55 protein-coding genes, 1 pseudogene and 1 riboswitch (1 of these 57 only partly in view) are annotated in these 55908 nt (G+C 73.6%); of the genes and pseudogenes, 11 read left to right on the forward strand and 45 right to left on the reverse strand.

Annotated features, from left to right (window positions below; all coding sequences use genetic code 11):
• Window positions 1-561: 561 nt before the first annotated feature.
• Window positions 562-1848 carry a tyrosine--tRNA ligase gene (tyrS, locus tag ACTMSW_RS26610; protein WP_441183432.1) on the reverse strand — a complete coding sequence of 429 codons (1287 nt, stop codon included), beginning with the start codon at window positions 1846-1848 and terminating at the stop codon, window positions 562-564.
• A 106-nt stretch (window positions 1849-1954) separates the two neighbouring features.
• Between tyrS and ACTMSW_RS26615 the strand changes: the two genes are divergently transcribed.
• On the forward strand, window positions 1955-2338 hold the full coding sequence (locus ACTMSW_RS26615) for a PaaI family thioesterase (protein ID WP_441183581.1): 384 nt from the start codon (window positions 1955-1957) through the stop codon (window positions 2336-2338).
• Window positions 2339-2429: 91 nt separating this feature from the next.
• Here the strand turns inward: ACTMSW_RS26615 and ACTMSW_RS26620 are convergent, their stop codons facing one another.
• The 3 genes from ACTMSW_RS26620 to ACTMSW_RS26630 all read right to left on the reverse strand — a co-directional run bounded on the left by ACTMSW_RS26620 (window position 2430) and on the right by ACTMSW_RS26630 (window position 5071).
• Window positions 2430-3755 (reverse strand): hemolysin family protein, encoded by a 1326-nt coding sequence (locus tag ACTMSW_RS26620; protein WP_441183433.1) that lies wholly within the window; start codon window positions 3753-3755, stop codon window positions 2430-2432.
• Between the two features lie 133 nt (window positions 3756-3888).
• The gene (locus ACTMSW_RS26625; protein ID WP_441183434.1) at window positions 3889-4512 is read right to left on the reverse strand and encodes a hypothetical protein; all 624 of its coding nucleotides are present in this window, start codon (window positions 4510-4512) and stop codon (window positions 3889-3891) included.
• A 79-nt stretch (window positions 4513-4591) separates the two neighbouring features.
• Window positions 4592-5071 (reverse strand): GNAT family N-acetyltransferase, encoded by a 480-nt coding sequence (locus ACTMSW_RS26630; RefSeq protein WP_441183435.1) that lies wholly within the window; start codon window positions 5069-5071, stop codon window positions 4592-4594.
• Window positions 5072-5191: 120 nt separating this feature from the next.
• Between ACTMSW_RS26630 and ACTMSW_RS26635 the strand changes: the two are divergent.
• Window positions 5192-6089 (forward strand): annotated as a pseudogene (locus tag ACTMSW_RS26635) (universal stress protein).
• A 143-nt stretch (window positions 6090-6232) separates the two neighbouring features.
• The gene (locus tag ACTMSW_RS26640; RefSeq protein ID WP_441183436.1) at window positions 6233-7111 is read left to right on the forward strand and encodes a universal stress protein; all 879 of its coding nucleotides are present in this window, start codon (window positions 6233-6235) and stop codon (window positions 7109-7111) included.
• Window positions 7112-7236: 125 nt separating this feature from the next.
• Here the strand turns inward: ACTMSW_RS26640 and ACTMSW_RS26645 are convergent, their stop codons facing one another.
• From ACTMSW_RS26645 to ACTMSW_RS26670, 6 genes are all read right to left on the reverse strand, one after another.
• Window positions 7237-7857, reverse strand: a complete 621-nt coding sequence (locus tag ACTMSW_RS26645; protein WP_441183437.1) for an FMN reductase — start codon at window positions 7855-7857, stop codon at window positions 7237-7239.
• A complete protein-coding gene (locus tag ACTMSW_RS26650; protein ID WP_441183438.1) occupies window positions 7854-9008 on the reverse strand; it encodes an LLM class flavin-dependent oxidoreductase in 1155 nt (384 codons plus the stop codon). The genes ACTMSW_RS26645 and ACTMSW_RS26650 overlap by 4 nt, the downstream gene beginning before the upstream one ends.
• Before the next feature lie 120 nt (window positions 9009-9128).
• Window positions 9129-10232, reverse strand: coding sequence for a hypothetical protein (locus ACTMSW_RS26655; RefSeq protein WP_441183439.1), 1104 nt, complete (start codon window positions 10230-10232; stop codon window positions 9129-9131).
• A gap of 183 nt (window positions 10233-10415) precedes the next feature.
• Window positions 10416-10691, reverse strand: a complete 276-nt coding sequence (locus ACTMSW_RS26660; protein ID WP_357038838.1) for a MoaD/ThiS family protein — start codon at window positions 10689-10691, stop codon at window positions 10416-10418.
• A 1-nt stretch (window position 10692) separates the two neighbouring features.
• On the reverse strand, window positions 10693-11778 hold the full coding sequence (locus ACTMSW_RS26665) for a WD40/YVTN/BNR-like repeat-containing protein (protein ID WP_441183440.1): 1086 nt from the start codon (window positions 11776-11778) through the stop codon (window positions 10693-10695).
• 87 nt (window positions 11779-11865) lie between these two features.
• Entirely contained in the window at window positions 11866-12474 is a 609-nt protein-coding gene (locus ACTMSW_RS26670; RefSeq protein WP_441183441.1) for a DNA-3-methyladenine glycosylase, read from the reverse strand.
• Window positions 12475-12578: 104 nt separating this feature from the next.
• Between ACTMSW_RS26670 and ACTMSW_RS26675 the strand changes: the two genes are divergently transcribed.
• The 6 genes from ACTMSW_RS26675 (at window position 12579) to ACTMSW_RS26700 (ending at window position 18234) form a co-directional block, all read left to right on the forward strand.
• Window positions 12579-12929 (forward strand): hypothetical protein, encoded by a 351-nt coding sequence (locus tag ACTMSW_RS26675; protein WP_441183442.1) that lies wholly within the window; start codon window positions 12579-12581, stop codon window positions 12927-12929.
• Window positions 12930-13010: 81 nt separating this feature from the next.
• Entirely contained in the window at window positions 13011-15542 is a 2532-nt protein-coding gene (locus ACTMSW_RS26680) for an AMP-binding protein (RefSeq protein WP_441183443.1), read from the forward strand.
• Window positions 15543-15559: 17 nt separating this feature from the next.
• Window positions 15560-15973: a DNA-binding protein gene (locus ACTMSW_RS26685; RefSeq protein ID WP_441183444.1), complete on the forward strand. Its 414-nt coding sequence runs from the start codon at window positions 15560-15562 to the stop codon at window positions 15971-15973.
• Window positions 15974-16101: 128 nt separating this feature from the next.
• On the forward strand, window positions 16102-16488 hold the full coding sequence (locus ACTMSW_RS26690) for a hypothetical protein (protein ID WP_441183445.1): 387 nt from the start codon (window positions 16102-16104) through the stop codon (window positions 16486-16488).
• Entirely contained in the window at window positions 16485-17864 is a 1380-nt protein-coding gene (gene tnpB / locus ACTMSW_RS26695) for an IS607 family element RNA-guided endonuclease TnpB (RefSeq protein WP_441183446.1), read from the forward strand. The genes ACTMSW_RS26690 and tnpB overlap by 4 nt, the downstream gene beginning before the upstream one ends.
• 16 nt (window positions 17865-17880) lie before the next feature.
• Entirely contained in the window at window positions 17881-18234 is a 354-nt protein-coding gene (locus tag ACTMSW_RS26700) for an MmcQ/YjbR family DNA-binding protein (protein ID WP_441183582.1), read from the forward strand.
• Window positions 18235-18272: 38 nt separating this feature from the next.
• Here the strand turns inward: ACTMSW_RS26700 and argH are convergent, their stop codons facing one another.
• From argH to rpe, 25 genes are all read right to left on the reverse strand, one after another.
• Complete coding sequence (gene argH, locus ACTMSW_RS26705; RefSeq protein WP_441183583.1) at window positions 18273-19736, reverse strand: argininosuccinate lyase; 1464 nt, start codon at window positions 19734-19736, stop codon at window positions 18273-18275.
• Between the two features lie 14 nt (window positions 19737-19750).
• Entirely contained in the window at window positions 19751-20956 is a 1206-nt protein-coding gene (locus ACTMSW_RS26710) for an argininosuccinate synthase (protein WP_441183447.1), read from the reverse strand.
• Window positions 20953-21468 (reverse strand): arginine repressor, encoded by a 516-nt coding sequence (locus ACTMSW_RS26715; RefSeq protein WP_441183448.1) that lies wholly within the window; start codon window positions 21466-21468, stop codon window positions 20953-20955. The genes ACTMSW_RS26710 and ACTMSW_RS26715 overlap by 4 nt, the downstream gene beginning before the upstream one ends.
• On the reverse strand, window positions 21465-22391 hold the full coding sequence (gene argF, locus ACTMSW_RS26720) for an ornithine carbamoyltransferase (protein ID WP_441183449.1): 927 nt from the start codon (window positions 22389-22391) through the stop codon (window positions 21465-21467). The genes ACTMSW_RS26715 and argF overlap by 4 nt, the downstream gene beginning before the upstream one ends.
• Window positions 22388-23623, reverse strand: coding sequence for an acetylornithine transaminase (locus tag ACTMSW_RS26725; RefSeq protein WP_441183450.1), 1236 nt, complete (start codon window positions 23621-23623; stop codon window positions 22388-22390). The genes argF and ACTMSW_RS26725 overlap by 4 nt, the downstream gene beginning before the upstream one ends.
• On the reverse strand, window positions 23620-24507 hold the full coding sequence (gene argB / locus ACTMSW_RS26730) for an acetylglutamate kinase (RefSeq protein ID WP_441183451.1): 888 nt from the start codon (window positions 24505-24507) through the stop codon (window positions 23620-23622). The genes ACTMSW_RS26725 and argB overlap by 4 nt, the downstream gene beginning before the upstream one ends.
• Window positions 24504-25676: a bifunctional glutamate N-acetyltransferase/amino-acid acetyltransferase ArgJ gene (gene argJ / locus ACTMSW_RS26735; RefSeq protein WP_441183452.1), complete on the reverse strand. Its 1173-nt coding sequence runs from the start codon at window positions 25674-25676 to the stop codon at window positions 24504-24506. The genes argB and argJ overlap by 4 nt, the downstream gene beginning before the upstream one ends.
• A gap of 55 nt (window positions 25677-25731) precedes the next feature.
• Window positions 25732-26733: an N-acetyl-gamma-glutamyl-phosphate reductase gene (gene argC / locus ACTMSW_RS26740; protein WP_441183453.1), complete on the reverse strand. Its 1002-nt coding sequence runs from the start codon at window positions 26731-26733 to the stop codon at window positions 25732-25734.
• Between the two features lie 166 nt (window positions 26734-26899).
• Window positions 26900-29446: a phenylalanine--tRNA ligase subunit beta gene (gene pheT, locus ACTMSW_RS26745; RefSeq protein ID WP_441183454.1), complete on the reverse strand. Its 2547-nt coding sequence runs from the start codon at window positions 29444-29446 to the stop codon at window positions 26900-26902.
• 59 nt (window positions 29447-29505) lie between these two features.
• Window positions 29506-30573, reverse strand: a complete 1068-nt coding sequence (gene pheS / locus ACTMSW_RS26750; protein ID WP_441183455.1) for a phenylalanine--tRNA ligase subunit alpha — start codon at window positions 30571-30573, stop codon at window positions 29506-29508.
• Between the two features lie 166 nt (window positions 30574-30739).
• Window positions 30740-31588, reverse strand: coding sequence for a TrmH family RNA methyltransferase (locus ACTMSW_RS26755; protein ID WP_441183456.1), 849 nt, complete (start codon window positions 31586-31588; stop codon window positions 30740-30742).
• 72 nt (window positions 31589-31660) lie between these two features.
• A complete protein-coding gene (gene rplT / locus ACTMSW_RS26760) occupies window positions 31661-32053 on the reverse strand; it encodes a 50S ribosomal protein L20 (RefSeq protein ID WP_441183457.1) in 393 nt (130 codons plus the stop codon).
• Between the two features lie 32 nt (window positions 32054-32085).
• Window positions 32086-32280 carry a 50S ribosomal protein L35 gene (rpmI, locus tag ACTMSW_RS26765; protein WP_441183458.1) on the reverse strand — a complete coding sequence of 65 codons (195 nt, stop codon included), beginning with the start codon at window positions 32278-32280 and terminating at the stop codon, window positions 32086-32088.
• A gap of 19 nt (window positions 32281-32299) precedes the next feature.
• A complete protein-coding gene (gene infC / locus ACTMSW_RS26770; protein WP_441183459.1) occupies window positions 32300-32950 on the reverse strand; it encodes a translation initiation factor IF-3 in 651 nt (216 codons plus the stop codon).
• 361 nt (window positions 32951-33311) lie between these two features.
• Window positions 33312-33785: a PH domain-containing protein gene (locus tag ACTMSW_RS26775; protein ID WP_441183460.1), complete on the reverse strand. Its 474-nt coding sequence runs from the start codon at window positions 33783-33785 to the stop codon at window positions 33312-33314.
• Window positions 33782-34906 (reverse strand): DMT family transporter, encoded by a 1125-nt coding sequence (locus ACTMSW_RS26780; RefSeq protein WP_441183461.1) that lies wholly within the window; start codon window positions 34904-34906, stop codon window positions 33782-33784. The genes ACTMSW_RS26775 and ACTMSW_RS26780 overlap by 4 nt, the downstream gene beginning before the upstream one ends.
• Window positions 34903-35748: an ATP phosphoribosyltransferase gene (hisG, locus tag ACTMSW_RS26785; RefSeq protein WP_441183462.1), complete on the reverse strand. Its 846-nt coding sequence runs from the start codon at window positions 35746-35748 to the stop codon at window positions 34903-34905. The genes ACTMSW_RS26780 and hisG overlap by 4 nt, the downstream gene beginning before the upstream one ends.
• A 50-nt stretch (window positions 35749-35798) precedes the next feature.
• Window positions 35799-36062 carry a phosphoribosyl-ATP diphosphatase gene (locus ACTMSW_RS26790; protein ID WP_088947482.1) on the reverse strand — a complete coding sequence of 88 codons (264 nt, stop codon included), beginning with the start codon at window positions 36060-36062 and terminating at the stop codon, window positions 35799-35801.
• A gap of 453 nt (window positions 36063-36515) precedes the next feature.
• On the reverse strand, window positions 36516-37013 hold the full coding sequence (ribH, locus tag ACTMSW_RS26795; RefSeq protein WP_441183463.1) for a 6,7-dimethyl-8-ribityllumazine synthase: 498 nt from the start codon (window positions 37011-37013) through the stop codon (window positions 36516-36518).
• Window positions 37014-37015: 2 nt separating this feature from the next.
• On the reverse strand, window positions 37016-38281 hold the full coding sequence (locus tag ACTMSW_RS26800) for a bifunctional 3,4-dihydroxy-2-butanone-4-phosphate synthase/GTP cyclohydrolase II (protein WP_441183464.1): 1266 nt from the start codon (window positions 38279-38281) through the stop codon (window positions 37016-37018).
• Window positions 38278-38976 (reverse strand): nicotinamide riboside transporter PnuC, encoded by a 699-nt coding sequence (gene pnuC / locus ACTMSW_RS26805; protein ID WP_441183465.1) that lies wholly within the window; start codon window positions 38974-38976, stop codon window positions 38278-38280. The genes ACTMSW_RS26800 and pnuC overlap by 4 nt, the downstream gene beginning before the upstream one ends.
• Entirely contained in the window at window positions 38976-39596 is a 621-nt protein-coding gene (locus ACTMSW_RS26810) for a riboflavin synthase (RefSeq protein WP_441183466.1), read from the reverse strand. The genes pnuC and ACTMSW_RS26810 overlap by 1 nt, the downstream gene beginning before the upstream one ends.
• Before the next feature lies 1 nt (window position 39597).
• Window positions 39598-40659, reverse strand: coding sequence for a bifunctional diaminohydroxyphosphoribosylaminopyrimidine deaminase/5-amino-6-(5-phosphoribosylamino)uracil reductase RibD (ribD, locus tag ACTMSW_RS26815; RefSeq protein ID WP_441183467.1), 1062 nt, complete (start codon window positions 40657-40659; stop codon window positions 39598-39600).
• A 159-nt stretch (window positions 40660-40818) separates the two neighbouring features.
• A riboswitch (FMN riboswitch) is annotated at window positions 40819-40992 on the reverse strand.
• Between the two features lie 56 nt (window positions 40993-41048).
• Entirely contained in the window at window positions 41049-42029 is a 981-nt protein-coding gene (locus ACTMSW_RS26820; RefSeq protein ID WP_441183468.1) for a GGDEF domain-containing response regulator, read from the reverse strand.
• 1 nt (window position 42030) lies between these two features.
• The gene (gene rpe / locus ACTMSW_RS26825; RefSeq protein ID WP_441183469.1) at window positions 42031-42711 is read right to left on the reverse strand and encodes a ribulose-phosphate 3-epimerase; all 681 of its coding nucleotides are present in this window, start codon (window positions 42709-42711) and stop codon (window positions 42031-42033) included.
• A gap of 260 nt (window positions 42712-42971) precedes the next feature.
• Between rpe and ACTMSW_RS26830 the strand changes: the two genes are divergently transcribed.
• Complete coding sequence (locus ACTMSW_RS26830) at window positions 42972-43883, forward strand: septum formation family protein (RefSeq protein ID WP_441183584.1); 912 nt, start codon at window positions 42972-42974, stop codon at window positions 43881-43883.
• A gap of 85 nt (window positions 43884-43968) precedes the next feature.
• Window positions 43969-44859 carry a septum formation family protein gene (locus ACTMSW_RS26835; RefSeq protein WP_441183470.1) on the forward strand — a complete coding sequence of 297 codons (891 nt, stop codon included), beginning with the start codon at window positions 43969-43971 and terminating at the stop codon, window positions 44857-44859.
• Window positions 44860-45017: 158 nt separating this feature from the next.
• On the opposite strand, the gene ACTMSW_RS26840 is transcribed toward ACTMSW_RS26835, so the two are convergent.
• From ACTMSW_RS26840 to ACTMSW_RS26885, 10 genes are all read right to left on the reverse strand, one after another.
• Window positions 45018-46541 carry an RsmB/NOP family class I SAM-dependent RNA methyltransferase gene (locus ACTMSW_RS26840; protein WP_441183471.1) on the reverse strand — a complete coding sequence of 508 codons (1524 nt, stop codon included), beginning with the start codon at window positions 46539-46541 and terminating at the stop codon, window positions 45018-45020.
• Entirely contained in the window at window positions 46538-47464 is a 927-nt protein-coding gene (fmt, locus tag ACTMSW_RS26845; protein WP_441183472.1) for a methionyl-tRNA formyltransferase, read from the reverse strand. Before fmt ends, ACTMSW_RS26840 begins: the two co-directional genes overlap by 4 nt.
• Before the next feature lie 4 nt (window positions 47465-47468).
• On the reverse strand, window positions 47469-48029 hold the full coding sequence (gene def, locus ACTMSW_RS26850) for a peptide deformylase (RefSeq protein ID WP_441183473.1): 561 nt from the start codon (window positions 48027-48029) through the stop codon (window positions 47469-47471).
• A gap of 45 nt (window positions 48030-48074) precedes the next feature.
• Complete coding sequence (locus ACTMSW_RS26855; protein WP_441183474.1) at window positions 48075-49346, reverse strand: cytochrome P450; 1272 nt, start codon at window positions 49344-49346, stop codon at window positions 48075-48077.
• Between the two features lie 118 nt (window positions 49347-49464).
• Window positions 49465-50451, reverse strand: coding sequence for an AAA family ATPase (locus ACTMSW_RS26860; RefSeq protein ID WP_441183475.1), 987 nt, complete (start codon window positions 50449-50451; stop codon window positions 49465-49467).
• A gap of 291 nt (window positions 50452-50742) precedes the next feature.
• A complete protein-coding gene (locus tag ACTMSW_RS26865; RefSeq protein WP_441183476.1) occupies window positions 50743-52668 on the reverse strand; it encodes a primosomal protein N' in 1926 nt (641 codons plus the stop codon).
• Window positions 52669-52733: 65 nt separating this feature from the next.
• Window positions 52734-53924 carry a methionine adenosyltransferase gene (gene metK, locus ACTMSW_RS26870; protein WP_441183477.1) on the reverse strand — a complete coding sequence of 397 codons (1191 nt, stop codon included), beginning with the start codon at window positions 53922-53924 and terminating at the stop codon, window positions 52734-52736.
• 98 nt (window positions 53925-54022) lie between these two features.
• Window positions 54023-55231, reverse strand: a complete 1209-nt coding sequence (coaBC, locus tag ACTMSW_RS26875; protein WP_441183478.1) for a bifunctional phosphopantothenoylcysteine decarboxylase/phosphopantothenate--cysteine ligase CoaBC — start codon at window positions 55229-55231, stop codon at window positions 54023-54025.
• Between the two features lie 14 nt (window positions 55232-55245).
• Window positions 55246-55509, reverse strand: a complete 264-nt coding sequence (gene rpoZ, locus ACTMSW_RS26880; RefSeq protein WP_030335666.1) for a DNA-directed RNA polymerase subunit omega — start codon at window positions 55507-55509, stop codon at window positions 55246-55248.
• Window positions 55510-55552: 43 nt separating this feature from the next.
• Window positions 55553-55908: the 3' portion of a guanylate kinase gene (locus ACTMSW_RS26885; RefSeq protein ID WP_441183479.1), read on the reverse strand. 178 nt of this gene lie beyond the right edge of the window; only the last 356 of its 534 coding nucleotides appear in the window; its start codon lies off the right edge, out of view; it ends in the stop codon at window positions 55553-55555.

Consider the following 55908-nt stretch of genomic DNA (forward strand, 5'->3'; position numbering starts at 1 on the left):
CGGAGTTATAAACAATTGGCACTGGCTTATCAAGCACCCTGTTGAGTTCTCAAAGAACAACCACACACCATCCGGAACCCCGCATCAGCAGGACCCCGTCCGGGGCAATTCAGTTCCTACCACACCCGCCGCTCCCGCGCCGGGCACTTTTACTACGTTACCCGGTGGTTTTCGCTGTGTCAAACCGATGTTTCGCGGTTTGTCATGCTTACAACCCTTTTCCGGGCACCACGAAGACAGTGGCTTGCGCCGCTTCCCTCGTGGGTTCCGGCAGGCCGGCCGCTCGCGGTCTCCCGCTCGCTCGCCCGGTTCCCTACCGGTCGACAACCTTACCCGGTCGGTCTCGCCCCACCAAATCCGCCTCGCGGCGAGTCCGGGGCACCGCCCGTACCGGCTCTGACAGGTGACAACCCATCCGACCCGGAGGTCATTCCCGCGCTCCGGCCTCCAGGTCTTTCGCCTGTTTCGTCCGTTCCGCGCTGACAGAGAGAAAGTTACGCGCCCGGCGGAGTCATCGTCAAATCCGCCGGGCGCGTCCCGCGTCACACTGTCGTCGTACGGCTATCTCTGCAGCTCAACACCCGCGAACGAGCGCTTGCCGCGGCGCAGGACCAGGTACCGACCGTGCAGCAGGTCCTCCGGCGTCAGCTGCGCGTCGACCTCGGACACCCGCGTGTTGTTGACGTAGGCGCCGCCCTCCGCGATGACCCGCCGGGCCTCCTTGAGGCTGGGCACCAGACCGGACTCGCGCAGCAACCCCGCCACGTCGGGCAGCTCGGTGAGGTGGACGAGGCCGGCCTCGGTCAGCGCGGCCCGCAGGGTGGCCGGTGCCAGTTCCTCCAGGGAGCCGCGCCCGAAGAGCGCCTGGCTCGCCGCGACGACCTGGGCCATCTCCCGCTCGCCGTGCACCAGGGTGGTCAGTTCCTCGGCGAGCGCGCGCTGGGCCGCCCGCGCGGCCGGACGCTCGGCCGTCTCCTTCTCCAGTTCCTCCAGCTCCTCCCGGGACCGGAAGCTGAAGTACCGCAGGTAGCGCCCGACGTCGCGGTCGTCGACGTTGACCCAGAACTGGTAGAAGGCGTACGGGCTGGTCATCTCGGGGTCGAGCCAGACGGCGCCGCCCTCGGTCTTGCCGAACTTCGTCCCGTCGGACTTCGTCACCAGGGGGGTGACGAACGCCTGGACCGGACCGGCCCCGCGCCGGCGTACGTAGTCGACGCCGGCGGTGATGTTGCCCCACTGGTCGGAGCCACCGAACTGGAGCTGGCAGCCGTGCCGGCGGTGCAGCTCGAAGAAGTCGTTCGCCTGGAGCAACTGGTAGCTGAACTCGGTGAAGCTGATGCCGCTCTCCAGCCGGGCCTTCACCACCTCGCGGGCCAGCATCTTGTTGACCGGGAAGTGCTTGCCGACGTCACGGAGGAACTCGACGACGGACATCTCGCCGGTCCAATCGAGGTTGTTGACCAGCTGCGCGGCGTTGGCCCCCTCGTACGAGACGAAGGGGGAGAGCTGGTCACGGATCCGGGCGACCCACCTCTGGACCACCTCCGGCGGGTTCAGGGTCCGCTCGGCGCTCTCCTTCGGATCACCGATCTGGCCGGTCGCGCCACCGACGAGCAGCAACGGCCGGTGACCGGCGAGCTGGAGGCGGCGGGCCGTGGTGACCTGCATGAGGTGGCCGACGTGCAGGCTGGGCGCAGTCGGGTCGAAACCCACATAGAAGGCCGCCGCCCCACCGTCGAGCAGCTCGCTCAGCTCGTCGAGGCCGGTGGAGTCCTGGATCAGGCCTCGCCACCGCAGGTCATCGGTCAGGGAGTCCCGCCGGGGCGGCGGGAGGCTGCTGTCGGTCACGGTCACCCATTCTTCCCCATGACCGACGACCGACCGTACCGGGTTTGCCGCTCCGCTCCCCCGCTACGCTGGCGGCCCTGTGACGGAGGAGGGGTCGACCGTGGAGATGCCGGACGTGACGGGTGGGTTCGTGGCCCTGCTCGGCCTGGAGTTCGACGAGGTGAGCGGCGACCGCGTCGTCATCCGCTGGCGGGTCCGCCCGGATCTGCACCAGCCCTTCGGCATCCAGCACGGCGGCGTGTACTGCTCCGTGGTGGAGACGGCCGCCAGCGTCGGAGGGTCGCTCTGGCTGGGCGACCGTGGCCAGGTGGTCGGCGTGTCCAACCAGACCGACTTCCTGCGCGCGGTCCGCGAGGGCGAACTGACCGCCGTGGGTACGCCGGTGCACCGGGGCCGCAGCCAGCAACTGTGGCAGGTCGAGATCACCGACGACACCGACCGACTGGTGGCGCGCGGGCAGGTCCGGCTCCAGAACCTCTCCCCCTCCTGACGTCACCGACGTCCGGCCATCTCGGCGGACGGGTCGCGGCGGCGAACGGCCGGACGGCCGTTCCACCAGGCGCGGCGGGGCCGGAGGAGCGTCAGCTCCGGGCTTCGTCCAGCACCGGCGGGGCGTCCGACTCCTCGTCCTCGGCGCTGGGCTCGCGGTGCAGCCGGACCTCGGTGATCGCGTGGTGGTCGATGCGGGACACCGCCAGCGTCCACCGGTCGACGGTGATGCTCTCCCCCGCCGCCGTGGGGATGTGGCCGAGGCAGGCGAGGAGCAGACCGGCGATGGTGGTGTAGTCACCGCTGGGGCGACCGGGCAGCTCCACCCCGACGTCGACCAGGTCGTGCACCGGGAAGGTGCCGGGCAGCACCATCGTGCCGTCCGGCTCGTGCCGCACCGAGTGCACGTCCCGGTCGGTCTCGTCGTAGATCTCCCCGACGATCTCCTCCAGGATGTCCTCCAGCGTGACGATGCCGTCGACCGCGCCGCGCTCGTCGACCACAAGGGCGATGTGCTGCCGCTCGGCCTTGAACTGGCGCAGCGCCTCCACGACCGGCAGCGAGTCGGGCAGCAGCATCGGCGGGCGGGCGCATTCGTCGACCGGCCGGTCGTCCGGCACGCCGACGAGGTCGCGGAGGTGGATCACGCCGATCGCCTCGTCCAGGCCGCCGTGGCGGACCACCGGTGCCCGGGAGTGTCCGGTGGCCGCGAGGACGAGCCGGGCTGCCTCGGCGGTGGTGCCGCTGTCCAGCGTGAAGACCTGGAGGCGGGGCACGAGGACGGCCTTGAGCTGCCGGTCGGCGATCTCCACCGCGCCGGCGATGATCGTCCGTTGCTCCTTGGTGAAGCCGTGGTTGCCGGCGACGATGTCGCGCAGCTCGTCCGGGCCGATCTCGTCGGGCTCGTGCTTCGGGTTCAGGCCGACGAGGCGGACGACCAGGTCGCTGGTGGCGCCGAGGGCCCAGACGGCCGGTCGGGTCAGGCTGGCCAGCACGTCCAGCGGCCGGGCCACGAGCAGGGCCCAGCGCTCGGCGGACTGCATGGCGATCCGCTTGGGGGCCAGCTCGCCGAAGACCAGGGTGACGAAGGTCAACACCAGGGTGACCAGCACGATGGCGACCGTCTCGGCCGCGCCCCCGAACACGTCCAGCAGCGGCACCAGCGGCCGGGCCAGCGACACCGCGGCGGCGGCCGAGGCGAGGAACCCCGCCAGGGTGATGCCGATCTGGATCGTGGCGAGGAACCGGTTCGGGTCCTTCGCGAGCCGGGCCAGCACCCCGCCGGCGCGGCTGGTGCGTTCCAGCCGTTGGATCTGGCTGTCCCGCAGCGACACCAGGGCCATCTCGCTGCCCGCGAAGACCGCGTTGAGGATGACCAGGACTCCGACCAGGGCCAGTTGGCTCCAGTAGCTCTGCAACCCGGTTCTCCTCACACCGACCGCGCGGCCGGGCGCTCCGGCGACGCCGCCGGACGGCGAACCGCCGGCGTACGCGCAATTGTGCCCACCGGTCGCGGTGCCGAACCCTCCCGGTCGGGTGACGCCGGACAGGTCAGGCGGCGGCCGGCAGGTCCAGCACGTACGCGTCGCCCTCGGGGCGGAACCCGAGCCGGTGGTAGTACGGGGCGACCATGCCGGGCGGGCTGACCACTCGCCGGAAACCCCGGTCGGTGAACAGCCGGCTGCTCCGGTAGACGAACTCGCCGGGGGTGAAGTCCCGGAACCGCCGGGTCACGTAGTCCAGGTCGACCTGGGCCACCCCGCCCGGTTCGGCGTGCGACAGCACCACCCCGACCACCTCGTCGGCCTTCATGACGACGAACGCCGAGCGGTCCCCCTCCGGCTCCCAGGTGAAGCCGGGGTTGAACCGCGCGATGTCGGCGGCGTGCACCCGCAGCGTGTGGGCCAGGAACTGGTCGTCGACGCCGACCTCCACCACCTGGTACGTCGCCTCGTCGTGGCGGGTGGCGAGCATCTTCCGCAGGTACCAGACGTTGATCACGGCGAGCACGACGTTCAGCCCGACCATCGGCCAGACCTCCACGGCGGCGTTGTAGCCGATGAGGATGAGACAGCCGAGCAGGTTGAGGGCACGCAGTCGGAGGATGCGCGTCTGCAGCAGCGACCAGACCAGCAGCGCGGAGCCGGCCCAGCCGGTCAGTTCCAGCCAGTTCACCGGAGCGACAGTAGCGCTTGCCCAGCTCAGGCGGCTCGGCGGGAGGCCGGCCGGGGATGGGACGGACCCCGCGTCGGCGTCAGGCGGCCAGCTCGAGGACCCATTCCTCGACGTCGTGCCCCCGCCCGGGTGCGAAGCCGTGGTCCTCGCCGCGCACCACGAAACCGCACTTGCGCAGGACCGCCAGGGAGCCGTGATTGTCCTTGACCGCGCGGGCGTGCAGCGGGCGCTGCGGCAGCTCCCGGAGCAGTGCGCGCAGCGCCCTGGTGGCGTACCCCCGACCCCAGTGCGCCCGGTCGATCCAGTAGCTGACCTCGGTGCCCTCCCCCACCGGGAAGGCGAGCACGTATCCCACCACCGCGTCGTCGACGGTGACGGTGCGAGACACGTTCGCCGGGCCGGTGCGCACCCGGTGCCAGTGCGCGGCGAACTCGTCCGCGTCGTCCGGGTCGTCGGCGGTGAACGCCGCCATCCGTACGGCTTCCGGGTCCCGCTGGCAGCGGTAGAACGCCGGCAGGTCCTCGTCGCGCACCTCACGTAGGCGCAGGTCTCCGATCATGGCACCGACGATAGGTCGTCCCTGTGACAGCCGGGACCTCCGGCCCGGCGACCGGGTCGGCCGGCCCTGACCGGCGGGGACGGAACCGCGCAGGCTGGGGGGCGGACGAAGGAGGACGTCATGACGATCGACGCCGGTGCCCCCGTCGTGGTGGGCGTGGACGGTTCCGCCATCGCCCTGGACGCGGTCCGGGGTGGCGGCCCGGGAGGCGGCGTACCGGCAGCGTCCGCTGCGGGTGGTGCACGCCTTCATCTGGCCGTTGACCGGCGCGCCGCTGACCCCGGTGCCCGGTGCGCCGGCCGACGCCGGCCTGCGCAACCAGGCCGAGCGGTACGTGGCCGAGGCGATCGCCGAGGCGACGAAGGTCTCCCCCGAGGTGGCGGTAACCGGCGCGGTCGTCGACGGCGCCGCGGGCCCGGTGCTGCTGGCGGAGTCGCGGCAGGCCACGCTGGTGGTGCTGGGCCACCGTGGTCTGGGCGGCCTCGCCGGGCTGCTGATCGGCTCGGTCACCCTCCGGGTCTCCACCGGCGCGGCGTGCCCGGTGCTGGTGGTACGCCGCGAGGCGCGTGCCGACGGGCCGGTGGTCGTCGGCGTCGACGGCTCCGAGCTGTCCACCGGGGCCGTGGCGTTCGCCTTCGAGGAGGCGGCCCAGCGGGGCGCGCCGCTGGTCGCGGTGCACGCCTGGCTCTACCCGACGCCGGTGGACCCGGGCGACATCCTGCCCCTGGTCTACGACCTGGACGAGTTCGGCGCCCAGGAGGAGCGGGCGCTGGCCGAGTCGGTTGCCGGCTTCGCCGAGCGCTACCCGGAGGTGCCCGTGCAGCACCGGCTGGTGCGCGGCACCCCCGCCCGGGTGCTGGTCGAGGAGTCGGAGAAGGCTCAGCTGGTCGTCGTCGGCGCGTCCGGTGCGGGCGCGCTGGGTGGGCTGCTGCTCGGCTCGGTCAGCCACGCGGTGCTGCACCACGCGCACTGCCCGCTGGCCGTCGTGCGCCATCACCGGCCGACCGACCGGTCCTGAAGCGGACACCCATCGTCGCGCCGGCCACTCCGCCGGCCGGCGCGACGGCATCTCCGTCCGGTGTTCGGGACGGTGGTGTGTCGGGGTAAATGCCGAGGGGTCGGCGGGACCACGCCGACAATGGCCTGATCGACCCGTAGGGAGTGCTGATGAACCGACCCGTCGTGGTGGGATTGGACGGATCACCGTCGAGCCTGGTGGCGGCCGGGTACGCCGCGCGGACCGCCGTGCAGCGGTCGGCGCCCCTGCACCTGGTGCACGGCTACCTGCACCCGCTCGGCCACGGCGTACCCCTCAACCCGTACGACGTGGGTATTCCGGAACCCTCGGAATCGGCACAGACGATGCTGACCCGGACCGCGACGGAGCTGGTCGGGCGCTGGCCCGGCCTGGACGTCGAGGTGCGGCAGGTGGCCGGCGGGCCGGGCGCGACGCTCGTGGAGGAGTCGCGCCGGGCGGACCTGGTCGTGGTCGGCAGCCGGGGCCTGGGCGGGTTCGCGGGCCTGCTGCTCGGCTCGGTCGGTACGCAGGTCACCGCGCACGCGCACTGCCCGGTGCTGGTGGTGCGCCCCGCGGAGGAGCCGATCCCGGTCGACGGTCCGGTGCTGGTCGGGGTGGACGGCTCGGAGTCCGCGGACCTCGCCGTGGCGTACGCCGCCGACGAGGCCGCCCGACGTGACACCACCCTGGTGCTGGCGCACGTCCGGGACCCGGACAGCGACGGGAGCGCGCCGGACGACGACGGGCCGGGGGCGCGGGTGGACGGGGACGCCCTCTTGGACGCCGCCGCCGCGGCGGTGCGGGCCAGCCACCCGGACCTGGTCGTGGAGGAACGGGTGCTGCGTTCGGCCAGCCCGGACCAGGCGCTGGTCGAGGCCAGCGGGAACGTCGCTCTGGTCGTGGTGGGCTCGCGGGGTCGCGGCGGGTTCACGGGGCTGCTGATGGGCTCGGTCAGCCAGACCCTCGTCCAGCACGCCCACTGCCCGGTGCTGGTCGCCCGCCCGCACGGCCACGAAGCCTGACGCCGCGGCGATACGCGCCGCGGCGATACGCGCCGCGATGCCGCTCGAACACGGATGAGTAGCCTCCCGGGACGGGGAGGCCACTCATTCCGTGAAACAGGGCGATGGTGGGGGCGGGCCTGCGGTCAGCGGTCGTGGTTGAGGAGATCGGCGAAGTCGGCGGTGAGGGCGAACGGGTCGGCCGGGCCGGTCGACGGCGGTCGCCGGTCCACCTGGTCGGCCAGCTCCGTGCCGGCCCGCAGGATGCGCCGGCGCAGCGCGTCGTCGGCCGTCCCCGCGGACCAGTCCTCCGGCGCGGCGAAGACCGCGGTCGGTACGACCACCGCCCGCAGGTACGCGAACAGCGGCCGGACCGCGTGCTCCAGGGCCAGCGAGTGCCGGGCGGTGCCACCGGTGGCACCGATCAGGACCGGGCGGTCGACCAGCGCCTGGGCGTCCACCACGTCGAAGAAGGACTTGAAGAGCCCGTTGTACGAGGCGGTGAAGATCGGCGTGACGGCGATGAGTCCGTCCGCTCCGGTCACCGCGTCGAGGGCGTCCCGCAGCGCGGGCGACGGGAAGCCGGTGAGCATGTTGTTGACGATGTCGTGGGCGTGTTCCCGCAGGTCGACCGGCCGGACCTCGACGGTGGCGCCCCGCCGGGCCAGCTCGTCGCGGGCGGCCGTGGCGAGCTGGTCGGCGAGCAGGCGCGTGGAGGACGGCTGGGACAGCCCGGCCGAGACCACGGCAAGGGTACGGCGGCTCATCGCCCCGCCTCGCTCCCCGCGCCGGCGAGGCCACCGGTGACGGCGTCCGCCCCCTCGGCGGCGTCGTCGGACCGGGCGGCGGCCGCGGCGGCGACCAGTGAGGCGTGGGTCGGTGCGGCCGGAACGTGGGCCGGACGCAGCGACTCGAACTCCTTGCGCAGCACCGGGACGACCTCCTCACCCAGGATGTCGAGCTGCTCCAGCACCGTCTTCAACGGCAGGCCGGCGTGGTCGACGAGGAACAGTTGACGCTGGTAGTCGCCGACGTAGTCGCGGAAGCCCAGGGTGCGGTCGATGACCTGCTGCGGGCTGCCCACGGTCAGCGGGGTCTGGGAGGTGAACTCCTCCAGCGACGGCCCGTGCCCGTAAACGGGGGCGTTGTCGAAGTACGGGCGGAACTCCCGCACCGCGTCCTGCGAGTTGCGCCGCATGAACACCTGCCCGCCGAGACCGACGATGGCCTGGTCGGGGCTGCCGTGGCCGTAGTGGGCGAAGCGCTGCCGGTAGAGACCCACCATCCGCTGGGTGTGCTCCTTCGGCCAGAAGATGTGGTTGGCGAAGAACCCGTCGCCGTAGTACGCCGCCTGCTCGGCGATCTCCGGACTGCGGATGGAGCCGTGCCAGACGAACGGCGGCACCCCGTCGAGCGGGCGCGGCGTCGAGGTGAAGGACTGCAACGGCGTACGGAAGCGGCCGGACCAGTCGACCACGTCCTCGCGCCACAACCGGCGCAGCAGGTCGTAGTTCTCGATCGTCAGCGGGATGCCGTTGCGGATGTCCTGCCCGAACCAGGGGTACACCGGTCCGGTGTTGCCCCGGCCCATCATCAGGTCGACCCGGCCGTCGGCCAGGTGCTGGAGCATCGCGTAGTCCTCGGCGATCTTCACCGGGTCGTTGGTGGTGATCAGCGTGGTGGAGGTCGAGAGCAGCAGCCGGGACGTACGCGCGGCGATGTAGCCCAGCATGGTGGTGGGCGACGACGGCACGAACGGCGGGTTGTGGTGCTCGCCCGTGGCGAAGACGTCGAGGCCGACCTCCTCGGCCTTGAGCGCGATGGCGACCATCGCCTTGATCCGCTCACGCTCGGTCGGCTCCCGCCCGGTGGTCGGGTCGACCGTGACGTCGCCGACGGTGAAGATTCCGAACTGCATGACCGACTCCTCTGTCGTCCCACCGGGACCGTCCCGGACACCCCGCGACAACATATTTGACGAGTCAACTATTCCGCCGTGCGGGCCCCGGCGGAGTCGCGCCGGGGCCCCACGGTCGTCTCACCCGAGTTGGGCGTTGCGCCAGGCGGTCGACTCCAGCGGCGGGTCGCCCAGCTCGAACTCGGCCCAGTTGTTCCAGTACGCCACCGCGTCCACGTCGCCCTGCTGGCGCAGCCACGTGACGTGCTCCTGGATGGCCCGGGCCCGGCCCGCGCCGGTGGTGTCGGCCGTGGTCCGGCTCATCCCGTACTCCGGCACCAGCAGCCGGAGCCCCGGGTACGCGGCACGCACCTTCCCGAACGCCGTGCCGAACATCCGGGATGCCGGCCAGTACGCGGCGGTGTCCCGGGAGTAGCAGTCGACGCCGTAGTGGGTCATGCCCGGGTAACCCCAGTCGGTCGGGTTGCCGCGCCCCTCGTCGAGCCAGTACCGGGTGACGATGGGGCCGTGCCCCAGCACCCAGCGGCGGTTGCGGTGGGCGGCGACGATCTGCGCCAGTCGTGTCGCGGTGGCCCGGTACGTCGCCGGCGTGACGTCACCCATCGGTTCGTGGTACCAGGTGAGGTAGATCGGCCGGCCCAGCCCGTCCAGCCAGCCGCTCAACTGCTCGACGTCGTCCTTCCAGGACACGTGCATGACGACCGACGGGGCGTCGACGAACTTGCCGGCGTTCAGCGGGGGCAGTTCCGGCAGGGTGTCGGCGTCGCCGCCGTCGGTGCCGAAGTCGCGCATGTAGCGGAGGCCGGGGTAGTCGGCCATCATCCGCTGGGTACGTGCGCCCTTCTCGGCGCTCATCCCGACCAGCAGCGGCACGGTCAGCGTGGCGGTGGCCGTGCCGGTCCGGCCGGCGGTGTCGCGGGCCGTGGCGGTCAGCGTGACCGTGCCCCGGCCGGCCAGCACGGTCACCGTGAAGCGGGTCGGATCGGTGGCGACCGGGGTGATGGTCACGCCGGGCGTGGGGCTGGTGAGCTGGACGGTGAGCGGCACGCTCAGCTCCACCCGGACGGGGGCGTCCCAGGCGACACCGGTGGGGTCGCTGACCCGACCGGAGAGGGTCACCAGCCGCGAGTCGGGATGGTAGGCGTCCACCCGTACGGAGGTGGACTGCCCGGGGAGCAGGACGGTCTGGTCGGCGGTGACGGAACGGACGACGGGTGCGGCCATGGGTGCCTCCGGGGCGTGGTGGTCGGCGCTCCGGCCGCACGTCCCAGGGCAGCCAGGACGGCTCTGAACTGCGCTTTTACCATCTTGCGTCGCGTCGGGGGCGTCGCCACCGGTGGCGGCAGATGGCGAAAAACCTGGTCCGGCCCCCGCGCTGGGGGACGTCGCCGGTCGCGCCGGCCCGGGTCAGCCGCCGGCGACCGACGGGAGCACCTGGACCTCGGCGTCGGCCGGGACCGGGGTGTCCAGCCCGCCGAGGTGCCGGCAGTCCTCCCCGTCGACGTAGACGTTGACGTACCGGCGCAGCTCGCCTCGTTCGTCGCGGATCCGCCGGCCGAGGCGGGGCCACTCGCCGGCCACCTCGTCGAGGACCGCGCGCAGCGTGCCGGCGGCGGTGACCGTCAGTCGGCTCGCTCCCCCGGCCTCGCCGCGCAGCGGGCCGGGCAGCAGAACGGTGACCACGTCAGACCGTCGCGGCGCGGATGCTGAGGACGTCCGGCAGGTGGGCGGCCACCAGCGACCAGGAGTCACCCTCGTCGCGGCTGGCGTAGACCTCCCCCGAACGGGTGCCGAAGTAGACGCCACCGGGCTCGCCGTCGTCGGCGCACATCGCGTCCCGCAGGACGGCCGGGTAGAACGGCCCCTCCGGCAGGCCGGCGTCGAGCGGCTCCCAGGTGCCGCCCGCGTCGGCGGAGCGCCAGACCCGGCAGCGTCGGTCGGCCGGGAAGCGCTCACTGTCGGCGGCCAGCGGGAAGGTGAAGACCGTGCCGGGCCGGCCGGGCAGCGACACGATCGGGAACCCGAAGTCGCTCGGCAGCCCCTCGGCGATCGAGGACCAGGTGTGCCCGTCGTCGTCGGAGCGGTAGACGCCGTGGTGGTTCTGCGCGTAGAGCCGGTCGGGCTCGCCCGCGTCCCGGGCCACCTTGTGCACGCACTGCCCGAACTCGGGCCACTCGTCGGGCAGGAAGTAGGCCCGGATGCCGGTGTTGCCCGGCGCCCAGCTCGCGCCCGCGTCCGTCGAGTGGTAGACGCCACCGGTGGACATGGCCACCGCGACCCGGTCGGGGTGGCGGGGGTGCGGCAGCACCGTGTGCACCGCCTGGCCGCCGAAGCCCGCGCCCCACTGCTCCCGGTGCGGGTGGTCCCAGAGCGCGCGGACCAGGTCGTAGCTGACACCGCCGTCGTCGGAGCGGAACAGCGCCGACGGCTGCGTGCCGGCCCACACGACGTCCGGCTGGTCCGGCCCGGCCGGGGTGAGCTGCCAGACACGGCCCAGCGTCGCGCCGGTGTCGGCGGGGAAGGCGACCGGGGGGTCGTCGGGCTCGTGCCACGAGACGCCGAGGTCGTCGGAGGTGGCCACGCTCGGCCCGAAGTGCGAGCTGTCGGTGCTGGCCAGCAGTCGCGGCGTGGCACGACGGGTGTCGATGGCGACCGCGTACACCCCGGTCATCGGGAAGTGCGGCCCGGACACCTCCCAGCCGCGTCGTCCGTCCGTGCTGGTGGCCAGGAAGAGCCCCTTGGCCGTCCCGATCGCGAGCAGTGTGGCCATCGACCGTCTCCGTCCCTCGGCGAGTGCTGCCGTGATTATGGCCACACCCACCGACAAGGTCGCCGCCCCGCGCCGGCAGCGGGCGGATCAGCGGCTGCGGGGGACGTGGCGGCGGTAGGCGCTGACCGTCGGGTCGCCGTCGATCCAGAACCTCCACGGCACGTCGTGCGCGCCGGTCACCCCGACCCGGGGCCCGGCGGCCACCGCGTCGGCCGGCACCGGCCCGTCGCCGAGCAGGTCGACGCCGTAGGCGGCCCTGTCGATGCCGAGGGCCGCGCAGAGCCGGGCAGGTCCGCGCGCGAGGTCGACGTCCCGGCGTACGGCGGGACGCCGTTCCCGGGCCACGTCGAGGCCGTCGACCACCTCACCGGCGCGCAGCAGCACCGCCGACGCCTCCCCGTCCGGGCCGGTCACCACGTTCATGCACCAGTGCATGCCGTAGGTGAAGTACACGTACGCGTGCCCGGACGGCCCGAACATGACCGCGTTGCGGGCGGTGCGTCCCCGGTACGCGTGCGAGGCGGGGTCGCCCGCGGTGCCGGCGTACGCCTCGGTCTCGGTGATCCGCACCGTCACGTCGTTGGCGGTCAGGGTGCAGCCGAGCAGACCACGCGCCGCGGGCACCACCGGCCCCGCCAGCAGGTCGGCGAGCCCGGTCTCCGCGGCGAGATCCCTCCCCGACTGCTGGATGTCCATGCGACGAAGGGTACGGGGCCGGCCGGGTCCCGCGGCGCCGACGTCGTTCGGCCGGGACCGCCGGCGTCGGTGGTGTGGTCTACGTTTCGGGCGTGGTGACGGTGATGGGTGACCCTGACGAGATCGCCGCCGCATTCCGGGGGACGGTGCTGGACGGGCTTCCGATCGAGGAGGGCCTCGGCGACACGTGGGTGGTCACCGGCATCGACACACGTCAGCTCCTCCCGGCGTGGCGGGCGGCCCGGGCGGCGACTGCGAAGACGGGCCGGTGGCCCGTCCTCACCACCGTCGACCAGTGGTGGATGGACGCGGAGCGTGAGCAGGTCCGGCGGGACCTCCCTGTGCCGCCGACGCTGGTCGCGGTCGAGCGTTGGACATGGGAGCGGCTGGTGGCCGACCCTGCGGCCCTCGAGAAGGTGTGGACGAGAACTGCGCCGTATGTCGGGTCGGAGTAGGCCATCCCGGTCACCGACGCGGTCCGGCCGTGACGCGGGTCGCCCGGCACTACTGATAAGGCGAGGCTTACCTTAGAGTGGGTGCCCGTGACACCCCCGTCCTCCCTGCTCCCGGCCGTCGGGGCGGTGCCGTTCGTCCGCGAGCTGGCCGCCCACGGCGACCGTCCCGCCGTCATCACCTCTGACGGGGAGACCACGTACGCCGCACTCGCCGACCGGGTCGCGCGGACCGCCGCCCGGCTGGGCACGGCGCGCCGGCTGGTCCTGGTGGTCGGCGCGAACACGCTCGACTCCCTGGTGGCGTACCTGGCCGCGCTGCACGCCGGCCACCCCGTCCTGCTGGTGCCGGGCGGGCACGAGGCGGCGGTGGCGTCGCTGGTGGCGGCGTACGACCCGGACGTGGTGGTCGGCCCGGCCGGCGGCGGCTGGCGGATCGACGAGCGGCGGGCCGGGTCCGTCCACGACCTGCACCCGGACCTGGCGCTGCTGCTCAGCACGTCCGGCTCGACCGGCTCGCCGAAGCTGGTCCGGCTGTCGCACGCCAACCTCCAGGCCAACGCCGAGGCGATCGGCGCATACCTGGGCATCCGGGACACCGACCGCGCGGCCACCACGCTGCCGCTGCACTACTGCTACGGCCTGTCGGTGGTCAACAGTCACCTCGCCCGGGGCGCGGCGCTGGTGCTGACCGAGCTGTCGGTGGCCGACGGCTGCTTCTGGGAGCTGTTCCGGGCCACCCGGGCCACCACGTTCGCCGGTGTGCCGTACACCTTCGACCTGCTGGACCGGGTCGGCTTCGCCGGGATGGACCTGCCGCACCTGCGCTACGTCACCCAGGCCGGCGGCCGGCTCGCCCCGGAGCGGGTGGTGCGCTACGCCGAGCTGGGCCGCCGGGCCGGCTGGGACCTCTTCGTGATGTACGGCCAGACCGAGGCGACCGCGCGGATGGCGTACCTCCCTCCGGATCTGGCCCTCGACCGCCCGGCGGCGATCGGCGTGCCGGTCCCCGGCGGCGCCTTCCGGCTCGCGCCGGTCGCCGACCACCCGGACCCGGGGGTCGGTGAGCTGGTCTACGCCGGTCCGAACGTCATGCTGGGCTATGCCGAGTCCCCCGCCGACCTGGCCCTCGGCCGGACGATCGACGAGCTGCACACCGGTGACCTGGCCCGGCGCGGCGCGGACGGGCTGTGGGAGATCGTCGGGCGACGCAGTCGGTTCGCCAAGATCCTCGGCCTGCGGATCGACCCGCAGCAGGTCGAGGCGCTGCTGGCCGCGCACGACGTCGCGGCGACCTGCGTGGGCGGCGACGACGAGCTGGTCGTCGCGGTGGTCGGCCCCGGCGACCCGCGCCGGATCCGCCGGCTCGTCGTCGACGAGGTGGGGCTGCCGCCCCGCGCGGTCCGCGTCGTGGCGGTGGCCGAGGTGCCCCGGCTGGCCAGCGGCAAACCGGACCTGGTCGCGCTGCGGACCCTGGCCGCCGCCGACACGCCGGCCCCGACGCCGGCGGCGTCGTCCGGCGACCTCTGCCGGCTGTACGCGGAGGTGCTCGACCGCACCGACGTCACCGCCGACCTGAGCTTCGTCGACCTCGGTGGCGACTCCCTGTCGTACGTCGAGATGTCGGTACGCCTGGAGCGGGAGCTGGGCCACCTGCCGGCGAACTGGCACACCCTGCCGATCGCGGCGCTGCGCGCCCCCGCCCGGAAGCCGGGCCGGCGGCGGTCGCTGGAGACCAGCGTCGCGCTGCGCGCCGTGGCGATCCTGCTGATCGTCGGCTCGCACATCCCCCTGTTCACGATCACCGGCGGCGCGCACCTGCTGCTCGCGGTGGCCGGCTTCAACTTCGCACGGTTCCAGCTGACCGGGGCGGACCGCCGGGACCGGCTGCGGCAGATCCGGTCCAGCCTCCTGCGGATCGTGCTGCCGACCACCGCGTGGATCGGCGCGGTGATGATGGTGAGCGACCAGTACCGGTGGAGCACCCTGCTACTGATGCACGGCGCGGTCCGGCCGGCGGACGCACCGGACGGTTGGCACTTCTGGTTCATCGAGGCGGTGGTCTACCTCCTGGTCGCCACGGCCGCCCTCCTCGGCCTGCGCCGGGTGGACCGGTGGGAACGACGGCGACCCTTCGCCCTGCCCCTTACCCTGACCGGGGTCGCGCTGCTCGGCCGGTACGACGTCTTCGGCCTGGACGCCCGCCACGACCTGCCGTCGGCGTTGGTGGCGGGCTGGCTGTTCACCCTCGGCTGGGCCGCCGCGCGGGCCGACGGCGTACGGCAGCGGCTGCTGGTCACCGTGGCCGCGGCGGCCACCGTGCCGGGCTTCTTCGGCCAGCCGGCGCGCGAGGCGCTGACCGTGGCCGGGTTCGCCCTGCTCGTCTGGCTGCCCACGGTGCCCAGCATCGGTGTGGTCAACAAGGTGGCCGGGGTGCTCGCCGCCAGTTCGCTCTACATCTACCTGACCCACTGGCAGGTGTACCCGCACCTGCGGGACCTGCCGCTGGTCGCGCTGGCCGCGTCGGTGGCGCTGGGCATCGCGTACGCGACTCTGATGAACACGGTGTGGCGCCGGGCACGCACCTTCAACGGTTTGTTGACAACGAAGCGTTGAAGTGATGGAGTCGGGGCATGACCGACTCCCTCGCCACGCCCGGCGCCGCCCGCGCGCGCGCCGAGCGCACGTACGCCGCCCTGCACCGCATCGGCGAGCGGCACGCCGGCACCGAGACACGCCGCCGGCGGCACACCAACCCGTACCTCCCCGACTCCTGGGAGGCGATCGCCCTGGTCACCGCGCTCGCCGCCGGAGGAGCCGAGCAGGAGCCCGACGAGGAACCGGTGGACGACGCCGACCTCGTCGCCGCGCTCACCCTCGTACCGCACCTGCGGGCCGAGGTCGACGCGATGGAGGCCGGACTGATCGACCTCGCCCGGTCCCGGGGGCTGACCTGGCAGGCCGTCGCGTACGGGCTCGGGCTGGGCAGCGCCCAGGCCGCCAAGCAGCGCCACGAGCGCCTGTCCGCCCGCACCACCGCCGACTGACGGTCGACCGGCGCGCTCCCGGGCCGATCACGCGCGACGGCAGACTGACGGCAGGACCGACGGCGGAGGACTGCTAGCTGCCGGCATGTCGGTCGGCGTAGTGCTCGGTAGTTGGCTAAAGTGACGGGTTGAACGTGAAGGAATGGGCAGTGGCGACTGGAGTCTCCTATGCGACCGCACGTCGTCGTCACGGGGCCGGAGCGTTGCGTGTTCCCTCCTACCGGCTCGGTCGGCTGATCATGGTGGGTGAGCCGGTGACCGGCGCGGTCGCCGATGCCGGCCAGGTGGTGGTGTATGCCCGGGTGCCGTCGGCCGACCAGGAGCCGGACCTGGATGGGCAGGCTGCCCAAGCCGCCACGTGGGCAACCGGGCATCGCCACCCGTTCGCGCGGTTCGGCACCGAGTATGTCGAGGCCGCGCCGACAGCGGAGGGCCACCGGCTACTGGTCGTCGAACCGGCAAACCGGGCCGGCCGTGCGGTTGAGGCCGCCACTGGAGCGGACGAGCCGGCATGAGAACCATCCAGGCGTACCGATTCGCCTTGGACCTGACCTCGGTGCAGGAACGCGCGGTGCTGGCGCACGTCGGAGCGGCCCGCTTCGCCCACAACTGGGCACTGGCCAAAGTCAGGGCCGTCCTGAATCAGCGGGCGGCGGAACGCTCGTACGGTGTGCCGGACGGTCAGCTCACCGAGAGCATGTCGTGGTCGCTGCCCGCGCTACGCAAGGCCTGGAACGCCGCGAAGGCGGAGGTCGCGCCGTGGTGGCCGGAGGTGTCGAAGGAGGCGTTCAACACCGGCCTGGACGCGCTGGCCCGCGGGTTGACCAACTGGGTCGACTCACACAATGAGAGACGGGCGGGCCGGCCGATCGGGTTTCCCCGCTTCAAGTCCCGACGCCGCAGTAGCGCGAGCGTGCGGTTCACGACCGGTGCGATCCGGATCGAGCCGGACCGGATGCACGTGGTGCTGCCGCGACTGGGCCGGCTGAAGCTGCACGAGTCCGCCCGTAAGCTGGCCCGCCGCCTGGACAACGGCACCGGCAGGATCATGTCCGCCACGGTGCGCCGCGACGGCGGACGCTGGCACGTCTCGTACACCGTCGAAGTCGACCGCGCCGACCGGGTGCCGGCCCTACCTGGCTCGACGGTCGGTGTCGACGTCGGTCTTACACACCTCGCCGTGCTGTCCACCGGCGAGGTAGTGCCGAACCCGCGCCACCTCGGCCAAGCCCAACGTCGCCTGCGCCGGCTCGGCCGGGCGCTGTCCCGCAAGACCGGCCCGGACCGGCATACCGGCCGCGGCCCTTCGAGGCGGTGGCAGCGCGCCCGCGCGCGGCTGGGCCGGGCACACGCCCGGGTGGCCAGCCTGCGCCGCGACGGTCTGCACAAGCTCACCACCCGACTAGCCCGCGAGCACGGCACGATCGTGGTCGAGGCCCTCAACGTCACCGGCATGATGGCCAACCGGCGCCTGGCCCGACACATCGCCGACGCCGGCTTCGCCGAGATCCGCCGGCAACTGGCCTACAAGACCACATGGAACGGCGGCCGACTGCGCGTCGCCGACCGCTGGTATCCCTCCAGCAAAACCTGCTCGGGCTGCGGCACGGTGAAAACCAAGCTGGCCCTTGCCGAGCGTGAATACCACTGCCAGCCGTGCGGGCTGGTCCTCGACCGGGACCTCAACGCCGCACGCAACCTCGCCGCCCTCGCGGCCGAGTACAACACCGCCGGGAGTGGCCCGGTGGCAGGACGTGGAGCCGACCAGAAGACCCGCAACCCCGGGCAGGCGGCTACGAAACGTCAACCCGGCACGGCACCCGCCGATCAGACCGGGACCGTCCCACCGCAAGGCAGGACTACTGATCGTGCGCTCAACAAAACGCGCTGAGAGGTAACGGATGTCGATGGAGCGCGAGACGATGCGGGCGTACTGCCTGGCGAAGCCCGGCGCCTGGCTGGACCGGCCGTGGGAGGGCGACGAGGTGGTGAAGGTCGGCAGCCGGATCTTCGCCTTCCTCGGCGGGGCCGGCACGGAGCCGCGGGTCGGGGTGAAGTGCGGGCCGGACCGCACCGTCGCCGACGAGTGGATCCACCGGTTCCCCGCCGACGCGCGGCCCTCGCCGTACATCGGCCGGTCCGGCTGGAACACGCTGCGCCTGGACGGCGACATCCCGGACGACGAGCTGACCGAGGCCGTCGACGGCTCGTACGAGGCCGTGGTGGCAAAGCTGCCCCGGCGCGAACGTCCGAGCGCCTGAGGGCCGGCGTGGCGTGTGCCGCGCCGGCCCCGACGACCTCAGCGGGGAACGACCCGCTCGGACGCCCACTCCTTCCAGCCGGCCAGCTTGTCCGCCGCGGCGGCGAGCTGGTCGGCCACGGGACCCGGGCCGGTGGAGCCGGGGGTGATCCGGGCGGCGAGGGCCGAGGAGACCGACAGCACGTCCCGGACGCTCGGGTCGAGGTGCTCGCTGACCACGGTCAGGTCGTCGTCGGAGACCTCGTCGAGGGCGCAGTCCCGGGCCACGCACAGCGCCACCAGCTTGCCGGTGATCTCGTGCGCGTCGCGGAACGGTACCCCCTTGCGGACCAGCCAGTCGGCGACCTCGGTGGCCAGGGAGTAGCCCACCGGAGCGGCGGCGACCAGCCGGTCGACCCGTACGGTCATCGTGGAGATCATCCCCGCGAGCGCCGGGAGCAGCAGTTCCAGGGTGTCGACCGCGTCGAAGGCCGGCTCCTTGTCCTCCTGCATGTCCCGGTCGTACGTCATCGGCAGGCCCTTGAGCATGGTGAGCACGCTCATCAGGCCGCCGACGAGTCGGCCGGACTTGCCCCGGGCCAGTTCGGCGATGTCCGCATTCTTCTTCTGCGGCATGATCGACGACCCGGTGGCGAAGGCGTCGTCCAGCTCGACCCAGCCGAACTCGTGCGACGTCCACAGCACCATCTCCTCGCCGAGGCGGGACAGGTGCACACCGACGAGCGCGGTGACGAAGAGGAACTCGGCGACGAAGTCCCGGTCGGCGACCGCGTCCATCGAGTTGGCGAAGGACGTCCGGAAGCCCAGCTCCTTGGACACGGCCACCGGGTCCAGCGGCAGGCCGGAGCCGGCGAGGGCGCCGGCACCGAGCGGGCTGATCGCCGTCCGGTGGTCCCAGTCGCGCAGCCGCTCCAGGTCACGCAGCAGCGGCTGCACGTGCGCGAGCAGCCAGTGCCCGAACGTGACCGGCTGGGCGTGCTGGAGGTGGGTCATGCCCGGCGCGGCCGTGCTCACGTGCCGCTCGGCCTGCTCCACCAGCGCCTCGGCCAGCTCCACCAGTCGACCCGCCACGCCCCGGGCGTGGTCCCGCAGGTAGAGACGCAGGTCGGTGGCGACCTGGTCGTTGCGGGACCGGCCGGCGCGCAGCTTGCCGCCCAGGCTGCCGAGGCGCTCCAGCAGACCGCGCTCCAGGGCGGTGTGCACGTCCTCGTCGTCGATCGTCGGGCGGAACTGACCGGAGGCGCAGGCCGCCTCCAGGTCGTCCAGTGCGGCCAGGATCCGACCCAGTTCCTCCGGGTCGAGCAGCCCGGCGCCGGCCAGGACCCGGGCGTGCGCCCGGGAGGCCGCGATGTCGTACGGGGCCAGTCGCCAGTCGAACTGCACGCTCACCGACAGGCGGGCCAGCGCCTCGGCGGGACCGCCGGCGAACCGGCCGCCCCACAGGCTCGTACGGTTGGTGGCGGCACTGTTCTCGGTCAGGCTCTTGTCGTCCACGTCGCCCATTGTGGTGCCCACGATCAGCAGCCACCCAACCGGGCGTGCCGGGCGGCGGCCATCCTGCTCGGCAGGCCCCACAACTGCACGAAGCCCTTCGCCAGGGACTGGTCGAACGTGTCGCCCGTGTCGTAGGTGGCCATGCCGAAGTCGTACAGGCTGGCCTCGGAGCGCCGGCCGGTGACGGTGGCCCGGCCGCCGTGCAGGGTCATCCGCACCTCGCCGGACACGTGCTGCTGCGCGTCGGCGATGAAGGCGTCCAGCGAGTCCTTCAGCGGCGAGAACCACAGGCCGTCGTAGACCAACTCGCCCCAGCGCTGGTCGACGCCCTTCTTGAACCGGGCGAGGTCCCGCTCGACGGTGACCGCCTCCAGCTCCTGATGGGCGGTGATCAGGGCGACCGCGCCCGGCGCCTCGTACACCTCGCGGCTCTTGATGCCGACCAGGCGGTCCTCGACCATGTCGAGCCGGCCGACACCCTGCGCGCCGGCACGCCGGTTCAGCTCCAGGATCGCCTGGTACGGGGTGACGGTCTCGCCGTCGATCGCCACCGGGTTGCCGGCGTCGAAGGTGATCACGACCTCGTCGGCGTCGCGCTCCTGCGCCGGGTCCGACGTGTACGAGTACAGGTCCTCGACGGGTGGGTTCCAGATGTCCTCCAGGAAGCCGGTCTCCACCGCACGGCCCCACAGGTTCTGGTCGACGGAGTAGGGCGACTTCGCCGACACGTCGATCGGCAGCCCCTTCTCCTCGGCGAAGGCGATGGCCTTGTCGCGCGTCCACGCGAAGTCCCGGGCCGGCGCCACGATCCTCAGGTCGGGGGCGAGCGCGCCCAGACCGACCTCGAAGCGGACCTGGTCGTTGCCCTTGCCGGTGCAGCCGTGCGACACGATCGTGCCGCCGTGCCTGCGGGCCGCGGCGACCAGGTGCTTGACGATCAGCGGCCGGCTCAGTGCGGAGACCAGCGGGTAGCGGTCCATGTAGAGCGCGTTGGCCCGGATCGCCGGCAGGCAGTACCCGGCGGCGAACTCGTCGCGCGCGTCGACCACCTCGGACTCCACGGCCCCGCAGTCCAGCGCGCGCTGCCGGATGGCGTTCACATCCTCGCCGCCCTGCCCGACGTCGACCGCCACCGCGATCACCTCGGCGCCGGTCTGCTCGGCGAGGTAGGGAATGGCGACGGAGGTGTCCAGACCCCCGGAGTACGCCAGGACTACCCGCTCGGTCATGGTGTGGTGCCCCCCTCAACGGTCTCCTCGCGGCGGGCCCACCCGGCGAGCTTGTCGCCGAGCGCTGCCCCGCCGTCGGCCTCGCGGGCCACGACGAGGATCGTGTCGTCGCCGGCGATGGTGCCGACGATCTCGGTCAGGCCCGCTCGGTCCAACGCGCTGGCCAGGTACTGGGCTGCGCCCGGCGGGGTGCGCAACACGGCGATGTTGCCGCTGGAGTCGACGCCGTTGAGCAGCTCACGCAGCAGCCGGACCAGCCGGGCCGGCGCGGTCTCGGCGTCCCGCAGCGGCCGGTGGCCGTCCTCGGGGATCACGTACACGCCCCGGCCGTCGCCGGCGCGCGCGGTGACCGCGCCCAGCTCCTTCAGGTCCCGGGACAGGGTGGCCTGGGTGACCTGGATGCCGTCACCGGCGAGCAGGTCGGCGAGCTCGGGCTGCGAGTGGATCGCCTTGTCGCGGATCAGCTCGACGATGCGGGCGTGCCGGGCGGCGCGGGTCAGCGGGGCGGTCATGGGGTGGCCTCCAGGAGAAACGTCAGCAGCGCCTTCTGGGCGTGCAGCCGATTCTCCGCCTGGTCGAACACCGCGCTGCGCGGGCCGTCGAGCACCTCGTCGGTGATCTCCTCGCCCCGGTGTGCCGGCAGGCAGTGCAGCACGATCACCTCGGGTCGGGCGTGGGCCAGCAACGCGTCGTTGACCTGGTACGGCAGGAACGGCGTGTTCCGGTCCAGCCCGTCGTCCTCCTGACCCATGGAGGTCCAGGTGTCGGTGGCGACCACGTCGGCGGCGGCCACCGCCGCGAGCGGGTCGGTCAGCACGCGTACCGACCCGCCGGTGGCGGCGGCGATCTTCTCCGCGCGCGCCACGATCTCCTCCTCGGGCGCGAAGCCGGCCGGGCCGGCCACCCGGACGTGCATCCCGGCGGTCGCCCCGGCCAGCAGGTACGAGTGCGCCATGTTGTTCGCCGTGTCCCCCACGTACGCGAGGGTCCGCCCCCGCGTGCCGCCGCAGTGCTCGCGGACGGTGAGCAGGTCGGCCAGGAGCTGGCACGGGTGGTAGGTGTCGGTGAGCGCGTTGACCACCGGCACCGTGGCGCCCTCGGCCACCTCGGCGATCCGGTCGTCGCCGTGGGTGCGCAGCACGATCGCCGCGACGTAGCGGGAGAGCACCCGGCCGGCGTCGGCGAGGGTCTCGCCCCGCCCGAAGTGGGTGACCTGGGTGTCCACCACCAGCGGGTGACCGCCCAGCTCGGCGATGCCGGCGTCGAAGGAGATCCGGGTACGCAGGCTCTGCTTGTCGAAGAGCACCGCCACCGACCGCGGCCCCTCCAGCGGCTTGTACGCGAACCGGTCGGCCTTCATCCGCGCGGCGAGGTCGAGCACGGCCGACTGCTCGGCGGGGGACAGGTCGTCGTCGGCCAGGAAGTGCCGGGTCATGCGCTCGCCTCCGTCGTGCTCGCGATGGTCGGCGTCGACGCCGGCACGGGAGCCGGAGCGGCGGCGGGGGTCGTGACGTCGAGTGCGGCCGGGAGGGCCGCCAGGAAGGCGTCGGCCTGGGCGGCGGTGAGGACGAGCGGCGGGGCGAGCCGCAGCACGCCGGGCTGCACCGGGTTGACCAGGAAACCGGCCTCCCGCAGCGCCTCGGCGGCGACCGCCGCGACCGGCGCGGTCAGCACCACGCCGAGCAGCAGACCGGCACCCCGGACCTCACCGACCAGCGGATGACCGAGCGCCTCGACGCCCCGACGCAGCCGCTCGCCGACCCGCTTGACGTGGTCCAGCAGGCCCTCGTTGGCGATCGTCGCCACCACCGCGAGCGCGGCGGCGCAACTGACCGGGTTGCCACCGAAGGTGGTGCCGTGCGACCCCGGACCGAGCAGCTCGGCGGCCCGGCCGAAGGCCAGGGCGGCACCGATCGGCAGGCCACCGCCGAGGCCCTTGGCCAGGGTGACCACGTCCGGCTCGACGCCGTCGGCCTGATGGGCGAACCAGTGCCCGGTACGGCCGACGCCCGTCTGCACCTCGTCCAGCACCAGCAGCGCGCCGCGCCGGGCGGTGATCCGGCGGGCGGCGGCGAGGTAGCCGGGCGGCGGGACGACGACGCCGTTCTCTCCCTGGATCGGCTCCAGGATCACCATCGCCGTGGCCTCGGTGACCGCCGCCTCCAGGGCGGCCACGTCGCCGTAGTCGACGTGGGTCACCTCGCCGGGCAGCGGGCGGAACGGGTCGGCCTTGGCCGGCTGCCCGGTCAGCGCGAGGGCACCCATGGTCCGGCCGTGGAAGCCGCCGCGGGCGGCGACCACGTGCGACCGGCCGGTCAGCCGGGACAGCTTGAAGGCCGCCTCGTTCGCCTCGGCGCCGGAGTTGGCGAGGAACACCCGCCCCGGGCGCCCGGCGAGCGCGAGCAGCAGCTCGGCCAGGGCCACCGGCGGCTCGGCGACGTACAGGTTGGAGACGTGGCCGAGGGTGGCGACCTGCTTGGACACGGCGGCCACCACGGCCGGGTGGGCGTGGCCGAGGGCGTTGACCGCGATGCCACCGACCAGGTCGACGTACTCCCGGCCGGCCTCGTCGACCACGACGGCGCCGGAGCCGGCGACCAGCGCCAGCGACGGGGTGCCGTAGTTGTCCATCATCGACTGCCGCCACCGCTCCACGAGCGTGCTCATGACGCGATCACCATCGTTCCGAAACCTTCCGACGTGAACACTTCCAGCAGCGTGGAATGGGCGACCCGCCCGTCGACGACGTGCGCGGCGGGCACACCCTGGCGCACCGCCCGCAGGCAGGCCTCCATCTTCGGCACCATCCCGGACTCCAGCGACGGCAGCAGCTTCGCCAGGTCGTCCGCGGTGATCTCGCTGACCAGGCTGGTGGTGTCGGGCCACCGGGCGTACAGGCCGGGGACGTCGGTGAGGACGACCAGCTTGCGCGCCCGCAGGGCGATCGCGAGAGCGGCCGCGGCGGTGTCGGCGTTGAGGTTGTGCAGCACCCCGTCGGCGTCCGGGGCGACGGTGGAGATCACCGGGATCCGGCCGGCGGCGATCAGGTCGGTCACCGCCGAGATGTCCACCGACTCCACGTCACCGACCTGGCCCACGTCGACCGGCTCCCCGTCCACGTACGCCGGCCGTCGCACCGCCGTGAACAGCCCGCCGTCCTCGCCGGAGAGCCCGACGGCGAACGGGCCGTGGCTGTTGATCAGCCCGACCAGCTCCCGGCCGACCTGACCGACGAGCACCATCCGGACCACGTCCATCGCCTCCGGTGTGGTGACCCGCAGGCCGCCCCGGAACTCGCTGGGGATGCCGAGCCGGCCGAGCATCGCCGAGATCTGCGGGCCGCCGCCGTGCACCACGACGGGCTTCAGACCCGCGTACCGCAGGAACACCATGTCGGCGGCGAAGGCCCGCTGAAGCTGCGGGTCGACCATGGCGTTGCCGCCGTACTTGACCACGACGGTCGATCCGGAGAAGCGCTCCAGCCAGGGCAGCGCCTCGATCAGCGTGGCGGCCTTCGCCTGGGCGCGGGTGAGGTCGGTGGAGAGACTCATGTCGAGTACGCCGAGTTCTCGTGCACGTACGCGTGCGACAGGTCGTTGGTCCAGATCGTCGCGGCGGCCGAGCCGGCGTGCAGGTCGATGCGGATCGTGACGTCCCGACCGGTGAGGTCGACCTTCGAGCGGTCCTCGGCGGCGGCGCCGGACCGGCACACCCAGACCCCGTTCACCGCGACGTCCACGCCGTCCGGCTCGAACGCGGCGGCGGTGGTGCCGACGGCGGCGAGGATGCGGCCCCAGTTCGGGTCGTTGCCGAACAGCGCGGTCTTGACCAGGTTGTTACGCGCCACCGACCGGCCCACCTCGACCGCGTCGTCCTCGCCGGCAGCGCCGACCACCTCGATGGCGATCTGCTTGGTGGCGCCCTCGGCGTCGGCGATCAACTGCTGGGCCAGGTCGTGCGTGGCGGCGGTGACCGCGGCGGTCAGCTCCTCCTCGGTCGGCGCGATGCCACTGGCACCGCTGGCCAGCAGCAGGACGGTGTCGTTGGTGGACATGCAGCCGTCGGAGTCGATCCGGTCGAAGGTGACCCGGCAGGCCGCCCGCAGGGCCGCGTCCAGGGTCTCCGGACCGGCCACCGCGTCGGTGGTGAGCACACAGAGCATCGTGGCCATCGCCGGGGCGAGCATCCCGGCGCCCTTGGCCATCCCGCCGACCGTCCAGCCGCTGCCCCGGGCGACGGTGGTCTTCGGCCGGGTGTCGGTGGTCATGATCGCCTGGGCGGCCGGCATCCCGCCGTCGCGGGACAGTCCCCGGACGGCGGTGCGGACGCCGGACAGCAGCGCCGGCATCGGCAGCCGCTCACCGATCAGGCCGGTGGAGCAGACCGCCACCTCGCCCGCGCCGAGCAGCAGGCGGGCGCTGGCCGAGCTGAGCACGGCGGCGGTGTGCTCGGCGGTGGCGTGGGTGTCCTGGAAGCCGGCCGGGCCGGTGCAGGCGTTGGCGCCGCCGGAGTTCAGCACCACGGCCCGGACGACGCCGCCCCGGACGACCTGCTGGGTCCAGAGCACCGGTGCCGCCTTGACGCGGTTGGCGGTGAACACACCGGCGACACCGGCGTCGGGCCCGTCGTTGACGACGAGGGCGACGTCGGCGTTACCGCTGGCCTTGAGACCGGCGGCCACGCCGGCCGCCCGGAACCCCCGGGGAGCCGTGACGCTCACGGTGCTGACCTTTCGTTCGCGACTGCGGGGCTCCGCTGCGCTGCACTCCTCGCGCTCACGGCGCCACCCCCCAGATGGAGAGGCCCGTCGTCTCCGGCAGGCCGAGCATGAGGTTGGCGTTCTGTACCGCCTGGCCGGCGGCGCCCTTGCCGAGGTTGTCCAGGGCGCTGAGCACGATCAACCGGCGGGAGTCGACGTCGACGGTGGCCTGGAGGTGACAGGAGTTCGAGCCGAGGGTGGCGGCGGTGTGCGGCCAGGCACCCTCGGGGAGGACGTGCACGAACGGCGCGTCCGCGTACGCCTCGGCGAGCACCGCCCGGGGGTCGACGCCGCGCGCCGGGACGGCGGTGACCGTGGCGAGGATGCCGCGCGGCATCGGCGCGAGCAGCGGGGTGAACGACAGGCCGGTCGCGCCGGTGGCCTGCTTGATCTCGGGCACGTGCTGGTGGGTGCCGACCCGGTAGGGCGACAGGTCCCCCATGACCTCGCTGCCGAGCAGGTGCGGCTTGGCGCCCCGGCCGGCGCCCGAGGTGCCGGAGGCGGCGACGACCACCACGTCGGCGGGGTCGGCGGCGCCGGCGGCGATCAGCGGGGCGAGCGCCAGAGAGATGGTGGCGGCGTAGCAGCCGGTGTTCGCCACACGGGTCGACGTGGCGATCACCTCCCGCTGGCCGGGCAGCTCCGGCAGGCCGTAGGTCCACTGCCCGGCGTGCATGCCGCCGTAGTAGTGGGCCCAGTCCCACGGGCTGGCCAGCCGGTGGTCCGCGCCGAGGTCGACGATCCGGACCTCGGGCGGGAGCTGGGCGGCGAGGGCCGCCGACTCACCGTGCGGCAGGGCGAGGAAGACCAGGTCCGCGTCGCCCAGGGTCGCCGCGTCCGTCTCACCGAGCACCAGGTCCAGGCCGGGGAGCTGCGGGTGCACAGCGTCCAGGCGGTGACCGGCCTGGCTGTGCGCGGTAGCGGCGACCAGGTCGAACTCCGGGTGGCCGGCGACCAGGCGGATCAGCTCACCCCCGGCGTAGCCGCTCGCCCCGGCGACCGCGACTCGGATTCCCATACTTACCTCCGCATGACTATGCAGAGGAGATTACCAGTGGACTGCATGGTCATGCAATGCACTGCATGGCAATGAGCACGGTGGTCTCGCTCACCCGCCGCTCGGAGCGTGAAAGGAAGGGCCCCTTATTAACGCCTGGCGTTAATAAGGGGCCCTTCCTTTCACCTCAGGCGCCGCGGAGCACCGCGCCGAAGCGTTCGGCGGCGCGGGCCACCGCCGCGTCGCGGGCGGCCACCGCCTCCTCCACCGTCAGCGTCCGGTCGGGGGCACGGAAGGTGAGCTTGTACGCCAGTGACCGGCGGTCCGCCCCGAGCTGGGCGGAGGCGTACACGTCGAACAGCCGCACCGACTCCAGCAGCTCCCCCGCGCCCTCGACCAGCGCCTCCTGAACCTGCGCCGCCGGCACCGAGGCGTCCAGGACCAGCGCCACGTCGATCAGCGCGGGCGGGAACCCGGACACCGCCGGCCCGGGCGCCATCGGCGCCGCCGGCACCGCGTCCAGGTTCAGCTCCATGGCACACGTACGCCGGGGCAGCTCCAGCCCGGCGAGGACCGCCGGGTGCAGCTCACCCGCGTACCCGACGACGGTGTCGTCGACCAGCAGCCGCGCGCACCGCCCCGGGTGCCAGGGCGCGTACTCGGCGGCGCGGACGGTGACCCGCTCGGCCGGGATCCCGGCGATCGCGAGGACCTCCCGGCCCGCCTGGACGGCGTCGGCCCAGCCGGCCGTGCGGCCCGCACCCCACCAACCGGTCTGCTCGATCTCCCCGGCGAGGACCACGCCCACGTGCCGAGGCTGGTCGGGCAGCACCGCGTCGGCGGCGGCGAACTCCGCGTCCGACGGCCGGCGCTCCACTCCCATGGGTGGCGGGGCGCCGGCGTCGGAACGGGGGTGGAACACCGCGCCGATCTCGTACAGCGCCAGGTCACGCATCCCCCGGCCCAGGTTGCGCTTGAGCGCGCCGAGCAGCGGGCCGAGCAGGCTGGTGCGCAGCAGCGGCTCCTCCTCGGACAGCGGGTTGGCCACCCGTACCGCCCGCCGCCGCGCGTCGTCGGCGGGCAGGCCGAGCCGGTCGGCCAGCTCGGGAGCGACGAACGGCTGCGTGAGCACCTCGACGTACCCCTGGTCGGCGAGCGCCCGGGCCACGGCCCGGCGGCGCCGCTGCTGCCAGGTCAGGCCCCGGCCGGCGGGCGCCACCGGCAGCACCGAGGGCACGCGGTCGTACCCGTCGAAGCGGACCACCTCCTCGACCAGGTCGGCCGGGTCGGTGAGGTCAGGCCGCCAGCTCGGCGGGGTGACGGTGAGCGCGACGGTGCCACCGGCGGCGACACCGACCGTGCCCGGGTCCTCGCCGAGCCGGTCCGCGCCGGCGGCCACGGTGCAGCCGACCTGCTCCAGCAGGGCGACCACGCGGGCCGGCGGGTACTCCACCCCGACCCGCCGGGTGGGCAGGTCGGCCGGCATGACCACCGGCGTACGCGGCCGGACGTGGTCGATGTCGAGGACCTCCTCGCCGGCGGTGCCGCCGCCGTGTGTGACCAGCAGCGCCACCGCGACGTCCAGGGCGACCAGCGGCAGCGCCGGGTCGACGCCCCGCTCCCACCGCTTGGCGGCCTCGCTGAACAGCTTGTGCCGGCGGGCGGTACGGCCGACCGTCACCGGGTCCCAGTGGGCGGCCTCGAACAGGACGTTCACCGTGCTGTCGACGACCTCGCTGGTCTCCCCGCCCATCACCGCGGCGAGCGAGATCGGGCCGGTGTCGTCGCAGATCACCATGTCCTCGGCGGCGAGGGTGCGGGTGACACCGTCCAGGGTGGTGAGCTTCTCCCCCGCCTCGGCGCGCCGGACCACCAGCGGACCGGCGATCCGGTCGGCGTCGAAGGCGTGCATCGGCTGGCCGAGGCAGAGCATCACGTAGTTGGTGATGTCCACCGGCAGCGAGATGCTGCGGATGCCGGCGGTGGTGAGCCGCCGCGCCATCCAGTCCGGGGTGGGCGCGGCCGGGTCGACGCCGCGCACCATCCGGGCCGCGAAGCGGTCGCAGCCGACGGTGTCCCGGACCTCGACCGGGTACGCGGGGCTCTCGGTGGCACCGGGCGCCGGAGTGAGACCGGGATCCCGGAAGCCCACCCCGAGGGCGTGTGCCAGCTCGCGGGCGATGCCCCGCACCGACATCTGGTATCCGCGGTCCGGGGTCACCTCGACCTCGACCACGACGTCGTCGAGGCCGACCAGCGGGCGCGCGTCGTCGCCCGGCTTGGCCGGGACGTGCTCGGGCAGCACGATGATGCCGGAGTGGTCGTCGCCGAGGCCCAGCTCCTTGGCCGAGCAGATCATGCCGTTGGAGTTGCGCCCGTACGTCTTGCGGGCCCCGATGGCGAAGTTGCCGGGCAGGACACCGCCGGGGAGGATCACCACCACCCGGTCGCCGACGGCGAAGTTGCGCGCCCCGCAGACGATCTCCTGGGGCTCGCCGGTGCCGTTGGCGGCGCCCACGTCGACCCGGCAGAACCGGATCGGCTTCTTGAAGCCGGTGAGCTCCTCGATCTCGCGGACCTCACCGACCACCAGGGACCCGGTGACCGTCTCACCCAGGTCCAGCATGGAGTCGACCTCGATGCCCAGGTCGACCAGAGCCTGCTCCAGGTCGCCCGGAGCCAGGTCGCCCGGCAGGTCCACGTACTCCCGCAGCCAGCTGACAGAAACTCGCATGACTCAGACCACCGTCTCCGTAACTCGTACCCGCACGCCGCTCACGTCGTCCCGCCCGCTCATGCGCCGTGGCCGAACGCCCGGGTGAACCGGACGTCGCCCTCGACCATGTCCCGCATGTCGCCCACGCCGTGGCGGAACATGACGGTGCGGTCGATGCCCATGCCGAAGGCGAATCCGGAGTAGACGTCCGGGTCGATGCCGCAGGCCCGCAGGACCCGCGGGTTGACCATGCCGCAGCCACCCCACTCGACCCACTGCGGGCCCTTGCGGTGCTCCGGGAACCACACGTCGAACTCGGCCGACGGCTCGGTGAACGGGAAGTAGTGCGGCCGCCACCGGGTCTTCGCGTCCGGCCCGAACATCGCCCGGGCGAAGTGGTCCAGTGTGCCGCGCAGGTGCGCCATCGTGATGCCCTTGTCGACGACCAGACCCTCCACCTGGTGGAAGACCGGTGCGTGGGTGGCGTCCAGCTCGTCGGTGCGGTAGACCCGACCCGGGCAGATCACGTAGATCGGCGGCGTACGGGCCAGCATCGTCCGCGCCTGCACCGGCGAGGTGTGCGTACGCAGCACCATGCCGGAGTCCTCCGGCGCGACGTGGAACGTGTCCATCAGGCCCCGGGCCGGGTGGTCCGGCGGGATGTTCAGCGCGTCGAAGTTGGTCCACTCCAACTCGACCTCGGGACCCTCGGCCACCTCGTAGCCCATCCCGACGAAGAAGTCGCTGACCTGCTCCATGAGGGTGCTCACCGGGTGCCGGGCACCGGACGGGCGCCGGTCGTACGGCAGCGTGACGTCCACCCGCTCCTCGGCCAGCATCCGCTCGGCCTGCTCACGGTCGAGGATCTCGGCGCGGGCGGCGTAGGCGGCCTCGATCGCCCGGCGGGCCTCGTTGACCCGCTTGCCGGCGTCGGACTTCGCGGCCGGCGGCAGCGCGCCGATCTCCCGGCGGGCCAGGGACACCGGCGAACGGTCGCCGAGGTGCGCGGGGCGCAGCGCGGTCAGCGTGTCGGGGTCACCGGCGGCGGCGAACGCCTTCTCGGCGTCGGTGACGGCGTCGGCCAGGGCGGCCGGGTCGAGCAGGGCGACCTGCTTCGGGTCGTACGGATCGTTGCGGTAGCTCATGGCGAACGGGCACTCCCTCACGGCGGCGCCGGCCCTCACGGGCGGCTAGGCGAGTCTACGGACGCGCGGCTGTGCCGCAGCCCGCCGGTGGGAGTTGTGCGGAGAGCAGGTCAGGCCCGCCGCCCGCCGACACCGGCGGGCTGGCTAAACGAACGCCGTGGCGCGTTCATGGGCGGACGCTCTCCCCTGCTGTCTGTTCCGCGCGACCGGTCGACGGTCGGCGCTGTGCTCTCGCTGAAGCGTACAGGCAGACGGCGGCGGCCGCAGCCAGGTTCAGGCTCTCGGCGCGCCCGTGCAGGGGCACCCGGACACGGGCGTCGGCGGCACCGGTCAGCTCCTCGGACAGGCCGTGCGCCTCGGAGCCGAACAGCCACGCCGTGGGCGCGGTCAGGCGGCCGTCGTCGGCCAGGTCGTCCAGGTCGTCGTCGCCGTACCCGGTGGTGGCGAGGATCGACAGCCCCGCCGCGCGGAGCGCGTCGACCGCGTGACGGGGGTCGGGCTCGCGGACCACGTCCAGGTGGAACAGGCTGCCGGCCGACGCCCGCACGGCCTTGCCGTTGTACGGGTCGACGGCCTCCCCGGCGAACACCACCACCTGGGCACCGGCCGCGTCGGCGGTACGGAGCACCGTTCCGGCGTTACCCGGGTCCCGGATGTCGGCGAGCACCGCCACGAGACGGGGCGCGCCGGACAGGGCCCGCTCCAGGGGCACGTCGAGGTGCCGGCACACCGCCACCAGTCCCTGCGGTGCGACGGTCTCGGCGAGGGCGGCGAGCCCCTCGTCGGTCACCTCGGAGACCGGCACGTCGGCGCCGGCCGCACGGGCGGCCAGGTCGGCGTACCGGTCGAGGGCGGTCGGCGTACCGAACAGCTCCGTGACCACCCCCGGACGGGCCAGGGCCTCGCGGACCGCCTGCGGCCCCTCGGCCAGGAAGCGGCCGGTCGCCTCGCGGTCCCGGCGGCGCTGCAACCGGCGGGCGGCAACCACCCGGGGCGTACGCGGAGTGAAGGGCATGGGTTCCTCAGACGTGGGCGAGGCGCCCCTCGCAGGTGACGGGGGGCGCCTCGCAGGCGTTGCTGGCGGGGATCAGGCGGCCTGGGCCGCCGCGCCACCGGTGCCCTCGGCCGCGACCGCGGCCCGGGCCAGCTCGACGATCGCCGCGAACGAGGCGGCGTCGTTGACGGCCATGTCGGCCAGGATCTTGCGGTCGACCTCGATGCCGGCCAGGCGCAGGCCCTGGATCAGCCGGTTGTAGGTCATCCCGTTGGCGCGGGCACCCGCGTTGATCCGCTGGATCCACAGCTGCCGGAAGTCGCCCTTACGGTCGCGACGGTCCCGGTAGGCGTACTGCATCGAGTGCAGCACCTGCTCCTTGGCCTTGCGGTACAGCCGGGAGCGCTGTCCGCGGTAGCCGCTGGCGGTCTCCAGCAGGGAACGGCGCTTCTTCTGGGCGTTCACAGCCCGCTTGACGCGTGCCATCTCAACTCCTTCTTACGTCAGGGTGGCGCGCGTCAGCGGCCGAGCAGCTTCTTGATGCGCTTGAGGTCGGCCTTGGCCACCACGACCGTGCCGGACAGGCGCCGGGTCTGGGTGGAGGGCTTCTTCTCCAGCTTGTGGCGAAGCCCGGCCTGCTGGGAAACGATCTTTCCCTTGCCGGTCACCTTCACCCGCTTGGCCATACCCGTGTGCGTCTTCATCTTCGGCATGTGGAACGTCTCTCCCCTGTTACTCGCCGCTGTTGTCGGCGACGGTGCCGGTCTCACCGGCTGCTGCGGTCTCGCCGGCTACCGCGGTCTCCCCGGCTTCCGGACCGGCGGACTCGTCCGCGGTCCGCTCCCGGGGCCCACCGCGAGACGCCGTCGCGGCGACCGCGGAGGCCTTGACGGCCCGGTGCGGGGCGAGAACCATGATCATGTTTCGGCCGTCCTGCTTCGGAGCGGCCTCGACGTATCCCAGCTCCGTGATCTCGGACTCGAGCCGACGCAGGAGCCGGTAACCCAGCTCCGGGCGGCTCTGCTCGCGACCGCGGAACATGATCGTCACCTTGACCTTGTCGCCGGCCTTGAGGAACCGCACCACGTGACCCTTCTTGGTCTCGTAGTCGTGCGGGTCGATCTTGGGCCGGAGCTTCATCTCCTTGATGACGGTCTGCTGCTGGTTACGCCGCGCTTCGCGCGCCTTCAGTGCGCTCTCGTACTTGAACTTGCCGAAGTCCATGAGCTTGCACACCGGCGGGCGCGCCATCGGCGCAACCTCGACCAGGTCCAGGTCGACGTCCGCGGCCAGCTGCAGGGCGCGCTCCAGCGGGACGATGCCCACCTGCTCACCCTCAGGGCCGACCAGTCGGACCTCACGTGCCCGGATCTGCTCGTTCACGCGTGGTTCGACGCTGATGGGGCCTCCTCGAGTCGAGTCTGCTTCGTGTCCGACCCTCGCGGTCCCCGGATGGGAACCGACCCGGAAAGCAGAAGGCCCCGGCGCATGCCAGGGCCCGCTCGACCGGTCGGCACGATCACATGATCGCGCATCCGGGACCGGGACGTGCCCGGAACCGGTGACCGGACCCGGCCACCGTGGCGGCGACTCGGGTGGGAGCGGGAGCTCCTCTTTCATGGCTGTCGGAGACAGCCTGGTCGACTCGACAACACTACACCCTCGCCCACCGACGCCCCAAACCGGGCGTCTCACCCCGGGCCGGACCGGCGCCGGTGACCCCCTGCGGCGTCCCGGGCCCAGGTCAGCGGCCGGTGGCGCCCTCGGCGAGGCGGGCCTGGTGGGCCTGGTGCAGCCGGCGCAGCGCGCGGACCCCGTCGACCGCGAGCTCCTTGTCGGCGGCCTGGAGGGCCACCATCGGCAGCAGGTCGTCGTCGTGCAGCTCCAGGCTCGCCCACGGCGCGCCCCGGTCGAAACGGACGCTCCGGACGACCTCCCAGGGCAGGTCGTACGAGCCGACGACGTTGCGGACCCGCACGCCGCGCGCGTCGGCCTCGACCCGGGGGCGGGTGAACAGCAGGAAGCCCAGGGCGCCGAAGACGCCGAGACCGACCATGGCGAACTGGTCGCCGCGCTGGAAGGTGCCGTAGCCGCTACCCGTGGCGCCACTCAGCGAGGTGGCCACGAGGCTGAACACCACCACCAACGCGATCGCGGAGGCCCAGCAGACCACCCGGATCCGGCGGGGACGGAGGCGGACCGACTCGGTTTCACTCACCCCACCAGTCTGCCACCCGTCACCGGCGCACCCGCTGCCGCCACACGCCTGGTGCGGTCGCCGCGGCCGGCGACGAACGCCGCGAGCAGCGTGAGCAGCGCGCCGGCGACCACCGGCAGGCGTACGCCGGGCCCACCCGGCACCAGCGCGTCCAGCAGCAGGGCACCGCCGAGCTGACCGGCGACCGCGACCAGGCCGGTACGCAGCACGCCGACCACCCGGACGCCCACCACCAGCGACGCCACGATCCCGACCCCGAGCAGTCCGCCGGTGTAGAGGTACCAGACGTCGGGCCAGGTCGGGGCGGGCCCGGTGAAGGCACCGGCCAGGGCCGCGACGAGCAGGATCACCGGCGTACCGACGGCGAAGTTGACCGCGACCCCGGCGGCGGGCGAACTGGCGGCGGAGACCCGGCCGTTGAGTGCGGCCTGGAGTGCGATGCCCACCCCGCCGGCGACCGTGAGCGCGACGAGTCCGAGCGCGAGGTCGCCGACGGGCTGGCCGAGCTGGGCCAGTCCCACCGCGAGGACGCCGAGCAGCGCACCGACGAGGCGTGGCCCGGTCAGTGGCAGCCGGCCCACCGGGGCGAGGCCGGCGCGGTCCACGGCCAACCCGCCCACACTGCTGCCGGCCACGCCGGCGATCGTGAAGAGGGCCACCCCGAGCACCGGCACGACGTACGCCCCGAGCAGGACGATCGTCGCCCCGCCCAACCCGCCCAGGTAGGCCCACCAGGGCAGCCGGGCGTGCCGTAGCGCGGTCAGTCCCGCGCGTACCGACGGCAGGGCGAGCACGACGAGCCCGATCAGCAGGCTCCCGCCGAGGTTGTTGACCGCGGCGGCGATGGTGGGATCCCCGGCGCGCTCGCCCAGCTCGGCGTTGGCCGCACCCTGCACCGCGGCGGCGACACCACCGAGCCCGACGAACAGCAGGGCCAGCCAGGCCGGCAGGAGCCGCCGGGCCCGCTGCGGTGAACCCGTCGACGTCGACGCCGGGTCGGCCGGCGTCGGGGTCGACGGGGCAGCCGGCGCGGACCGTGGCGCGGGGGCAGGGATACCGGGCGCCGGCCGGGACGGGGCGGAACCGCCCGCGCCCTCGGCCGGGACGGGCGACCGGCTCACAGCCGGCAGGCGTGGATGTTGGTGACCAGGATGGCCCGGGCTCCCAGCTCGTAGAGCTCGTCCATGATGCGGTGCACGTCGTCGCTGAGCACCATGGCCTGCACGGCCACCCAGCCTTCGCGGTGCAGCGGGGAGACCGTCGGCGACTCGATGCCCGGCGTCAACGAGCTGGCCCGGTCGAGCAGGCCGGCCGGGACGTCGTAGGCGAGCATCACGTAGCGGCGGGCGACGAGCACCCCGTGCAGGCGCCGCAGCAGTTGCTCGGCCTGCGGGTGGGTCGGTGCCCCGGTGCGCCGGACCAGCACGGCCGACGAGCGCAGCAGCGGGTCGCCGAAGACGACCAGGCCGGCCTGGCGCAGCGTCGTGCCCGTCTCCACCACGTCGGCGACGACGTCGGCGACGCCGAGCCGGATGGCGTTCTCCACCGCGCCGTCGAGGCGGATCACGTCGGCCTTGACGTCCATCTCGGCGAGGCGCCGCTCGACGAGGCCCGGGTACGCGGTGGCGATCCGGTGCCCACCCAGGTCCTGCACGGAGGCGATGTCGTCGGGGCGGGCGGCGAAGCGGAAGGTGGCCCGGCCGAAGTCGAGGTCCACCACCTCCTCGGCCGGCGCGCCCGAGTCGATCAGCAGGTCCCGGCCGGTGATGCCGACGTCCAGGTCACCGGAGCCGACGTAGGTGGCGATGTCCTTGGGGCGCAGGTAGAAGAACTCGATGTCGTTGGACTCGTCCCGGCAGACCAGGTCCTTCGGGTCGGTGCGCTGGCGGTAGCCCGCCTCGCGCAGCATCTGGGCGGCCTTCTCGGCGAGGGCGCCCTTGTTGGGTACGGCGACACGCAGCATGACGGAGTGCTCCTTAACGAACGATCGGGGAGGATCAACGCGGGGCGCACTCACAGATGTCGGTAGACGTCCTTCAGGTCGAGGCCGCTGGCGAGCATCAGCACCTGGACCTGGTAGAGCAGCTGGGAGATCTCCTCGGCGGTGCGCTCCGGCCCCTCGTGTTCGGCGGCCATCCACGACTCGGCCGCCTCCTCGACGACCTTCTTGCCGATGAAGTGCACGCCCTTCTCCAGGGCCGCGACCGTGCCCGAGCCCGGGGTGCCGGCGGCGGCCTTGGCCTGCAGCTCGGCGAACAACTCCTCGAACGTCTTCACCCGGTGATTCTCTCAACTGTCCCCCGGCCACGGCTCCGCCGGGGTCCGGCGCGTCCACGGCCGATGTCGGGACGGCCGGTGCGGTCGCGGCGACCACGGTCACGGAGGGCAACCGGAGGACCGCCTTCACTCTGAGTAACGTCACGGTGGGAAGCACCATGGCGGCCTCGGGGACTTTGCTCTGCACCCTGGAACGCACCACCGGCCTGACCTGGGTCGCGGCTTCCGCGTCCCGCAGCCCGGCGAGCCGGCGTACTCACCGTGTGCGACTGGCGCATATCGGGGTGCAGAGCAAAGTCGGCGGAGGAGGAGGGGCGGGGTCGAGCTGGCGTGACACCGTGTGACGAAAGCAGCGGGCAGCCGGCCGTGCGGCGCGACCCGCGAGCCACGCGGCGGCAGCGGGCGACCCGCACCCGGCCGCTCGACGGGGGTGCCGGGGTGCGCTGCGCGGAATCAGCCGGCGAAGCCGACCCGGTGGCCGTTGCCGGCGAGCGTCCGGATCGCCAGGGCCGCGTCGAGCGCCGCGACGGTGGCGGCCCAGCCCTTGTCCTCGGCGGAACCCGGCAGCCCGGCACGGTCGCGGGCCTGCTCGATGGTGTCCACGGTGAGCACGCCGTGGGCGACCGGCCTGCCCTCGTCGAGCGCGACCCGGGTGAGCCCGTCGGTCACCGAGCGGCACACGTAGTCGAAGTGCGCGGTCGCCCCGCGCACCACCACACCGAGGGCGACGACCACGTCGCAGCGGCGGGCCAGGGCCTGGGCCACCACCGGCAGCTCCACCGAGCCGGCCACGCGGGTGACCACGGCCCGCGCCCCGCACGCCTCGGCGGCGGCCACCGCCCGCTGCACCATGTGGTCGGTCAGCTCGCCGTGCCAGCGGGCGGCCACCACACCCACGGTCATCCCGGCCGCGTCCACCGCCTCCACGCCCGGTTCACCGAAACCCGCCATGCCTACGCTCCGATCTCGTCACCGGCGACCGGGTGGCCCATCGGGGCCTCGGTCACCTCGTCCAACTCGTCCAACAGGTGCCCCATCCGGTCCCGCTTCGTCCGCAGGTAGCGCACGTTCTCCGGGTGCGGCCGGACGGGCAGACCCTCCCGGCCGGTGATGGTCAGGCCGTACCCCTCCAGCCCGGCCCGCTTCGCCGGGTTGTTGGTCAGCAGCCGCATCGTGCGGACGCCCAGGTCGTAGAGGATCTGGGCGCCGGTGCCGTAGTCCCGCGCGTCGGCCGGCAGGCCGAGGTCGAGGTTGGCGTCCACGGTGTCACGGCCGAGGTCCTGGAGCTGGTAGGCCTGGAGCTTGTGCAGCAGGCCGATGCCCCGTCCCTCGTGACCGCGCACGTAGAGCACCACGCCCCGGCCCTCCCGGGCGACCCGCTCCAGGGCGGCGTTGAGCTGTGGGCCGCAGTCGCAGCGCACCGAGCCGAACACGTCCCCGGTCAGGCATTCGGAGTGCACCCGGACCAGGACGTCGCGCCCGTCGCCGATGTCGCCCATGACCAGTGCCACGTGCTCGGCCGTGTCGTGCTCGCTGCGGTAGCCCAGCGCCCGGAACACCCCGTGCCGCGTGGGCATCCGGGCGTCCGCGACCAGCTCGACCTGCTTCTCGGTCCGCCGCCGGTACGCGACCAGGTCGGCGATCGTGACCAGGGTCAGCGAGTGCTCGGCGCAGAACTTCTCCAGGTCCGGCAGCCGCATCATGGTGCCGTCGTCGTTGACCATCTCGCAGAGCACGCCGGCGGGACGCAGCCCGGCCAGCCGGGCCAGGTCGACGGCGGCCTCGGTGTGGCCGAGCCGGCGCAGGACGCCGCCCTCCCGGGCCCGCAGCGGCACCACGTGGCCGGGGCGGGCCAGGTCGGTGGGGCGGGTCCCGGCGTCGGCGAGCAGCCGGATGGTGTGCGCGCGGTCGGCGGCGGAGATGCCGGTGGTGACACCCTCGCGGGCGTCCACCGTGACCGTGTACGCCGTGCCGCGCTTGTCCTGGTTGGTGTGGTGCATCGGCGGCAGGTCCAGCCGGTCACACTCGCTCTCGGTGAGCGGCACGCAGACGTAGCCGGACGTGTACCGGACCATGAAGGCGAGCAGCTCCGGCGTCGCCAGTTCGGCGGCGAAGATCAGGTCGCCCTCGTTCTCCCGGTCCTCGTCGTCGACCACGACGACCGGTCGGCCGGCGGCGATGTCCGCCACCGCCTGCTCGATGCTCGCGAACGTGGTCATGCGACGGCCTCCGTGTAGGTCGACGGGATCGGGGCGGGTGCCGGTCGGACGGCCCGCGAGGTGCGCCACCAGGCGGCGAGGCCGGCGACGCAGAGCGCGCCGTAGAACAGGTACATCGCCGCCGACGGGTAGAAGCCGCCGCGCAGCAGCAGCGGTACGCCGACCGCGTCCACGGCGATCCAGATCAGCCAGAAGTCCACCCAGCCGCGCGCCATGCCGTACGTGGCGAGGAGGCTTCCGGTGAGGATCCACGCGTCCGGCAGTGGCCCCCACGAGCCGAGGGCGGCCAGCACCGGGTACGCGGCGGCGGTGCCGACGACCGCGGCGAGAAGCAGGCCCGCCCGCTCCCGGCCGGTGGCCCAGCGTGGGGTGACCGCGGCACCGTCGGCGTCCAGCCCCGACCGACGGGTCCGCGACCAGCGCCACCAGCCGTAGAGGCTGACGGCGAAGAAGAAGACCTGACGGCCGGCCTGACCGTAGAGGTCGTGCGCCTGCGGGGTGGCGAAGACGCCGCCGAGGAAGACGGTGAACAGCAGCGCGTTGCCGATCATGCCGACCGGCCAGGCCCAGACCACCCGACGCAGGCCGAGCAGCGCCGAGGCGAGCCCGAACCCGTTGCCGACGATCTCCCGGACCAGCACCGGCGAACCGGCGATCTCCACCTGCGCGTGCAGCAGCCAGCCGAGGGGGCCCATCACGCCACCGGCCCCGGAGTCTCGGAGGCGCGGGCGCCCAGCAGCCGCTCGACGTACTTGGCGAGGACGTCGACCTCCAGGTTCACCGGGTCACCGACCCGCCGGGCGCCGAGGGTGGTCAGCTTCAGGGTCGTCGGGATCAGCCCGACGGCGAACCAGTCCGGGCCCACCTCGGCGACGGTCAGCGACACGCCGTCCACGGTGACCGAACCCTTCTCCACCACGTACCGGGCCAGGGCGGCGGGAAGCCGGAAGCGCACCGTCTCCCACTGCGCGGCCGGCTCCCGGCCGACCACCTCGCCGACGCCGTCCACGTGCCCCTGCACGATGTGTCCACCCAGCCGGCTGCCGAGGGCGGCGGCGCGCTCCAGGTTGACCGGGTCCCCCGCGTGCAGCGCGCCGAGGGCCGAGCGGCGCAGCGTCTCCCCCATCACGTCGGCGGTGAAGACGCCGTCGGCGGCGTCGACCACGGTCAGGCAGACCCCGTTGACCGCGATGGATTCGCCGTGCCGGGCGTCGGAGGTGACCAGCGGGCCGCGGACCGCGACCAGTGCCGAGTCCCCCGCCGTCGGAGTGATCCGGACGACCTCGCCCAACTCCTCGACGATGCCGGTGAACATGTCAGGCCTCCCTCTTCCGGGGCAGCGCGGTGATCCGCAGGTCGGGACCGACCTGCGTAACGTCGATGAAGTCCACGTCGATGGCCTCGGCGATGGTCGTCACACCGGCGTCGACCAGTGCGGTGGGGCCGGCGCCGAGCAGCCGCGGCGCGACGTAGGCGACGATCTTGTCGATCAGGCCGGCGGCGAGGAACGCCCCGGCCAGCTTCGGGCCGCCCTCCAGCAGGACCGCGCGGATCCCGCGCCCGTGCAGCGCGCCGAGCAGCGCCGGCAGGTCGACCCGGCCGTCCGGGCCGGCACCGACCTCCGCGGCGGTGGCGATCCACGTCCGGGCGGCGCCGTCGCGGACCCGGGCGTCGGCGGGCGTACGACCGGCCGAGTCCACCACCACCCGTAGCGGCTGCCGGATGGCCAGCGAGCCGTCGCGCAGGTTCCGGGCGGTGAGCCGGGGGTCGTCGGCGAGCACGGTGCCCACCCCGGCGACGACCGCGTCGACGGTGCCGCGCAGTGCGTGCACGTCCATCCGGGCCGCCTCGGAGGTGATCCACATGCTGGTGCCGTCGGCCGCCGCGGACCGGCCGTCGAGCGTGGCGGCGTACTTCCAGATGACGTACGGCCAGCCCCGGCGCATCGAGGTGAGCCACGCGATGTTGCCGGCCTCCGCCTCCGCCCGGCGTACGCCCAGGTCGACCTGGACCCCGGAGGCGCGCAACGTGGCGGCGCCCCCGGAAGCGACCGGGTTGGGGTCGGGAACGGCGATGACGACGCGGGAGACCCCGGCCTGGACCAGCGCGAGGCTGCAGGGGCCGGTGCGGCCGGTGTGGTCGCAGGGCTCCAGGGTGACCACGGCGGTGCCGCCACGGGCCCGCTCACCGGCTTGGGCGAGCGCGACGATCTCGGCGTGCGGACCACCGGCGTAGGCGTGGAAGCCCTCCCCGACGACCTGGCCGTCGGCGTCGAGCAGCACGCAGCCCACGACGGGGTTGGGGCTGGTCGTGCCGAGGCCGCGCGCGGCCAGTTCGACCGCACGGCGCATCGCCTCGTCGACGGAGACCCCGGCCATGCCCTGCCCTCTCACTCGGTCGGCGGCGCGGGCGGCGACGGGAGCGGGCGGCATGGGGCCGCGGACGTGCGGCGGCGGAGGGCACGGGTACGGCAGAGCCGACCCGGGGGGCGGTCACGGCGCGCCGAACCTCGGCGGCCGGGCACGCCCGTCCGTCCCGCGCGCTGTCTCCCATCCGGACTGTCTGGGAGCGGGCGTGCCCGCACCCAACCGTCGGCCCCGGATTCTCACCAGGTCCACCGGGCGGCACGAGGCCGACCGGGTCGCGGGCTTACCACGGTCGGACCGTGGATCACCGCCGGTTCGGAATTACACCGAGTCCCGCCAGCGCGTGGTGGGTACCCCGAAAGTCTTACACGCCCGACGGGGCGTGTCGCCCCACAGGCGAGCTACTTCACATGACGGTGGTGCGGGTCACCCACGCCCCGGCGGCGGTCCACCGCGACGTACGACCCGGGTTGGCTCTTGGCCACCGTCTTCATCTCCGAGGCGGTGGTCATCGCCTCCAGGGGGCTGGTGATGCGCTTGTTGCCGTCGGAGACCGAGACGCCGATGGAGAGGGTGACCAGCGCCGCCCGCCGGATGTTGCCGCGCCGGTCCGGCAGCTCGACGAAGCCGCGCTCGCGGTCGGACGGGTCGTAGAGCGCGTCCGCCGCCTTCTCGAAGTCGGCGGAGACACGGGAGGTCAGCGGAAGGACCTGGTCGGGGGCGCAGACGAAGACGAAGTCGTCGCCGCCGACGTGGCCCAGGAAGGCCGGCGGCAGCCCGACCGAGACCACCGCCCGGTGCAGGGTGCGGGCCAGGGCGGAGATGAAGTCGTCGCCGCGGACGAAACCGTACCGGTCGTTGACGCTCTTGAAGCGGTCGATGTCGATGTAGCCGACCGCGTAGTCCGTCCCGCCGCGGATCCGGTCGGCGATCTCCCGCCGGATGCGGCTGTTGCCCGGCAGGCCGGTCAGCGGGGAGACCTCGCGGAACTCCTTGTTGCGGCGGAGCGTGGAACTGACCCGCGCGACCAGTTCGGCGGTGTCGAACGGTTTGACGAGGTAGTCGTCCGCGCCGGCGCTGAGCCCGTGCACCTTGTCCACCGTGAGGCCCTTGGCGGTCAGCATGATCACCGGCAGGGCCGCGGTCATCGGGTCGGCCCGCAGCCGGCGGGTCAGCTCCAGACCGTCGATGCGGGGCATCATCAGGTCGACCACCGCCAGGTCCGGGCGCTGCCGCTCGATGACCTCCAGCGCCTCCTGACCGTCGCCGGCGTGGACCACGTCGAAACCGTGCAACCGCAGGTTGAACTCCACGAAACGGGCGATGTCCTCGTCGTCGTCGACGACGAGGATCAGGTCCCTGCGATCGTCGGCCGGGTCCACCTCAGGCCCCGGCCACCGCGCGTTCCGCGAGGGAGCGGAGGCGGCGGACCGCCTCCGCCGGATCGTCCGCGCCGTAGATGGCGGTGCCCGCCACGAACGCGTCCGCGCCGGCCTCGGCGGCCTGCTCGATGGTGTCGGCGGCGATCCCGCCGTCGACCTCGATGCGCAGCTCCAGGTGCCCGGCATCGACGTGCCGACGGGCCGCCCGGACCTTGTCGAGCAGGTGCGGGAGGAACCGCTGCCCGCCGAAGCCGGCCTTGATCGTCATGATCAGCAGCGTGTCGAAGCTCGGCAGCAGCTCCAGGTACGGCTCGATCGGCGTGTCCCGGTCGATCGCCAGCCCCGCCTTCGCGCCCGCCGACCGGAGGTCCTTGGCCAGGGCCACCGGGTCGTCGCACGCCTCGGCGTGGAAGGTCACGTTGTACGCCCCGGCGTCGGCGTACCCGGGCGCCCAGCGCCGAGGGTCGGTGATCATCAGGTGTACGTCGAAGGGCAGCTCGGTGGCGGCCCGCAGGCTCTGCACCACGGGCAGACCGATGGTCAGGTTCGGCACGAAGTGGTTGTCCATGACATCCACGTGCAACCAGTCCGCGGCGTTCTCGACGGCACGGACCTCTTCGGCGAGGCGGGCGAAATCGGCGGCCAGGATGCTCGGCGCGACGATCGGCGGCGGTACGGTCACGGGGCCAGTGTACGAACGCGGCCACCCGCCGCCAGCGGCGCGGCACCATCCGGGACGCCCTGTGACCCAGCGGTGACCAGTGGTGCAGAATAGGCCGTTCCGGCTCGGCCAAACCGGACGAACAGCCATCGTTGACTGGCCGGACGACGGAAACGCGGCAACACTCCATCGGGGACGGTGACGTGGGTCGTACGACGTCGGTGGGCACCTGCGCCCGGCGGCGGGTCCGACTGGCCGTCAGCTCCCGGAAAGGGCGGATGATGCGACGGTTGCTGGGGCGTGCCCCCGAGGTGCTGACGGCGCTGGCACTGGCCGCCGCGGGCGCGGCCCTGCTGGCCGGCTGCGTACGGCCGGGCGGCTCGGACGGCGACCTCACCGACGACTGGCCCGCGCTGTCGGCCCCGCTGCCGTTCACACCGGCCTCCGGGGTCTGCATGCCCCGGATCACGCCCGTCGTGCAGGCCGCCACGTACGAGACGGTGGACTGCGCCCGCAACCACCTCGCCGAGGCGGTGCACGTCGGCACCTTCACCGGGGCCGTGGCACGCCAGCGGGAGCGGCCGGAGCCCGGCTCCCCCGGGCTGCGCGCCGCGCGCGCCGAGTGCGACCAGCGGGCGCGGGAGGTGCTCGGCGGCGACTGGCACTCCGCCCGGCTCGCCCTGAACATCGCCCTGCCGACGGTGCCCGCCTGGCGGGGCGGCGCGCGCTGGTTCCGGTGCGACCTCAGCGAGACCAACAGCATCGACAACACGCGGCCGATCAACCGCACCGGCAGCCTGCGCGGCGCGATGATCGGCGACTCGGCGCTGGTGCACGGCTGCTTCGACCCGAAGCTGATCGGCGACAACCTGAACTACATGGCGCCGGTGCTGTGCACCGAGCCGCACCGCGCCGAGTTCGTCGGCGTCTACGTCGAGCGGGACATGAGCTGGGACGAGTTCGTCAAGGCCGACCAGCAGGCGCACAAGCGGTGCATGGCGCTGATCGCCGCGTTCGCCGCCGTACCCAACAACAGCGACCTGCCGTACCGGGCGGGGTCCATCTTCTACCCCCCGTCCCAGCGGGAGTGGCAGGAGGGCGACCGGGGCGTGCGCTGTTTCCTGTGGAGCGACGACCGCAAGCTGACCCGGTCCATGCGGGGCGCCGGCCCACAGGGACTACCCGCCATCTGAGCACGGGTGCCGTATGCTGCCGCACCGTGGCGCGCACCGGTCGACGGGCCGGCGCCGACCACCGGACGACGGGAGGTCGACGGCGATGCGACGGTGGCTCATCGGGGTCGCGCTCGGTGCCGTGGCGGCGGTGACGTCGACCGGTTGCGGTACTCCGCCGGCCGGCACCGACGGTGACCTGACCGACGACTGGACCACGATCGCCACCCCCGCGGCCTTCACCCCCGAGTCGGGCACCTGCCACACCCACGTCCAGGAAGTCGGCTACCTCAGCTCGTACGGGCCGGTGGGCTGCGACCGTCCGCACCGCGTGGAGACCCTGCACGTCGGCACCCTCACCGGCGCCGCCGCGCAGGGCGCCCAGCCGCCCGCCCCCGGTTCCGCCGGCACCCGTGCGGCGTACGCCACCTGCCACAAGGAGACGACGAAGGCGCTGGGCGCGGACTGGCGTACCGGCCGGGTCGGCGTCTCCGTGGTGTACCCCTCGCCCGCGGCCTGGACCGGGGGGTCCCGCTGGTTCCGCTGCGACGTCACCGAGGTGCGCGGTGTGGACGACCCGAGCGTGGTGCTGCGCACGGGCAGCCTGAAGGGCGCGCTGACCGGCGCCGCACCGCTGCGTCACGGCTGCTTCGACCCGGTCATGAAGGGCGAGGACGTCACCGAGATGAGGGCGGTCGCCTGCACGACGCCGCACCGGGCCGAGTTCGTCGGCGTCTGGGTCGCCCCGGACACCAGCTACACGGCCTTCGACAAGGCCGAACGCAAGGCCCACGAGGCGTGTCTGACCCTCGTCGCGTCGTACGCGAAGGTGCCGCGCGGCGACGTCGAGTTCCGCGCCGGGTCGATCTACTTCCAGCCCTACGAGCAGGACTGGCGCAACGGTCACCGGGGCGTCCAGTGCTTCCTCTGGGCCGACGACCGCACCCTGACCCGATCCGTCAGGAACGCCGGCACCAAGGCCCTCCCCCGCACCTGACCCCACTTCACCCCCGACCGCCCCGCCCCGCCCCGCCCCGCCCCGCCCCGCCCCGCCCCGCCCCGGCGATCTTGCACTTTGTGTCGGGACACAAGGGACACGAATCCCCATAACGGCGACCGAAAGTGCAAGATCGCGGGGCGGGGAGGGCGGGGGGGTCAGGTGCGGCGGAGGACCGCCAGGAACATGGCGTCGGTGCCGTGCCGGTGCGGCCAGAGCTGCACCGTCGGCCCGTCGCCGAGGCCGGGCATGCCGGCGGGCAGCAGGGGCCGGGCGTCGACGAAGTCGACCGGCACGCCCGAGCGGCGGGCCGATTCGGTCACCGTCACGTGCGTCTCCACGGTGTGCGGGGAGCAGGTCACGTACGCCACCAGGCCGCCGGGACGGACCGCCCGCAGCGCCGCGCCCAGCAGTTCCCGTTGCAACCGGGTCAACGGCGGCAGGTCCGACGGCTGGCGCCGCCAGCGCGACTCCGGTCGCCGACGCAGCGAGCCCAGCCCGGTGCACGGCGCGTCGACCAGCACCCGGTCGAAGTGCTCCTCGGGCAGCTCCGGGTCGGCGCCAACCGTCCGGCCGTCGACGTTGAGCACCGTGACCGGTAGGTCCCGGGTGGCCTGGGCGACCAGCCGGGCCCGGTGCTCGGACACCTCGACCGCGGTCAGCCGCGCCCCGCGCTGCGCTGCCATCGCGCCGAGCAGGCCGGACTTGCCGCCCGGGCCGGCGCACAGGTCCAGCCAGCGGCCGTCCGGACCGTCCAGGGGGGCCACCGCGAGAGCGTTGGCCACCAACTGGGAGCCCTCGTCCTGCACGTGCGCGCGCCCCTGGGCCAACGCCGGCAGGTCGCCGGGGGCGCCCCCGGCCAGGTAGACCGCGTACGGGGAGAAGGCACCGGGTGCGCCGCCGACCTCGTCGGCCAGCTCCACCGGATCGGCGAGACCGGGCCGGGCGCACAGGTGCACCGGCGGGCGCTCGTTGTCCTCGATGAGCAGCCGGGCGGTCTCCCCCAGGTCGCCGTCCAGCGCCTCGGCGAAGGCGCGCACGATCCACTGCGGATGGCTGTACGCGAGGGCCAGGTGCCCGACCGGGTCGGTCTCCATCGGCGGGGCCAGCTTCGCCACCCACGCGTCGGAGTCCCGGCCGGCCACCTCGCGCATGACGGCGTTGGCGAACCCGGTCGCGCCCGGGCCCACCGACTTCACCAGGTCCACCGTGGACGACACCGCGGCGTGCGCCGGGACCCGGGTGTGCAGCAGCTGGTACGCCCCGATCCGCAGCGCGTCCCGCACCGGCGGGTCGATGCGCTGCACGTCCCGCCCGGCGGCGTCGGACAGGATCGCGTCCAGCGTGCCGAGGTGCCGCAGCGTGCCGTAGGTCAGCTCGGTGGCGAACGCGGCGTCCCGGCCGTAGAGCCCGGCGTCCCGCAGGATCGTCGGGAGCACCAGGTTGGCGTACGCGTCGTCCCGGTGCACGGCCGCGATCGCCTCGTACGCGACGTGGCGGGGCAGGTCCACCGCGGGCCGCACCGGCCGACGGGCGCCGTCCCGCCGGTCCGGGCCGCCCCGCGCGCCGCCCGAGGGGCGCCCGCGACCCGACGCGGCGTCGCCGCGCCCACCCGAGCTGGAGTAACCACGCCCGCCCCCGGCGGAGCGGCGCTCGTCCCGGTCCTGCGACGGCCCGGTCACGCGAGGTCCTCGCCAGCGGTGACGCGGGCGCCACGCGCCCAGTCGGTCGCCGGCATGGCCCGCTTGCCGGCCGCCCGCACCTCGCCGAGGCGCACCGGGGTCGTGGCCGTGCCGACCAGCACCCGGGCCTTCTCCACGAGCAGCTCACCCGGCTTCAGCTCCGGGCCGTCGGGCACCGGGTCGACCGGGCCCAGCTTGACCCGCTCGCCCCGGAACATCGTCCACGGGCCGGGCGCGGGCGTGCAGGCGCGGATCCGGCGGTCGACCGCGAAGGCCGGGTCGGTCCACCGGACCCGGGCGTCCTCGACGGTCAGCTTCGGCGCCAGGGACACGCCGTCGGCGGGCTGCGGCTCGGCGCGGGCGGTGCCGGCCCCGATCGCGTCGAGGACGGCGACGAGCAGGCCGGCACCGGATTCGGCCAGCCGTTCCAACAGGTCGCCGGAGGTGTCGCCGGGACGGATCTCGTCGGTCAGGGTGCCGAAGACCGGGCCGGTGTCCAGCCCCTCCTCCAGCTGGAAGACGCTGGCGCCGGTCACCTCGTCGCCGTGCAGCACCGCGTGCTGCACGGGGGCGGCGCCCCGCCAGGCCGGCAGCAGGGAGAAGTGCAGGTTGATCCACCCGTGCCGGGGGATCTCCAGGGCGGCGGGCGGCACCAGGGCGCCGTACGCGACCACCGGCACGCAGTCCGGTGCCAGCTCGCGCAGCCGGGCCAGGAACTCCGGCTCCCGGGGTCGGGCCGGGGTGAGCACCTCGACGCCGTGCTCGTCGGCCCACGCGCCGACCGGGGAGCGGGACAGGCCACGGCCACGGCCGGCCGGGGCGTCGGGGCGGGTCACCACGGCCAGCAGGTCGTGCCCGGAGGCGGCGACGGCGGCGAGGGCGGGGACGGCGACGGCCGGGGTGCCGGCGAAGATCACGCGCACCGGGTCACCGACCCAGACCGAAGGGACTGCTGGAGGCGTGCGGGTTGACCTTGACCGTCGGCGGGGCGGCCGGGTCGTACCACTCCGCCTGGCGGATCGCCTTCATCGCCTCCTTGCGGCCGGCCGGGTCCAGCCGGTCGACGAAGAGCACGCCGTCGAGGTGGTCGGTCTCGTGCTGCACGCAGCGCGCCATCAGGCCGGTGCCGACGATCTGCAGCGGGTCACCGTAGCCGTTGTAGCCCTTGGCGATCACGTTCTGCCGGCGCTTCGTGTCGAAGTAGAGCCCGGGGATGGACAGGCAGCCCTCGGGGCCGTCCTGCTCCTCCGCATCGGGAAACTCCAGCACGGGGTTGACCAAATGGCCGAGCACGTCGTCGACGTCGAAGGTGAACACCCGCAGGCCCACTCCGAGCTGCGGCGCCGCGAGACCGGCGCCGTTCTGCTCACGCATCGTGTCGGTGAGGTCGGCGATGAGCCGGCGCAGCTCGGCGTCGAAGTCGACCACCGGATCGGCCGGCGTGCGCAGCACCGGATCCCCGAACAGACGGATGGGCTGGACGGTCACTCGGGGTGGCTCCTTCGTGGGCGGGACGAGCTGGGCCGTACCAGTCTACGGAGTGTGCTCGGCGGCTCCGGCCGGCGTACCACGATGGGGGGCCGCCGCCTGCGTGTCGATGGTCACCGGGAGGGTGTCGTAGCCACGCAGCGTCAGGCGGGTCCGGTGCCGGGGTTGCCCGGCCAGCGCCAGGCCGGGCAGCCGGCGCAGCAGCAGCGGGAAGGCGACCTGAGCCTCCAGCCGGGCCAGGCCGGCCCCGAGGCAGTAGTGCGGGCCGGCGCCGAACGACAGCGGATGCACCTGCGGTCGCCACGGGTCGAAGCGCTCCGGCTCCGGGTAGCGCCGGGGGTCCCGGTTGGCCGCGCCGAGCAGCAGCAGTGCCCAGCTCCCGGCCGGCAGGTCGAGGTCGCCGTACCGGGTGGCGACGCCACTGACCCGGGTCGTCAGCTGCACCGGGGAGTCGAAGCGGAGCAGTTCGTCGACGTACGCCGGGGCGAAATCCGGGTGGTCGCGCAGCGCGTCGGCCTCGCGGGGGTGGTCGAGCAGCACGACGAGGCCGTTGCCGAGCAGGTTCGTGGTGGTCTCGAAGCCGGCGACCAGCAGCACCACGAGATTGGCCAGCAGCTCGTCACCGGAGAGCCGGTCCCCGTCGGTGTCGTGCACCTGCACCAGGGCGGTGGTCAGGTCGTCGGCGGGCGTGCGGCGGCGGGCCGCGATCAGCTCGCCGAAGTAGTCGCGCAGCTCGGTGGCACCCCGGTCGGCGACGGCCAGCTCGTCGGCGGTGATCTCCGGCTCCAGCACGCCGGTCAGGTCACCGGCCCAGCGCCGGAACAGCGGTCGGTCCTCCGCCGGGACGCCGAGCAGCGCGCAGATCACCCCCACCGGCAGGGGGTACGCGAACTCGGACATGAAGTCGACCGGCTCGCCGGCGGCGGCCCGCGCGACCATCGCGTCGACGAGGTCCCCGGCCTGCGCCTCCACCACGTCCCGCATCGCCCCGATCCGGCGCGGCGTGAACGCCCCGGACGCCAACCGACGCATCCGGCTGTGGTCGGGCGGGTTGGTGCGCAGCATCGACCGGGAGATCGACGCGACCGCCGGACTCTCCCGCCAGCCGGGCAGGAACTGGTCGCGCAGAGCGTCGTCGAGCACCCCGAACCCCGGGTCCCGCAGGATGCCGTCGGCCTCGGCGTGGCCGGTGACCACGTAGAAGACCGGCCCGGCCTGTACCACCGGCCCGTACGCGCGCAACCGCTCGTACGTCGGATAGGGGTCGACCCGTCCCTCGTGCGACATGAGCAGCGTCAGTGCCTCGGCGGCGTCCATGACCGGCCTCCCGCGTCGATCGGGGTCGGGAGGCTCCATCATGCGCGCCGACCGCACGCCGTGCGACCCCGCGCGGCGAGAACGTGCGCGGGGTCGGACCAGCGCGGCGGGCCGCGGCTCAGGCGCCGGCGCCCGGCTCCCCGGCCAGGACCGCGTCGCCGGCGGCGAGCAGGGCGTGCTCGGGCAGCGGCAGCGTGATGGAGTGGGCGGCCTCCCAGTCGTGGATGAGGCCGGGGCGGACCTGGGCGGCGAAGTAGTCCACCGCGCTCATCCCGCCGACCACCGGCTCGTCCACCTCGGCGACCAGCAGGGCGGGAACCAGGTGGAACCCGCTCTGGAGCGCGGCGCTGAGTCGACGGTGGCCGTCCACCACGAAGAAGTACTCGCCGGTGTAGCCGATCTTCAGCGGCTCCGGCGACTCGTCGCCCCCGGTGGCCACCTCGCCGACGAAGCCGGTGTCCCACAGGTCGCGCAGGACCGAGACGTCCTCGGTCGGGTACACCCGGGCCGGGTCGAGCAGCAGCAGCGGCGGGTTGTCGCGCAGGACGTCCGCGCCGAGCCGACCCTCGTACGCGTCGACGATGTGCGTGATCACCTCGGCCGGGGTGGCGCGGGTGCTGTCGCAGACCAGGTCGTAGTTGCGCAGCCGGGCCTTGTCCACCCCGTAACGGACGATGAACCGGTTGCGCTCGCTGTCGCTGCGCTCCCGGAGCTTGGCCTTCGCCTCCTCCAGCGAGGTGTAGCTCTCGGCCGGCCCGGAGGGGCGCAGCAGCGCCCGTCGGGCCGCCTCGCCCGGCTCGGTGATCATGTGCACCTTGAGCGCGTCGGTGAAGAAGTGCCAGGCCAGGCGGGAGTCCATGACCAGCGACTCACCGGACGCGGCGATGTCCCGCTGGAGCTGGTCGACGTATCCGTCGACGGCTTGGTCCAGCTCGGCGTGCAGGTTGAGCTGGAGGGCGGTCATCTGCCGCTCCTGCGCCATCTGGCGGTAGAGGTCGCCGACGCTCACGCGGCGCAGGCCCAGCCGCTTGGCGATCTCCACGGAAACGGTGCTCTTGCCGCTGCCGAGGTCACCGTTGAAGACGATCGATTGACGAACGGTCACGAGTGGTCCACCCCTGATCACCGACTGTTTGACTTCATCGACATCGCGTCGCACCGACGCGCCCCCGCCACCGTCGCGCGATCCTGCGACAACCCCAGCTCGGCGCGTGTAACGCCGTGCCGCGACCTGGAGCCGCCGTACGCCCGGGCATGACGGGCGATGCTACCACCCGTGAGGGAACCTCCTCCCGCACACGGGGTGCGACGGTGACGCACCGCGACACCGACCGCCCGGTTCCGGCCGGCCTGTCCGATGCCCGCCCTCCGTCGGTGGCGGGCCCCGCCACAGGCGTCAGAAGAGGGTGAGTGGGTCCACCTGGAGGCGGACCGGCTCGGCGGCCTTGCGGGCGGTGCGTACCCCGGCGGCCGAGTGCAGGGCCCCGGCCAGCGCGGCGGCCCGCGCGCGGGGCACCCGGACGAGCATCCGCTCCCGCTCGCCGTCGGCCGGCACCGGCCCGAGCAGCTCTGCCCCCTCGGGCAGGCGGGCCTCGGCGAGCAGGTCGGCGACCGCCGCCGCCGGCCCGGTGACGCTGGCCATCCGGACCGCCGGCGGGAAGCCCAGTTCCCGCCGCTCGGCCAGCTCCCGCGCCGCGAACCAGGCGGCGTCCCAGCGCAGCAGCGCCTGGACGGGGGCGAGGGCCCCGTCGGCGACGACCACCACGCGACCGCCGGCGTCGGCGGGGCGGGCCAGCGCCGCGGCGGCGAGCCACCGGCGCAGCGCCTCCTCCCCCGCCCGCAGGTCGGCGCGGGTGAGCAGCGCCCACGAGTCGAGCAGCAGCACCGCGCCGTAGCCGCCCTCGGCGACCGGCTCCGCGCCGGGCGTGGCGATCACCAGGCCCGCGCCGCCGGGGACGACCGCGAGGACCTCCTCCCGCCCCGAGGTCCGCACGGGCACGCCGGGGAAGGCGCGGCCCAGTTCCTCCGCGGTCCGCCGGGCCCCGGTCACCGAGGCCCGCAGCCGCCGCCCACCGCACTCCGGGCAGGCGTACGCGGCCGTGACCCGCCCGCACCACCGGCACGCCGGAATGCCCTCGGCCGACGGCAGCGCGAGCGGACCGGAGCAGTGCGGGCAGCGGGCCGGGGTACGGCAGTCGGCGCAGGCGACCGAGGGCAGGTAGCCCCGCCGCGGCACCTGCACGAGCACCGGCAGGTCGCCACGCAGCGCGTCCCGGGCGGTGGTCCAGGCCAGGCTGGGCAGGCGGGCGGTGGCCGCGCCCGGGTCCCGGGCGAGCTGCGGGTCGTCGCCGGTGGGGGCGATCGCCGGCATCCGGGACCGCACGGTGGTCCGGTCGGCCACCACCTCCCGGGCCCAGCCGGTCTCCACCAGCAGCTGCGCCTCGGCGGTGCGGGCGAACCCGCCGACCAGGACGGCGGCGTCGGTGAGCTGCGCACGGGTCAGCAGCACGTCACGGGCGTGCGGATAGGGCGCCCGGGGTTCGGCGTGCAGGTCGTCGCCGTCGTCCCAGACGGCCACCAGGCCGAGCCGCCGCACCGGGGCGAACATGGCGGCCCGGGTGCCGATCACCACCGGCACGTCGCCCCGACGGGCGGCCAGGAACGCCCGGTAGCGACGGGCGGGGCCGAGCGCCGCCGAGAGGGTGACGTGCCGCCCGGTGCCGAGCGCGGCGGTCAGTGCGGCGTCGAGGCGGTCCAGGTCCCGGTTGTCGGCGACCACCACCACGGCGCCCCGGCCGCCGGCCACGGTGGCGGCGACGGCCTCGGCGTACCGGGCGGGCCAGTCCTCCCCGGGCAGGGCGGACCAGACGGCGCGGGGAGCCCGGCCGTCGGCGAGCGCGCGCAGCAGGGCCGGCCCGGCCGGATAGTCGCGCCACGGTCCCGGATCGACCGCGGGCACGGCGTCGCCCTCCCCAGCGGCCGGGGGCGTGGCCGCGGCGTCCGGACGGGGCTCCTTCTCCACCCGGGCGTGCCGGGGCGGCACGGCGAGGCGGAGCACGTCGGCGAGGCTGCCGGCGTACCGGTCGGCGACCGCGCGGGCCAGGGCCGCGATCTCCGGCGCGAGCACCGGCTCCGGCGAGACGACCTTCTCCAGGTACGCGAGCCGCCCGGTGTGCCCCGACTCGTCGGCCCGTTCCAGCAGCCAGCCGTCCACGAGCTGCCCCGCGAAGCGGACCTTCACCCGGGTGCCCGGCACCGCCTCGGCGTCCAGGGCGGCGGGAACCAGGTAGTCGAACGGTCGGTCCAGGTGGGCCAGGGGCACGTCGACGCAGACACGAGCGACCGGCGACCCGTCCGCGGGTCGCCGGTCGCTGCGCCTGGTGCCGGTCAGGCTCCCGCGGCCGACTTGAGGTCGGCGGCCCGGTCGGTGCTCTCCCACGTCAGGTCCGGCAGCTCCCGGCCGAAGTGCCCGTACGCGGCGGTCTGCGCGTAGATCGGCCGGAGCAGGTTCAGGTCCCGGATGATGGCGGCGGGACGCAGGTCGAACACCTCGGTCACGGCCTTCTCGATGGACGACACCGACACGGTCTCGGTGCCGAAGGTCTCGATGAACAGGCTCACCGGGTGCGCCTTGCCGATCGCGTACGCGACCTGCGCCTCGCACCGCTCCGCCAGCCCGGCGGCAACGACGTTCTTCGCCACCCACCGCATGGCGTACGCGGCCGAACGGTCCACCTTCGACGGGTCCTTGCCGGAGAAGGCGCCACCACCGTGTCGGGCGTACCCGCCGTAGGTGTCGACGATGATCTTCCGGCCGGTGAGGCCGGCGTCCCCCATCGGACCACCGATCTCGAACCGGCCGGTCGGGTTCACCAGCAGCCGGTAGCCCTCGGTGTCCAGGCCCAGGCTCTCCAGCTCGGGGGCGATGACGTGCTCGCGCACGTCCGGCGTGAGCAGCGAGTCCAGGGAGATGTCCGCCGCGTGCTGACTGGAGACCACCACGGTGTTGAGGCGGACCGGACGCAGACCCTCGTACTCGATGGTGACCTGCGTCTTGCCGTCCGGCCGCAGGTACGGGATCGTCCCGTCCTTGCGTACGGCGGACAGCCGGCGGGCCAGCCGGTGGGCCAGGGCGATCGGCAACGGCATCAGCTCAGGGGTCTCCGAGCAGGCGAAGCCGAACATCATGCCCTGGTCGCCCGCGCCCTGCGCGTCCAACGCGCTCTCCGACGCGCCGGTACGCAGCTCGAAGGCGTTGTCCACCCCCTGCGCGATGTCCGGCGACTGCGCTCCGATCGAGACGCTGACGCCGCAGGACGCCCCGTCGAAGCCCTTCTTCGACGAGTCGTAGCCGATGCCGAGGATGGTCTCCCGCACGATGGTGGGGATGTCGGCGTACGCCTTCGTGGTGACCTCGCCGGCGACGTGCACCTGGCCGGTGGTGATGAGCGTCTCCACCGCTACCCGGCTGTGCGGGTCCTGGGCGAGCAGGGCGTCGAGGATGCCGTCACTGATCTGGTCGGCGATCTTGTCCGGGTGGCCTTCCGTGACCGATTCGGACGTGAAGAGACGTGTCACGGCACTCCTAAGCATGTGAAGACTCTTGAACATTCGCTTCGCGGCAGTTTAGTCACCGGATTTCTAGGGTGACTCGTAGAATGCGGAGCGCCCAGCGGTCAGGACCGTTCCGCCAGCCGGTGTACGACGAGATCCCACACACCGTCGGCGAGGTCCTCCTTGGACTGCTCGGGCATCCGGCTGACCGAGCCGTCCGCGCCGACGACGGTCGCCGCGTTGGTCTCGGCGCCGAAGACCTTGTCCGCGCCGACCTCGTTGATGACGATGAGGTCCGCCCGCTTGCGGGCGAGCTTGGCCCGGCCGTTGGCCTCCGCGTCGCCGGTCTCCGCGGCGAACACCACCAGCACCTGCTCCGGTCGACGACGCTGGCCCAGCTCGGCGGCGATGTCCGGGTTGGTGACGAGCTCGATCGTGGGCGCGGTGCCGTCGTCCGACTTCTTGATTTTGCCAGGCGCGTAGGTCGCCGGACGGAAATCGGCCGGAGCGGCCGCCATCACCACGACGTCGGCGCGGTCGGCGGCGGCGAGGGTGGCCTCGCGCAGCTCGGCGGTGGTGCCGACGCGCACCAGGTCGACCCCGGCCGGGTCGCGCAGCGCGACGTTGGCGGAGATCAGGGTGACGCGGGCGCCACGGGCGACGGCCGAGCGGGCGAACGCGTAGCCCTGCTTGCCCGACGAGCGGTTGCCCAGGAAGCGCACCGGGTCCAGCGGCTCCCGGGTGCCGCCGGCGGTGACGACGACGTGCCGGCCGGCGAGGTCCGCGGGAGCGTGGACACCCCGGGCCAGGGCCCGCCGGGCGACGGCGAAGATCTCCGCCGGGTCGGGCAGCCGGCCCTTGCCGGTGTCGACGCCGGTGAGCCGACCCACGGCGGGCTCGACGACGCGCACCCCGCGCGACCGCAGGGTCGCGACGTTCGCCACCGTGGCGGGGTGCTCCCACATCTCGGTGTGCATGGCCGGGGCGAGCACCACCGGACACCGCGCGGTGAGCAGCGTGTTGGTGAGCAGGTCGTCGGCGAGGCCGTGCGCGGCCTTCGCGAGCAGGTCCGCGGTGGTCGGCGCGACCACGACCAGGTCGGCCTGCTGGCCGAGGCGGACGTGCGGCACCTCGTGCACGTCGGCCCAGACGTCGTCGGCGACCGGCTGCCCGGACAGGGCCGCCCAGGTCGGCGCCCCGACGAACCGGAGCGCCGACGCGGTCGGCACGACCCGGACCTGGTGGCCCGACTCGGTGAAGAGCCGCAGCAGCTCGCAGGCCTTGTAGGCGGCGATGCCGCCACCGACCCCGAGGACGATCCGGGGGAACATCGGTGCCGGGCGGTTTACGGCTGGTCGGTCGGCTCGGCGGTGAGCAGACCCGAGTTGATCTCGCGCATGGCGATGGAGAGCGGCTTCTCCTGCGGGGTCGTCTCGACCAGCGGGCCGACGTACTCCAGCAGGCCCTCACCGAGCTGGCTGTAGTAGGCGTTGACCTGGCGCGCACGCTTGGCCGCGAAGATGACCAGCGCGTACTTCGACGTCGTCTTCTCGAGGAGCTCGTCGATCGGCGGGTTGGTGATGCCTTCGGGGTTGGCGATGGATCCCACGAATTAACCTCTGCGTCTTTCGCACCGCGCGCGGTGCTGGCGGTCAACCGCGCACGCGCGGTCGCGCCGGAGCCAGAAAGGAAGAACCGAACAAGCCTACCAGCTCGTCGACGACCCGCTCGGTCAGGTCGTGCGCGACGGCGAGTTCCGCGACCGCGTCGACGGCCGGGTCGGGGGCGGTTCCGGGCGGGTGGAGCAGCACCAGCCGGACGTCCGGCAGCGCCGACCGGACCAGCAGCGCGCCGGGCAGGTCGAGGGACAGCAGCACCGCGCGGCCGGTGTCGAGGCAGGCCCGCAGCGGCTCGTACGGCGTGCCGCGCCGGTAGGGCCCGATCCGGCTCCACTCCAGCAGCTCGCCGGCGGCGAGCCGGCGGTCGAACTCCGTCCGGGTCAGGAACA

It is taken from the genome of Micromonospora sp. BQ11 (assembly GCF_052068135.1).
Classification (GTDB): Bacteria; Actinomycetota; Actinomycetes; order Mycobacteriales; family Micromonosporaceae; genus Micromonospora.

What these genes read in the sequence shown, in the direction of transcription:
- ACTMSW_RS26675 (WP_441183442.1), top strand. Translation starts at nt 12,579, where the DNA reads ATGGGTGACCCTGACGAGATCGCCGCCGCATTCCGGGGGACGGTGCTG.
- ACTMSW_RS26615 (WP_441183581.1), top strand. Translation starts at nt 1,955, where the DNA reads ATGCCGGACGTGACGGGTGGGTTCGTGGCCCTGCTCGGCCTGGAGTTC.
- ACTMSW_RS26655 (WP_441183439.1), bottom strand. Translation starts at nt 10,232, where the DNA reads ATGGCCGCACCCGTCGTCCGTTCCGTCACCGCCGACCAGACCGTCCTG.
- argB (WP_441183451.1), bottom strand. Translation starts at nt 24,507, where the DNA reads ATGAGTCTCTCCACCGACCTCACCCGCGCCCAGGCGAAGGCCGCCACG.
- ACTMSW_RS26685 (WP_441183444.1), top strand. Translation starts at nt 15,560, where the DNA reads ATGACCGACTCCCTCGCCACGCCCGGCGCCGCCCGCGCGCGCGCCGAG.
- argH (WP_441183583.1), bottom strand. Translation starts at nt 19,736, where the DNA reads ATGGGCGACGTGGACGACAAGAGCCTGACCGAGAACAGTGCCGCCACC.
- ACTMSW_RS26715 (WP_441183448.1), bottom strand. Translation starts at nt 21,468, where the DNA reads ATGACCGCCCCGCTGACCCGCGCCGCCCGGCACGCCCGCATCGTCGAG.
- ribD (WP_441183467.1), bottom strand. Translation starts at nt 40,659, where the DNA reads ATGGCCGGGGTCTCCGTCGACGAGGCGATGCGCCGTGCGGTCGAACTG.
- ACTMSW_RS26665 (WP_441183440.1), bottom strand. Translation starts at nt 11,778, where the DNA reads ATGGCCACACTGCTCGCGATCGGGACGGCCAAGGGGCTCTTCCTGGCC.
- rplT (WP_441183457.1), bottom strand. Translation starts at nt 32,053, where the DNA reads ATGGCACGCGTCAAGCGGGCTGTGAACGCCCAGAAGAAGCGCCGTTCC.
- ACTMSW_RS26700 (WP_441183582.1), top strand. Translation starts at nt 17,881, where the DNA reads ATGGAGCGCGAGACGATGCGGGCGTACTGCCTGGCGAAGCCCGGCGCC.
- ACTMSW_RS26800 (WP_441183464.1), bottom strand. Translation starts at nt 38,281, where the DNA reads ATGACCACGTTCGCGAGCATCGAGCAGGCGGTGGCGGACATCGCCGCC.
- ACTMSW_RS26630 (WP_441183435.1), bottom strand. Translation starts at nt 5,071, where the DNA reads ATGATCGGAGACCTGCGCCTACGTGAGGTGCGCGACGAGGACCTGCCG.
- tnpB (WP_441183446.1), top strand. Translation starts at nt 16,485, where the DNA reads ATGAGAACCATCCAGGCGTACCGATTCGCCTTGGACCTGACCTCGGTG.
- ribH (WP_441183463.1), bottom strand. Translation starts at nt 37,013, where the DNA reads ATGGCGGGTTTCGGTGAACCGGGCGTGGAGGCGGTGGACGCGGCCGGG.
- ACTMSW_RS26670 (WP_441183441.1), bottom strand. Translation starts at nt 12,474, where the DNA reads ATGGACATCCAGCAGTCGGGGAGGGATCTCGCCGCGGAGACCGGGCTC.
- pnuC (WP_441183465.1), bottom strand. Translation starts at nt 38,976, where the DNA reads ATGGGCCCCCTCGGCTGGCTGCTGCACGCGCAGGTGGAGATCGCCGGT.
- rpmI (WP_441183458.1), bottom strand. Translation starts at nt 32,280, where the DNA reads ATGCCGAAGATGAAGACGCACACGGGTATGGCCAAGCGGGTGAAGGTG.
- argF (WP_441183449.1), bottom strand. Translation starts at nt 22,391, where the DNA reads ATGACCCGGCACTTCCTGGCCGACGACGACCTGTCCCCCGCCGAGCAG.
- ACTMSW_RS26855 (WP_441183474.1), bottom strand. Translation starts at nt 49,346, where the DNA reads ATGGACGCCGCCGAGGCACTGACGCTGCTCATGTCGCACGAGGGACGG.
- pheS (WP_441183455.1), bottom strand. Translation starts at nt 30,573, where the DNA reads ATGAGCTACCGCAACGATCCGTACGACCCGAAGCAGGTCGCCCTGCTC.
- ACTMSW_RS26755 (WP_441183456.1), bottom strand. Translation starts at nt 31,588, where the DNA reads ATGCCCTTCACTCCGCGTACGCCCCGGGTGGTTGCCGCCCGCCGGTTG.
- ACTMSW_RS26645 (WP_441183437.1), bottom strand. Translation starts at nt 7,857, where the DNA reads ATGAGCCGCCGTACCCTTGCCGTGGTCTCGGCCGGGCTGTCCCAGCCG.
- pheT (WP_441183454.1), bottom strand. Translation starts at nt 29,446, where the DNA reads ATGCGAGTTTCTGTCAGCTGGCTGCGGGAGTACGTGGACCTGCCGGGC.
- ACTMSW_RS26835 (WP_441183470.1), top strand. Translation starts at nt 43,969, where the DNA reads ATGCGACGGTGGCTCATCGGGGTCGCGCTCGGTGCCGTGGCGGCGGTG.
- hisG (WP_441183462.1), bottom strand. Translation starts at nt 35,748, where the DNA reads ATGCTGCGTGTCGCCGTACCCAACAAGGGCGCCCTCGCCGAGAAGGCC.
- coaBC (WP_441183478.1), bottom strand. Translation starts at nt 55,231, where the DNA reads ATGTTCCCCCGGATCGTCCTCGGGGTCGGTGGCGGCATCGCCGCCTAC.
- argC (WP_441183453.1), bottom strand. Translation starts at nt 26,733, where the DNA reads ATGGGAATCCGAGTCGCGGTCGCCGGGGCGAGCGGCTACGCCGGGGGT.
- ACTMSW_RS26725 (WP_441183450.1), bottom strand. Translation starts at nt 23,623, where the DNA reads ATGAGCACGCTCGTGGAGCGGTGGCGGCAGTCGATGATGGACAACTAC.
- ACTMSW_RS26810 (WP_441183466.1), bottom strand. Translation starts at nt 39,596, where the DNA reads ATGTTCACCGGCATCGTCGAGGAGTTGGGCGAGGTCGTCCGGATCACT.
- ACTMSW_RS26830 (WP_441183584.1), top strand. Translation starts at nt 42,972, where the DNA reads ATGCGACGGTTGCTGGGGCGTGCCCCCGAGGTGCTGACGGCGCTGGCA.
- ACTMSW_RS26650 (WP_441183438.1), bottom strand. Translation starts at nt 9,008, where the DNA reads ATGCAGTTCGGAATCTTCACCGTCGGCGACGTCACGGTCGACCCGACC.
- ACTMSW_RS26710 (WP_441183447.1), bottom strand. Translation starts at nt 20,956, where the DNA reads ATGACCGAGCGGGTAGTCCTGGCGTACTCCGGGGGTCTGGACACCTCC.